This window comes from Cobetia sp. UIB-001 (genome assembly GCF_044789135.1).
Classification (GTDB): Bacteria; Pseudomonadota; Gammaproteobacteria; order Pseudomonadales; family Halomonadaceae; genus Cobetia; species Cobetia amphilecti.
Window position 1 is genome coordinate 2,761,743 of record NZ_CP058244.1, and the last position, 57,026, is coordinate 2,818,768.

The 57,026-nt window shown below is 62.8% G+C and carries 52 protein-coding genes; 26 read left to right on the forward strand and 26 right to left on the reverse strand.

Translation table 11 applies throughout. The features are described 5' to 3' along the window. Window positions 1-80 precede the first annotated feature (80 nt). Window positions 81-380, forward strand: coding sequence for a hypothetical protein (locus tag HA399_RS11465; RefSeq protein WP_043334118.1), 300 nt, complete (start codon window positions 81-83; stop codon window positions 378-380). 16 nt (window positions 381-396) lie between these two features. Beyond that, window positions 397-1,809, forward strand: a complete 1,413-nt coding sequence (gene ppnN / locus HA399_RS11470) for a nucleotide 5'-monophosphate nucleosidase PpnN (protein ID WP_277876238.1) — start codon at window positions 397-399, stop codon at window positions 1,807-1,809. A gap of 203 nt (window positions 1,810-2,012) precedes the next feature. On the opposite strand, the gene HA399_RS11475 is transcribed toward ppnN, so the two are convergent. The 3 genes from HA399_RS11475 to HA399_RS11485 all read right to left on the reverse strand — a co-directional run bounded on the left by HA399_RS11475 (window position 2,013) and on the right by HA399_RS11485 (window position 5,526). Continuing rightward, on the reverse strand, window positions 2,013-2,429 hold the full coding sequence (locus HA399_RS11475) for a hypothetical protein (protein ID WP_054556270.1): 417 nt from the start codon (window positions 2,427-2,429) through the stop codon (window positions 2,013-2,015). 69 nt (window positions 2,430-2,498) lie between these two features. Then, complete coding sequence (locus HA399_RS11480) at window positions 2,499-2,960, reverse strand: flavodoxin domain-containing protein (RefSeq protein ID WP_043334117.1); 462 nt, start codon at window positions 2,958-2,960, stop codon at window positions 2,499-2,501. Window positions 2,961-3,504: 544 nt separating this feature from the next. Beyond that, on the reverse strand, window positions 3,505-5,526 hold the full coding sequence (locus tag HA399_RS11485) for a TonB-dependent receptor domain-containing protein (protein ID WP_107336348.1): 2,022 nt from the start codon (window positions 5,524-5,526) through the stop codon (window positions 3,505-3,507). Between the two features lie 719 nt (window positions 5,527-6,245). Here HA399_RS11485 and HA399_RS11490 point away from each other — a divergent pair. The 3 genes from HA399_RS11490 (at window position 6,246) to HA399_RS11500 (ending at window position 8,704) form a co-directional block, all read left to right on the forward strand. Beyond that, window positions 6,246-7,154, forward strand: a complete 909-nt coding sequence (locus HA399_RS11490) for a LysR family transcriptional regulator (protein WP_043334115.1) — start codon at window positions 6,246-6,248, stop codon at window positions 7,152-7,154. A gap of 148 nt (window positions 7,155-7,302) precedes the next feature. Then, on the forward strand, window positions 7,303-7,734 hold the full coding sequence (locus HA399_RS11495) for a secondary thiamine-phosphate synthase enzyme YjbQ (protein ID WP_404325056.1): 432 nt from the start codon (window positions 7,303-7,305) through the stop codon (window positions 7,732-7,734). 76 nt (window positions 7,735-7,810) lie between these two features. Beyond that, entirely contained in the window at window positions 7,811-8,704 is an 894-nt protein-coding gene (locus tag HA399_RS11500; RefSeq protein WP_404325057.1) for a hypothetical protein, read from the forward strand. A 160-nt stretch (window positions 8,705-8,864) separates the two neighbouring features. Here the strand turns inward: HA399_RS11500 and HA399_RS11505 are convergent, their stop codons facing one another. The 3 genes from HA399_RS11505 to HA399_RS11515 form a co-directional block, all read right to left on the reverse strand. Continuing rightward, window positions 8,865-9,338: a phosphate-starvation-inducible protein PsiE gene (locus HA399_RS11505; protein ID WP_107336345.1), complete on the reverse strand. Its 474-nt coding sequence runs from the start codon at window positions 9,336-9,338 to the stop codon at window positions 8,865-8,867. 102 nt (window positions 9,339-9,440) lie between these two features. Next, window positions 9,441-10,139, reverse strand: a complete 699-nt coding sequence (gene hda / locus HA399_RS11510) for a DnaA regulatory inactivator Hda (RefSeq protein ID WP_043334111.1) — start codon at window positions 10,137-10,139, stop codon at window positions 9,441-9,443. Window positions 10,140-10,179: 40 nt separating this feature from the next. Then, on the reverse strand, window positions 10,180-11,289 hold the full coding sequence (locus tag HA399_RS11515) for an AI-2E family transporter (protein WP_043334110.1): 1,110 nt from the start codon (window positions 11,287-11,289) through the stop codon (window positions 10,180-10,182). A 312-nt stretch (window positions 11,290-11,601) separates the two neighbouring features. Between HA399_RS11515 and purM the strand changes: the two genes are divergently transcribed. After that, the gene (gene purM / locus HA399_RS11520; protein WP_054556274.1) at window positions 11,602-12,684 is read left to right on the forward strand and encodes a phosphoribosylformylglycinamidine cyclo-ligase; all 1,083 of its coding nucleotides are present in this window, start codon (window positions 11,602-11,604) and stop codon (window positions 12,682-12,684) included. Then, complete coding sequence (purN, locus tag HA399_RS11525; protein ID WP_404325058.1) at window positions 12,681-13,457, forward strand: phosphoribosylglycinamide formyltransferase; 777 nt, start codon at window positions 12,681-12,683, stop codon at window positions 13,455-13,457. The genes purM and purN overlap by 4 nt, the downstream gene beginning before the upstream one ends. 154 nt (window positions 13,458-13,611) lie before the next feature. Here purN and HA399_RS11530 read toward each other — a convergent pair whose 3' ends face one another. The 4 genes from HA399_RS11530 to HA399_RS11545 form a co-directional block, all read right to left on the reverse strand. After that, the gene (locus HA399_RS11530) at window positions 13,612-15,597 is read right to left on the reverse strand and encodes an autotransporter outer membrane beta-barrel domain-containing protein (protein ID WP_404325059.1); all 1,986 of its coding nucleotides are present in this window, start codon (window positions 15,595-15,597) and stop codon (window positions 13,612-13,614) included. A 346-nt stretch (window positions 15,598-15,943) separates the two neighbouring features. Then, window positions 15,944-16,510, reverse strand: a complete 567-nt coding sequence (dcd, locus tag HA399_RS11535; protein ID WP_043334107.1) for a dCTP deaminase — start codon at window positions 16,508-16,510, stop codon at window positions 15,944-15,946. A 125-nt stretch (window positions 16,511-16,635) separates the two neighbouring features. Beyond that, a complete protein-coding gene (apbC, locus tag HA399_RS11540; RefSeq protein WP_276315243.1) occupies window positions 16,636-17,472 on the reverse strand; it encodes an iron-sulfur cluster carrier protein ApbC in 837 nt (278 codons plus the stop codon). A 192-nt stretch (window positions 17,473-17,664) separates the two neighbouring features. Then, a complete protein-coding gene (locus HA399_RS11545; RefSeq protein ID WP_404325060.1) occupies window positions 17,665-18,378 on the reverse strand; it encodes an RNA pseudouridine synthase in 714 nt (237 codons plus the stop codon). Between the two features lie 626 nt (window positions 18,379-19,004). Between HA399_RS11545 and HA399_RS11550 the strand changes: the two genes are divergently transcribed. Next, window positions 19,005-19,682: a cell wall hydrolase gene (locus tag HA399_RS11550; RefSeq protein WP_404325061.1), complete on the forward strand. Its 678-nt coding sequence runs from the start codon at window positions 19,005-19,007 to the stop codon at window positions 19,680-19,682. A 173-nt stretch (window positions 19,683-19,855) separates the two neighbouring features. Here the strand turns inward: HA399_RS11550 and HA399_RS11555 are convergent, their stop codons facing one another. After that, entirely contained in the window at window positions 19,856-20,329 is a 474-nt protein-coding gene (locus tag HA399_RS11555; protein WP_404325062.1) for a TerB family tellurite resistance protein, read from the reverse strand. A gap of 249 nt (window positions 20,330-20,578) precedes the next feature. Between HA399_RS11555 and metG the strand changes: the two genes are divergently transcribed. Beyond that, window positions 20,579-22,630: a methionine--tRNA ligase gene (gene metG / locus HA399_RS11560; RefSeq protein ID WP_404325063.1), complete on the forward strand. Its 2,052-nt coding sequence runs from the start codon at window positions 20,579-20,581 to the stop codon at window positions 22,628-22,630. Between the two features lie 124 nt (window positions 22,631-22,754). On the opposite strand, the gene HA399_RS11565 is transcribed toward metG, so the two are convergent. After that, the gene (locus HA399_RS11565) at window positions 22,755-23,261 is read right to left on the reverse strand and encodes a DUF3465 domain-containing protein (RefSeq protein WP_043334103.1); all 507 of its coding nucleotides are present in this window, start codon (window positions 23,259-23,261) and stop codon (window positions 22,755-22,757) included. A gap of 29 nt (window positions 23,262-23,290) precedes the next feature. On the opposite strand from HA399_RS11565, the gene HA399_RS11570 reads away from it, so the two are divergent. The 10 genes from HA399_RS11570 (at window position 23,291) to HA399_RS11615 (ending at window position 33,934) form a co-directional block, all read left to right on the forward strand. Next, window positions 23,291-23,581 carry a hypothetical protein gene (locus tag HA399_RS11570; RefSeq protein ID WP_404325064.1) on the forward strand — a complete coding sequence of 97 codons (291 nt, stop codon included), beginning with the start codon at window positions 23,291-23,293 and terminating at the stop codon, window positions 23,579-23,581. A 16-nt stretch (window positions 23,582-23,597) separates the two neighbouring features. Next, window positions 23,598-24,179: an electron transport complex subunit RsxA gene (rsxA, locus tag HA399_RS11575; RefSeq protein ID WP_043334102.1), complete on the forward strand. Its 582-nt coding sequence runs from the start codon at window positions 23,598-23,600 to the stop codon at window positions 24,177-24,179. Between the two features lies 1 nt (window position 24,180). Beyond that, entirely contained in the window at window positions 24,181-24,819 is a 639-nt protein-coding gene (rsxB, locus tag HA399_RS11580) for an electron transport complex subunit RsxB (RefSeq protein ID WP_043334101.1), read from the forward strand. After that, the gene (gene rsxC, locus HA399_RS11585; protein WP_404325065.1) at window positions 24,819-27,797 is read left to right on the forward strand and encodes an electron transport complex subunit RsxC; all 2,979 of its coding nucleotides are present in this window, start codon (window positions 24,819-24,821) and stop codon (window positions 27,795-27,797) included. The genes rsxB and rsxC overlap by 1 nt, the downstream gene beginning before the upstream one ends. A gap of 91 nt (window positions 27,798-27,888) precedes the next feature. Further along, window positions 27,889-28,929 carry an electron transport complex subunit RsxD gene (rsxD, locus tag HA399_RS11590; protein ID WP_404325066.1) on the forward strand — a complete coding sequence of 347 codons (1,041 nt, stop codon included), beginning with the start codon at window positions 27,889-27,891 and terminating at the stop codon, window positions 28,927-28,929. Further along, window positions 28,926-29,705: an electron transport complex subunit RsxG gene (gene rsxG / locus HA399_RS11595; protein ID WP_192837644.1), complete on the forward strand. Its 780-nt coding sequence runs from the start codon at window positions 28,926-28,928 to the stop codon at window positions 29,703-29,705. Before rsxD ends, rsxG begins: the two co-directional genes overlap by 4 nt. After that, window positions 29,698-30,408: an electron transport complex subunit E gene (locus tag HA399_RS11600; protein ID WP_043334099.1), complete on the forward strand. Its 711-nt coding sequence runs from the start codon at window positions 29,698-29,700 to the stop codon at window positions 30,406-30,408. Before rsxG ends, HA399_RS11600 begins: the two co-directional genes overlap by 8 nt. Window positions 30,409-30,498: 90 nt before the next feature. After that, window positions 30,499-31,134 carry an endonuclease III gene (gene nth, locus HA399_RS11605; protein WP_043334098.1) on the forward strand — a complete coding sequence of 212 codons (636 nt, stop codon included), beginning with the start codon at window positions 30,499-30,501 and terminating at the stop codon, window positions 31,132-31,134. Between the two features lie 243 nt (window positions 31,135-31,377). Next, window positions 31,378-33,585 carry an EAL domain-containing protein gene (locus HA399_RS11610; protein WP_404325067.1) on the forward strand — a complete coding sequence of 736 codons (2,208 nt, stop codon included), beginning with the start codon at window positions 31,378-31,380 and terminating at the stop codon, window positions 33,583-33,585. 61 nt (window positions 33,586-33,646) lie between these two features. Next, on the forward strand, window positions 33,647-33,934 hold the full coding sequence (locus tag HA399_RS11615; RefSeq protein ID WP_043334097.1) for a hypothetical protein: 288 nt from the start codon (window positions 33,647-33,649) through the stop codon (window positions 33,932-33,934). 185 nt (window positions 33,935-34,119) lie between these two features. On the opposite strand, the gene pepN is transcribed toward HA399_RS11615, so the two are convergent. The 6 genes from pepN to HA399_RS11645 form a co-directional block, all read right to left on the reverse strand. Then, a complete protein-coding gene (gene pepN / locus HA399_RS11620) occupies window positions 34,120-36,771 on the reverse strand; it encodes an aminopeptidase N (protein ID WP_404325068.1) in 2,652 nt (883 codons plus the stop codon). 99 nt (window positions 36,772-36,870) lie between these two features. Next, window positions 36,871-37,296 (reverse strand): YbaN family protein, encoded by a 426-nt coding sequence (locus tag HA399_RS11625; RefSeq protein ID WP_225996323.1) that lies wholly within the window; start codon window positions 37,294-37,296, stop codon window positions 36,871-36,873. Window positions 37,297-37,560: 264 nt separating this feature from the next. Then, window positions 37,561-38,772, reverse strand: coding sequence for a glycerate kinase (locus HA399_RS11630; RefSeq protein WP_404325069.1), 1,212 nt, complete (start codon window positions 38,770-38,772; stop codon window positions 37,561-37,563). 162 nt (window positions 38,773-38,934) lie between these two features. Continuing rightward, entirely contained in the window at window positions 38,935-39,777 is an 843-nt protein-coding gene (locus tag HA399_RS11635) for a S1-like domain-containing RNA-binding protein (protein WP_339926800.1), read from the reverse strand. A gap of 301 nt (window positions 39,778-40,078) precedes the next feature. Then, a complete protein-coding gene (locus HA399_RS11640) occupies window positions 40,079-40,567 on the reverse strand; it encodes a YajQ family cyclic di-GMP-binding protein (RefSeq protein WP_054556286.1) in 489 nt (162 codons plus the stop codon). Between the two features lie 78 nt (window positions 40,568-40,645). Further along, entirely contained in the window at window positions 40,646-41,287 is a 642-nt protein-coding gene (locus HA399_RS11645; RefSeq protein ID WP_404325070.1) for a GNAT family N-acetyltransferase, read from the reverse strand. Window positions 41,288-41,455: 168 nt separating this feature from the next. Here HA399_RS11645 and HA399_RS11650 point away from each other — a divergent pair, with 168 nt between their 5' ends. Continuing rightward, window positions 41,456-43,051, forward strand: coding sequence for a RimK family protein (locus tag HA399_RS11650; RefSeq protein WP_404325071.1), 1,596 nt, complete (start codon window positions 41,456-41,458; stop codon window positions 43,049-43,051). Window positions 43,052-43,226: 175 nt separating this feature from the next. Here the strand turns inward: HA399_RS11650 and HA399_RS11655 are convergent, their stop codons facing one another. From HA399_RS11655 to HA399_RS11675, 5 genes are all read right to left on the reverse strand, one after another. After that, window positions 43,227-44,021, reverse strand: coding sequence for a DUF2797 domain-containing protein (locus HA399_RS11655; protein WP_317292948.1), 795 nt, complete (start codon window positions 44,019-44,021; stop codon window positions 43,227-43,229). A gap of 149 nt (window positions 44,022-44,170) precedes the next feature. After that, on the reverse strand, window positions 44,171-44,446 hold the full coding sequence (locus HA399_RS11660; protein ID WP_043334093.1) for a YeaC family protein: 276 nt from the start codon (window positions 44,444-44,446) through the stop codon (window positions 44,171-44,173). A gap of 138 nt (window positions 44,447-44,584) precedes the next feature. Then, complete coding sequence (locus HA399_RS11665; RefSeq protein WP_404325072.1) at window positions 44,585-45,481, reverse strand: rhomboid family intramembrane serine protease; 897 nt, start codon at window positions 45,479-45,481, stop codon at window positions 44,585-44,587. A gap of 353 nt (window positions 45,482-45,834) precedes the next feature. Further along, window positions 45,835-46,911 (reverse strand): metallophosphoesterase, encoded by a 1,077-nt coding sequence (locus tag HA399_RS11670; RefSeq protein ID WP_404325073.1) that lies wholly within the window; start codon window positions 46,909-46,911, stop codon window positions 45,835-45,837. A gap of 16 nt (window positions 46,912-46,927) precedes the next feature. Continuing rightward, window positions 46,928-47,812, reverse strand: coding sequence for an NAD(+) kinase (locus tag HA399_RS11675; protein WP_043334090.1), 885 nt, complete (start codon window positions 47,810-47,812; stop codon window positions 46,928-46,930). A gap of 324 nt (window positions 47,813-48,136) precedes the next feature. Between HA399_RS11675 and HA399_RS11680 the strand changes: the two genes are divergently transcribed. Beyond that, window positions 48,137-48,715, forward strand: a complete 579-nt coding sequence (locus HA399_RS11680; protein WP_043334088.1) for a sigma-70 family RNA polymerase sigma factor — start codon at window positions 48,137-48,139, stop codon at window positions 48,713-48,715. Beyond that, complete coding sequence (locus HA399_RS11685; protein ID WP_404325074.1) at window positions 48,712-49,536, forward strand: anti-sigma factor domain-containing protein; 825 nt, start codon at window positions 48,712-48,714, stop codon at window positions 49,534-49,536. The genes HA399_RS11680 and HA399_RS11685 overlap by 4 nt, the downstream gene beginning before the upstream one ends. A gap of 253 nt (window positions 49,537-49,789) precedes the next feature. On the opposite strand, the gene HA399_RS11690 is transcribed toward HA399_RS11685, so the two are convergent. After that, window positions 49,790-50,173 (reverse strand): histone-like nucleoid-structuring protein, MvaT/MvaU family, encoded by a 384-nt coding sequence (locus tag HA399_RS11690; protein ID WP_043336770.1) that lies wholly within the window; start codon window positions 50,171-50,173, stop codon window positions 49,790-49,792. Window positions 50,174-50,617: 444 nt separating this feature from the next. Between HA399_RS11690 and HA399_RS11695 the strand changes: the two genes are divergently transcribed. Both HA399_RS11695 and bioA read left to right on the forward strand, forming a co-directional pair. Continuing rightward, window positions 50,618-50,815 (forward strand): hypothetical protein, encoded by a 198-nt coding sequence (locus tag HA399_RS11695; protein WP_152965394.1) that lies wholly within the window; start codon window positions 50,618-50,620, stop codon window positions 50,813-50,815. A 75-nt stretch (window positions 50,816-50,890) separates the two neighbouring features. Beyond that, window positions 50,891-52,201 carry an adenosylmethionine--8-amino-7-oxononanoate transaminase gene (gene bioA, locus HA399_RS11700; protein WP_404325075.1) on the forward strand — a complete coding sequence of 437 codons (1,311 nt, stop codon included), beginning with the start codon at window positions 50,891-50,893 and terminating at the stop codon, window positions 52,199-52,201. A 129-nt stretch (window positions 52,202-52,330) separates the two neighbouring features. Here the strand turns inward: bioA and HA399_RS11705 are convergent, their stop codons facing one another. After that, window positions 52,331-52,948 (reverse strand): YrbL family protein, encoded by a 618-nt coding sequence (locus HA399_RS11705; RefSeq protein ID WP_339926792.1) that lies wholly within the window; start codon window positions 52,946-52,948, stop codon window positions 52,331-52,333. 330 nt (window positions 52,949-53,278) lie between these two features. Here HA399_RS11705 and HA399_RS11710 point away from each other — a divergent pair, with 330 nt between their 5' ends. Then, the gene (locus HA399_RS11710) at window positions 53,279-54,625 is read left to right on the forward strand and encodes a Na+/H+ antiporter family protein (protein WP_404325076.1); all 1,347 of its coding nucleotides are present in this window, start codon (window positions 53,279-53,281) and stop codon (window positions 54,623-54,625) included. Window positions 54,626-54,788: 163 nt separating this feature from the next. Continuing rightward, window positions 54,789-55,847 carry a DNA polymerase IV gene (gene dinB, locus HA399_RS11715; protein ID WP_054556292.1) on the forward strand — a complete coding sequence of 353 codons (1,059 nt, stop codon included), beginning with the start codon at window positions 54,789-54,791 and terminating at the stop codon, window positions 55,845-55,847. Between the two features lie 117 nt (window positions 55,848-55,964). Here dinB and purU read toward each other — a convergent pair whose 3' ends face one another. Continuing rightward, window positions 55,965-56,819: a formyltetrahydrofolate deformylase gene (purU, locus tag HA399_RS11720; RefSeq protein WP_043336780.1), complete on the reverse strand. Its 855-nt coding sequence runs from the start codon at window positions 56,817-56,819 to the stop codon at window positions 55,965-55,967. Window positions 56,820-57,026: the final 207 nt, after the last annotated feature.

Genomic DNA, 57,026 nt, shown 5'->3' on the forward strand with positions numbered 1-57,026 from the left:
CACGGCGACGCGCCAGGGCCCGGCGCTTTACCCCTGTCCTGGCCAATCTTCGGACTGGCCCGAAACACGAGATGCTCTAGATGTCTGATGCTCTGGCTGCACGCGGCGAAGCCATTCACAAGGCGCTGCTCGCCATGGAAAGCGACTGTGCCGAAAATGACCTGTTCCCGCTGGGGTACATGATTCCCCAGGTGGAACTGGTGCTGGAAAACGCCGATTACGATCCCGAGGATGTGGTCGCGGAAGACTTTGACGCCACCTTTGAAGAGTGGATGCAGCACGCCTTTGCCCAGGACAGCATGAGCGTGGACGACCGCGAGCGCATTGCTGAACTCTGGGCAGAAGCCCGGAAACGCGCCCAGACCACCGTGGGCGCCTGACACAAGGAAGACAGTCATGAATTCTGTCACCAGCGAAGCGACGACCTATTCACGTGATGCCAGCTCCATGCTGGTCTCGACCATCATCTCGCCGGAAGGCAGCCTGGAAGTGCTCTCCCAGGATGAGGTCAATCGCCTGCGCGATACCTCCTCCAACGGCTTGCACGACATCCTGCGCCGCTGTGCACTGGCCGTGCTCAACTGCGGCAGCCAGACCGATGACAGCGTCGCGGTGCTCAACGCACACAAGAATTTCGAGATCGAGGTGCTGCAGCAGGACCGCGGCATTCGCCTCAAGCTCGACAATGCGCCCGGCGATGCCTTCGTCGATGGCAAGATGATCCGCGGCATTCGCGAGCATCTCTCCAGCGTGTTGCGTGACATCGTCTATGTGGCCAACGAGATCCAGAACACTCCGCGTTTCGATCTCACGACCACCGAAGGCACCACCAATGCGGTGTTCCATATCCTGCGCAACGCCGGGGCGCTGAAGTCCTCGCGTGAGCCGAGTCTGGTCACCTGCTGGGGTGGGCACTCCATCAACCGCGAGGAATACGAGTACACCAAGGACGTGGGTTACCACCTCGGCCTGCGTGACCTCGACATCTGCACCGGGTGTGGCCCGGGCGCCATGAAGGGCCCGATGAAGGGCGCCAACGTCGCGCACGCCAAGCAGCGTCGCACCGAAGGTCGCTATCTGGGCATCTCGGAGCCGGGCATCATCGCCGCCGAATCGCCCAACCCGATCGTCAATGAACTGATCATCATGCCGGACATCGAGAAGCGCCTTGAAGCCTTCGTGCGTACCGCACATGGCATCATCGTCTTCCCGGGCGGCGTGGGCACCGCCGAAGAGATTCTCTATCTGCTCGGCATTCTGCTGCACCCGGAAAACAGCGAGCTGCCGTTCCCGGTCATCTTCACCGGCCCGGCGTCCAGCGCCGAGTACTTCAAGCAGATCGACGAGTTCATCGCCTACACCCTGGGCGAGGAAGCGCGCTCGCGCTACACCATCATCATCGACAATCCGGTCGAGGTGGCACGCACCATGCGCGGTGGCATCGACGAGGTGGCGGAATTCCGTCGCCAGCATCAGGATGCCTTCTACTACAACTGGCGTCTGCATATCGCCCCGCACTTCCAGCAGCCCTTCGCGCCGACCCACGCCAACATGTCGGGCCTGGCGCTGCACCGCAACCAGCCGGTGCACGAACTGGCGGCCAACCTGCGTCGTGCCTTCTCGGGCATCGTCGCCGGCAACGTCAAGAAGGAAGGCATCGAGGAGATCGAGCGCGACGGCCCCTTCCGCCTGACCGCCGAAGCCGAGCTGATGGAGCGTCTCGACGCCCTGCTCACCTCCTTCGTCGCCCAGGGCCGCATGAAGCTGCCGGGCAGCGATTACGTGCCCTGCTACACCCTGTGCAAGTAAATGGCCCGGTGATGGCACGCTGAGGCGTGTCGTCACCTCATCAGCCATCACAAGAGCGCCATCACAAGAACGCCCCGATCATCGCTGATCGGGGCGTTCTTGTTGGTACGTGCTGCTACCTCTGCAAGACCAGTCTACAAGGTCTGTCTGGAAGATCTTGCTGACAGGGCCTCGAAGACCTCAAGGGCCTCAAGAGTCGAGGCTCAGCCTTCCTCGCCACGGCGGCGCTGCATCCACATGCTGATCACATGCGCCAGCAGGCCCAGCGTCAGGCCATCGACCAGCACCTCAAGCGCACCTTCCTGGGGACGGTTGAGCATCGGCGCAGCGAAGTTGAAGGCCGCCATCGCCGCCAGTCCCACCACCAGCCAGACCAGCAGGCGACGCATCATCGTCGGCACCTTGGCCTTGGCGGTGTCTGACAGCTGGCGATAGATATAGATGCCCAGCGCGCTGACGGCGACGGCAAAGCCGACGATCAGCATCAGACGCGTATTCTCGCCACTCATCAGGAAACGCGGAATATTGGCGACCATTACCACCGCCAGACCCGCCAGCACGGAGACGCGCTGCGGCGTCAGGTTGCGGGCACGCGGATGATCAGGATTCAGTTTCGGCATGTGAAGCAGTCTCGATGAAAGAACGGACAACAGAAGAAGCAGGCGGCGGGCGACCCCACCGCCGCAGTATCAGGCCGTGGCCGGCAGGGTCGGAATCCAGCTCTCGACCCACGGCAGCGCCGCGTCGTCGGCCATGAAGGTTTCCATGGCGTCGATCTCGAGACGCTCGCCGTGGCGCGTGGCGCCCAGGTCGGCCAGACGCTCATCCAGATGACGCCCCGCGCCACAGTAAGTCTCGCCGTAGGAGCTGTCGCCCAGGGCGATCAGACCGTAACGCAGCCAATCCAGCGCCGGGGACTCGGCAGACAGCGCATTGAGGAAGCCGGTCAGGTTGCCCGGCACATCGCCACTGCCGGTAGTGGAGGTGACGAACAGCGCCAGATCAGGGCGCGCGTCAGTCAGGTCGGCCAGTGTCGGCTGGTCGAGCACCTCGACCGTATAGCCGGCCTGCTCGAACAACGGCTGAACCTGCTCGGCCACATCCAGTGAACCGCCATACATCGTGCCGACAAAAATCTTCAGAAGCGCCATGCATCCTTCCTTATTCGAACGATCACCCGCCAGTGACGGGAACGTGAGTGCAGTGCGAAGAGTCGCGCAGACGCTCTCCGACATTTGGTCGCGATGGTAGCACAGCCCGCCTGCGGGACGCAGGCGGCAGGCGGGCCTGGTGCGATGAATCGATAGCACAGCGTGGCCGCGAGACGCAGGCAGCAGGCAGCAGTCAGCAGGCGGGCCTGGTCTGATGAATCGATAGCACCGCGTGGCCGCGAGACGCAGGCAGCAGGCAGCAGGCAGCAGGCAGCAGGCAGCAGTCAGCAGGCGGGCCTGGTCCGATGAATCGATAGCACAGCGTGGCCGCGAGACGCAGGCAGCAGGAGCTGGCAGCAGGAGCTGGCAGCAGGAGCTGGGAGCCCCCTTCTGAGCGCCCCGCAAACAAAACAGCGCCACCGTGAAGAACACGATGGCGCTGCGAGGGTCTTGCCAGTGAAGCATCCTGCGTTGCGAGCCTGGATCACGATCGCTGGCGATGAATCCCTGTCAGGTGCGAACTTGCGGGTTCAGAGCCTTCTGATCAGAAGCGGTACGCCACTGACAGACGCACGTCACGCCCCGGACTGGTGATGGCGCCCGTCGTGATGCCGCGTGCGCTGTTGGGTTCCAGGAAGTAGGTGTTCTGATCGGTATATTCCTTGTCGAACAGGTTGTAGATACCGGCCGTCAGCGTCAGGTCCTGCATGTCACGCGGCACCCAGCTGGCGTAGACATCGTGCGTGGCGTAACCGGCGCGCTCGCTCTGATCATCCGGCAGGTCGGTGAGGCGCTCGTAGGCGGTCACGGTCCAGCCGATCGTCATCTGCGGGTCAACGAAGGTGTAGCGGTTGTCCAGGCTCCAGCGATCACCGGTCTGGTTGCCCAGGCCCATGTCGTCGACCACGGTCTCGCCCTGATTGTCTTCCAGGTCCATGGTCAGGTAGCCCAGCGTCATGTCCCAGCCGCCGATGCCGTAGGTGGCACGCGCCTCGACACCCTTGCTGGTGACGATGCCTTCCATGTTGTAGATGGTGGTTTCGCTGCCGACGGTCTCATCGGTGATGTAGTTGTCGAAGTGGGTATCGAAGTAGGTGACTTCCAGGCCAGCGCGGTCACGCTGGGTGAGGAGGTCATTGCCCTTCCAGCGCGCGCCGACTTCGGTGCTGCGCGAGGTCTCGGCCTCGAGGCCCGGCTCGACGGTCAGCGTCTCGCCGACACCGACGCCATCGTCGGCCAGGATGGCTTCACGGCCCTTGTTGCCGCGCACTGCCGTGGAGTAGCCGGTGAACAGCTCGACACCGCCGCCGACACGCCAGTTGAGGCTCGCGTTCGGGCTGACATCAGTGTCATCCAGCGTCTCGCCATTGGCGTATTCGGTCTTGTAGTCATCGACACGCGCGCCGAAGGACAGGTCCACCGCGCCGAGCGTCATGCGGTGCTGGGCGTAGAGCGCGAGGTTGCGGGCCTTCTCGTCGAAGCTGCCGGTGCTGGATTCGTCGTAGACGTAATCGCTACCCAGCGTCAGACGGTTGTTCATGTCCTCGGGGCCGAAACGGAAGGTGTTGTTCAGGTCACCGCCGTAACTCTCGACATCAGCGTTCAGCTCAGCGCCGGTGGAGACGGTGGTGCGGTCCAGCTCGGTCTTGGTGTGGAAGACGTTGGTGTGCACGTCCACCAGACGCGAGCCCGGCTCATAGTCATAGTTGGCGGTATAGGTGTCGCGGCTCAGCTCGGTGTCGACCTTCACGTTGTTGAACGGCTGACATTCCATGTTGGGACGCGTGCAGTAGATGCCGCTGTCCTCGTTGTGCTCGGCACTGATGCGCAGGCTGTGTGCGCCCTGGTCGAGCAGGCTGAACTTGCCGAAGTAGCTGCGCTGATGGCCGCCGGTGCCTTCCTCTTCATCACCGCCGCCGGTGCGGTAGTCATCGCTGTTGCGTGCGCTGGTCGAGAACAGCAGGCCCGCGTTCGGCGCGACTTCACCGTAGACGGACAGCGTGCCCTTGACGGCATCTGCCGCGGACTCGGTGCTGCCCTTGACCATGCCGCCGAAGGTCTCACCCGGCTCGAGCAGGTCCTGGGCATCCTTGGTGACGAACTTGATGCTGCCGCCCAGGGCGTTGGGGCCATTGTCGGCGGCGCCCGGTCCGGCCTGGACTTCGGCGCGCTTGAGCAGTTCCGGCTCGATGTTGAAGCTGGAGCTGTGGTGGAACAGATAGCCGTTCTGGCTGGCACCATCGACGCTGATGTTGAGGTTGGTGTCTTCCAGACCGCGCACGTAGATCATCTCCGACGAGGCGGTGGTGCCGCCGACGGTGACGGACGGCGTATCACGGAAGACATCCTTGAGGTCATGCGCCTGATGCAGCGCGATCTCTTCGCTATCGATGACCGCGGTCGCGTTGAGGCGATCGTCCTCGATCTGCAGCGTGTCCATCTGCAGCGTCTCTGCATTGGCAGTACTGGCACACAGCAGCGCAATGGCTGCCACCAGCGGACGCGGAGTGAAAGCAGTGGCGCGGGAAGCGCTGGCTGCCACGCACGGAGAGAGGCGATCGGTCATGAGCGGTGGGTTCCCAAGATTAATAATAATAATGATTCTCTTTGCGAACGAGATAATGCACGCGTTTGCACATTTGCGTCATCAACACTTCCTGCAACGCCGCTCTGCAACTTCTGCAAACAGGCCGCGTCATTTCTCATCACTCACAGCGCCAGATTGTGCCTCAACTGCCAAAAACGGCCCGATTTGCACACTTTTTCACCCGTGCAGCCACCAAATTCACTTTTTTATCACCTGTCTGTCATCAGATACGGAACCATCGCCAGCCACTGACGTCTTAGCCGACATGCCTCGACAAGTGCCTGGCCCACGCAAATTTCTCGCTTCACGGCAGAGTTTCGTCCGGCGGAGATCGGATTTGCGCAATGCATGCGACTTTAGATGCAACACTACGAGCAGAGTGATATAGTTAGCGTGCTCAGATTAAGGGCGCTTGCTGTCACGCCAAGGCAGTGCCCTGTCATGGCTTCGGCCCTGAGGATATCTGCAGCAGATGCAAGACCTGTCGCCGCGCGCTGAGGTGCTCGGCTGGCAGTGACGGTTGTTGATCGATGAGCGCGTCTTTGCCCGGGGGCATCCCCCTGCGGCCTGAGGGGCACGGTCATCGACAGGCAATCCGTTGTGCAGCGACTGGCGCTGCAACGGGCCCGTTTGGCCCGTACAAGGTGGGTGTTTCCCTGACGGCGCACCCCGACCCTCTGAACAACCGGACCTATTCGATGAGCGATATCGACGCCTACAACACCTTCCTGATGGTCGCAGACCTCGGCAGCCTGTCCCGCGCAGCAGAACGTCTGCGCCTGCCCAAGTCCACCGTCAGCCGTCGCCTCGACGCCCTTGAGGGCCGTTTCGGCACTCGCCTGGTCGAGCGTGGTCATCGTGGCATTCGCCTGTCAGAAGCCGGCGAGACCCTTTACCGTTACGCACGCTCGATGGCCAATCTCGATGATGAAGCGCACCGCGCCATCGAAGACCGCCAGTCAGACCTCACCGGTACCATCCGTATCCACGCCACGCCGTCGCTGGGTCGTCACTTCCTGGGTCACGCCCTGACCAGCTTCCTGTCGGAGCACGAAGGCGTCGATATCAAGCTGAAGCTGTGGCACAACGGTCGCGAGATTCTCGAGAATCAGCCGCACCTGGTGATCGGCTTCCCGCATCTGGCCGGCAGCACCCACGTCTTCCGCCCGCTGACCCACTGGCATCAGGCGGCCTACGCGGCCTCTCACGTCGAGAACCCGGAAGAACTGCCGTGGGGCGAGCTGGAACCGCTGGTGTCCGGCACTTCCCTCTCGCGTCACCCGGAAGACCCGCGCCCGAATCACATCCAGTCAGATGACCTCGAAGTCCTTACCGACTACGTGGCCGATGGCCTGATTCGCGCCGTGCTGCCGACTGACTGGGTCAACACCCTCAGCGAGCGCAACGGCCAGTCCTTCAAGCGTCTGGAATGCAGCGAGATCCCGCCGGTCGAGATCGGCATGCTGCTGCCGCGTGGCCCGATCCCGACCCGCGTACGCATGCTTGCCGACTGGCTCGCCCGCGAGATCGGCAAGTCAGAGCCGGAGCGCGTCACCGCCAAGGCCGCCCGCCGCACCGTCAGCGAAGCCGCCACCACTGCCGGTTGATGGCAGTATTGCTACGCTGACTCTCACCCTCGCGGTGAAGCAATCCAGCGCGGCACGCTGCAAAAAGGCCAGCCCTCAGGGGCTGGCCTTTTTCGTTCTGACTTGTCATGTTTAGCATGTACTGAATCAACGACAGGCAGGGCTTCTCATGTGGCAACGCGACACTCTCACCCTCTCCGCCCGCAAGCGCGGTTTTCACCTCATCAGTGACGAGGTGGAGCAGGCGTTGGCCGAAATGCCGCCGATCAGTGTCGGCCTGCTGCATGTACAGCTGCTGCACACTTCCGCCTCGCTGACGCTCAATGAGAACGCGGACTCCGACGTGCGCCACGACATGGACGCCTTCCTGCGCCGTCTGGTGCCCGGCAACCTGCCCTACTTTCGCCACACACTGGAAGGCGATGACGACATGCCTGCCCACGTACTTGCCAGCCTGATCGGTACCCAACTCACACTTCCCGTCGAAGCCCGCCGCGGCGTCAACCGCCTCACCCTAGGCACCTGGCAAGGCATCTGGCTCGGCGAACACCGCGATCACGGCGGCAGCCGTAGGCTGTGTCTGACGCTGAATGGAGAATAATAACTGTGTTGGCCAACTACTAAATATTACATATAGTTAAACTGTCTACAACGACTAATCAATCACAAGAGATATAATGACCAAGTATAACTTGCAGGCTAAAGTCTTAGGGAAGTACCGACCGCTCACTATCACCAAAGATGACTACACAAACATTAAAAGCAGCATTGAATATTTCAAACACACATTACAACTAGAGACAAACTTTGATATAACTTTCAGACTATACATTGAGGCAGAAAAAGAGATGCTTAACATAGCCTCCAACCATTCTTTTTATCCTAATATAAGCAATGAGATATTTTACGAATGCAGAGTAATCATGAATGCTAGAATAAACTCTTTTCTTTTATCAGCTAGGTTTTACCTGGATAAAATAGGCCCTCAAACCATAAAATCTACCAGCCCTGAGCTTGAGAAAGAACTACAAAAATTCATTTCCAATATCTACGATACTTGCCAATATTATCCCTTAATGTACAGGATGAGGAACTACGTCGCACATGGGGAGCAGCCTGTGCATATTGTTTCTCTGCCAAGCTCCTGGGTAGACGGATATCAAAGTTTAGAGTTTAGCTGTGAAATCTACTCGGAAAAGAAATCACTCCAAAAAAGCAGCTCATATAACAAATCCATACTAGAACCTTTTGCTGAAAAAATAAATTTAATGATTGGTCTAAGGAGTTATATGAAAAATTTATGGAAAATATTAGAGAAACAAAGAGAATTAAGAAAAAAACATCAGAGCGAATGTTATAACACAATCCACAATACATTAGAAAAATATCGAGAGCACGAATCAAAGTATAGCTTGAACATCCCATTAACTGCACAACGGATAAATAGCGAAGACCATGTGACTGATAATATCATAATCCAAACCAATCAAGCTAATTTATGCGCAAACTTAGAAAACAAGCATAAATTACTAGAAAGCTTAGATAAAAGCTATATCACAAGCAAACACTAACATTTAATTTTTAACTTCTGACAGCGATCAACGAAAATTGCATCAACATTATTGCTTGACAGCATATGAATAAAAACCACCACTACTACTTTAAAATAAAGAAAAAAGGCCGCGAGTGATCGCGGCCTTTTTGGTCTTCCGGTGCTACTGAAACACGGGCTTATCGCGTCGAGTCCTCGTCCCCTACCGTGCCGCCCATCGGGTCGATGGCTTTGCTGGAGGGGTATTTGTAGGAGGCGAAGCGCACGGCGAGTACCGAGAGGGCGAGGAAGAAGATGCCGCCGCAGAGGTAGAGCAGGCCGATATCGGGAGCCTTGTGGTGGGAGACATCGCCGATGAGGTAGCGCGTCAGCGCGGTGATGGCGATGTAGAGCAGAAAGCGGATCGGCAGGTGGTTGGTCTTGAAGTAGATACCGACCATCGCGCCGAGCTCGAGATAGATGAACAGCAGCAGGATGTCATCGACGCTGGCCGAGCCCTTGGCGAACATCTCGAAGAAGGCCGATACCGAGGCGATGGCAATCGCGCCGCCGATGGCGAACAGGCCGAGATAGTGAAAGCCTTCGACCAGGAAGTTGCCGATCGAGTTGGCTTGCTTGTGCATGCGCTCCCGATGCTTGTCTAACCTGTTCATGCCGCGTGTCCTCAGACAGAGATGATGGAAAGAGACTGCAATATCGGTGCCGCGGTCGTGATGAAGGCAAGATTGGGCCACCGGGCCCGCGCAGCCGTTGCCCTACCAGCCGAGCGTCTGCTTGACGAAGGGAATGGTCAGCTTGCGCTGGGCGGAGAGCGAGGCGTTGTCGAGCTCGCTCATCGCCGCGAACAGGCCCGGCAGGCTGCGCGGCCCGCGATGCAGGATGTAGCGGGCGACTTCGTCGGGCAGTGCAAGGCCGTGGTCACGTGCACGCAATTTGAGCGCTTCGAGGCGCTGGGCGTCATCCAGCCCCGAGAGGTGGAAGGTGACGCCCCAGGAGAGCCGCGAGGCGAGATCCGGCAGGATGACGGGCAGCAGGCGTGGTGCGCAGCTGGCGCTGACCAGCAGATGCCGCCCGCCGTCGCGCAGGCGGTTGTAGAGGTGGAACAGCGCCTCTTCCCAGCGCTGACGACCGATCACCACATCGAGGTCATCGATGGCGACCAGGTCCATCTCATCCAGCCCTTCGAGCATGTGCGGCGGGAAGTGACCCAGCTCATTGAGCGGCAGATAGAAGGCACGCTTGCCCTGCTCGCCCGCCAGATGACAGGCCGCCTGCAACAGGTGGCTACGCCCACTCTGCTCGCCGCCCCACAGATAGACGAAGGGCTCCCCGCCGTCGGCAAGCTGCCCCTTGAGGGCCTCCGCCAGCGAGGTCGAGGTGAAGTGGTAGTTGTCGAAGGTCGCGGCGTCACGTACCCCGACGCCGAGTGCCATCTGTCCCTGAGTCATTGCCATCCGTCATGCTGATTGTTGTTGCCGTGATCTCGTCTCTCGATCACTGGGTATCCTCTGCCGCCGGCGGCGCTGGCTGATCTGCTGCCACCGCGGGGCGAGAATCACGCTGTTGGTCATATAAAGTACTGTTTTTATAGCGATCATGCAGATAACGCAAGAGCACCATGATCACGGCCGCCACCGGCAGGGCCAATAGAATGCCGGTAAAGCCGAACAGCTGGCCGCCCGCCATCACCGCGAAGATGACCGCGACCGGATGCAGGCCGATCTTGTCGCCCAGCAGCAGCGGCTGCAGCACCACGCCTTCCAGCAGCTGGCCGAGCGCGAAGACTCCACCGACCGCCAGCAGCGCCCACCACTCGCCGAACTGGAAGAAGGCCACCGTCGCCGCGATCAGGATACCGACGATGACGCCCAGATACGGCACGATACTGGCAAGCCCCGCCACCAGGCCGATCAACAGCGCGAACTTGAGCCCGATGATCGCCAGGCCAATGGCATAGACGATGCCCAGACTCAGCATCACCAGCAGCTGCCCGCGCAGGAAGGCGCCCAGCACCTCATCACAGTCATGCGCCAGACGCGTGGCGGTAGGCTCCATATGGCGCGGCAGCAGGCCCTGCAGCTTCTCCTTCATGCGGTCCCAGTCGAGCAGCAGATAGAAGGTGACGACGGGGATCAGCGCCAGATTGCCCAGCCAGATGGCCATCGCCAGCCCGGACTTGGAGACGGTGCCCAGAAGCGCGGCGGCGAAGGTGCCGGTCTCTTTCCAGTTGCCCAGCAGCAGCGAGCGGACCTGATCGAAGTCGGCGCTGAAATCCAGCCCGGTGAATGACTGGATTTCCGGCAGCACCGTCTCGCGTATCCAGTTGAAGACCACCGGCATGAAGCTGATCAACTGCGCCAGCTGACGCCCGAGCAGCGGCACCAGCACCAGCAGTGCGATCAACAGCACCACCGAGAGCACGCTGAACACCAGCGTGACCGCCAGATGGCGCGACAGGCCCTTGTCTTCCAGCCAGTCGGCCAGCGGGTCACCCAGATAGGCGAGAATCATGCCGATGAAGAACGGCATCAGAATCGGTTCGAGCATCACCAACAGGCCGAGGAAGGCCACGCCTGCGGCCAGCAACCACCATTTACGCTGCATCTTCACTCCTTGAGACAAGCCGTGGGGCACTCGTGACGGCTGACTGCCGACGGCGCACGCATCACCCATTGTTGCCTGTCGCCGAGTCACCCACAAGACACGCGCCGCTCACGCGTCTGACATTGCCTCCCCCGGCGCCACCCAAGGTGCGACAAGGCCTGCCATGACTGGCGTGGCGGCCTTTTCACATTTTGATGCGGTTTTGTGAATCGGCACAGTGTCAGCCGCGAAGCGCAATGCTACAATGGCCGCCTTTCTTTTCCCGCGATCGATCGTGTCTCACCGCCCAGGCCGCACCGACAGGAACCTCACATGACGCAACGCCCCCAGGACTCCTCGCCCAGCAAGACTTCCTTGAGCTACAAGGATGCAGGTGTCGATATCGATGCAGGCAACGCCCTCGTCGAACGCATCAAGGGTGTCGCCAAGCGCACTCACCGCCCGGAAGTGATGGGTGGTCTGGGTGGCTTCGGCGCCCTGTGCGAACTGCCGGCAGGCTATCGCCAGCCCGTGCTGGTCACCGGCACCGATGGCGTGGGCACCAAGCTGCGCCTGGCCATGGACCTCAACCGTCACGACACCATCGGCATCGATCTGGTCGCCATGTGCGTCAATGATCTGGTGGTCGCTGGCGCCGAGCCGCTGCAGTTCCTCGATTACTACGCCACCGGCAAGCTCGACATCGACATCGCCGCTGACGTCGTCACCGGTATCGGCGAAGGCTGCCTGCAGTCCGGCTGCGCGCTGGTCGGCGGCGAAACCGCTGAAATGCCGGGCATGTACGAAGGCAGCGACTACGACCTGGCCGGCTTCTGCGTCGGTGTGGTCGAGAAGTCAGAGATCCTCGACGGCAAGAAGGTCGGCGCAGGCGACGTGATTCTGGGTCTGGCCTCCTCCGGCCCGCACTCCAACGGCTACTCGCTGATCCGCAAGATCCTCGAAGTCGCCGATGCCTCCCTGCTGGAGCAGGAAATCGACGGCCAGCCGCTGGCTGACGCCCTGATGGCGCCGACGCGCATCTACGTCAAGCCGCTGCTGTCGCTGCTCAAGGAAAGCGGCCTGTCCGTGCACGCCATGTCCCACATCACCGGTGGCGGCCTGCTCGAGAACATCCCGCGCGTGCTGCCGGAAGACTGCACCGCCGAGATCGACGTCGCCAGCTGGAAGCGTCCGGCGGTCTTCGACTGGCTGCAGCAGCAGGGCAACGTCGAAGAACACGAGATGCACCGCGTACTGAACTGCGGTGTCGGCATGGTCGTGGTCGTCGCTGAGTCCGACGCCACCGCCGCGCGCGCTCACCTGGAAGCCCAGGGCGAGACCGTCTTCACCCTCGGCAGCATCCGCGCCCGCAACGGCATGGAAGAGCAGGTCCAGCTGGAGAATCTGTCCGCATGATCGAACCGAATACCAACGCCTCCAACGGTGACACTCTCGGCGGCTTCGGCAACGGTTTCGAGGCAGACGATGCGCCGGTTCGCCCGCGCGTCGTGGTACTGATTTCCGGCAGCGGCAGCAATCTGCAGGCGCTGCTGGAAGCGCAGGAACACGACGAGCTGGGTGGCGACGTGGTCGCGGTCATCTCCAACAAGGCCGATGCCTACGGCCTGGTGCGTGCGCGTGACGCCGGCGTCGATGCCGTGGCGCTGCCGCATGAGGAGTATGAGTCCCGCGAGCATTATGACGCCGCGCTGATCAAGGTGATCGAGCGTCATGAACCGGACCTCATCGTGCTGGCCGGCTTCATGCGCATTCTGTCGCCACTGTTCGTGCAGTACTTCTTCGGGCGCCTGATGAACATTCACCCGTCGCTGCTGCCGGCCTGGCCGGGGCTTGATACCCATCGCAAGGTATTGGAAGCCGGCGAGAAGGAACACGGCGCCAGCGTGCACTTCGTCACCGAGGAGCTCGACGGTGGCCCGGTCGCGATCCAGGCCGTCGCCAACGTGCTGGAAGGCGATGACGAAGCCAGCCTCAAGGAGCGCGTGCACACGCGTGAGCACCTGATCTACCCGATCGCGGTGCGCTGGTTCCTCGAAGGCCGCCTGAAGCTCGACGGTGAAGTGGCCAAGCTCGACGGCCACAATCTGCCGGTGGGCGGTCTGCGCCTCTCCCACGCCGATGTGGAAGAAGAGCTCAGCGATGAGCTGCCGGAAGACGAAGAAGACTGATCAGTGACGCTGCCTTGCTGGCAAGGCCGACTGATCTGATAGCAAGCTGATGGCGCGCTGACAGCGAGCTGAAAACAGAAGACCCCGCGACATGCCGATGTCGCGGGGTCTTCTTGTTTTTAAAGCTTCACTTCTCTCTCGATGGCTTTCGCTTTCAGAAGGTGTAACTCACCCCCACCTCCCCGCGCGCCGTCACCTCATCCCAGGTCTCGATGCCGGCGCCCAGATGCAGCATGGCATTGCGGCCGAGCTGCATGCGCCAGCCGCCATCGACACGCAGGTAATTGTCGCTGCCGCGATCCAAATCCTCGGCGCGGTAGGCATTGGTCGGCAGGCTCGCCAGACGCACCTCGGCGCTGTCGGCGTCATCATCCAGACGCTTGCCGTAGGCCAGCTCACCGTAGAGGCCGAAACCCTCCGCGATGGCACGGTCGACCATGAAGCCGGCCTCGACACGGCGATCGCGCAGCGTCTGATCCGAGACACTCAAGGCGTTGGCGGCGGAGCCGGATTCAGTGTAGCCATCGATGTCGGACTCGGTGTGGCGGTAGGCCACGAAGGGCGCGTTGTACCACAGCGAATCGGCGGCGGTGAGGCGATAATCGAGACGCGCCTCGGCGCTGAAGCCATCGCCATCGGTCTCACCGGACAGGGTGCGCGATGACTGACCCAGTGCGACATGGCGGTCGAGGTCGTAATCGAAGTCGCCGTAGCTGGCCACCGCCTGGACGCCAAACCTGCCCAGCTGCTGACGCGCGAACAGGCTGAACACCTGGCCTTCCAGTTCAAGCTCACTGCCATCATCGACATCGAAGTCCGCATTGCGCTGACTGACCGCAACACCGCCCCAGGCCTGGCCGAGGGCGTTGTCCAGCGGCAGCATCACGCCGACACCCGCGCCGCGCTGCTCGCTGTCAAGGCCCTGCTGCCCGCTGGAGGTCTCGCCATCACCGGTGCCACCACTGGCCGAGCCGATGGCGAACACGCGCACGCCCTCCCCGGCGCGTCTGTCCTGCGCACCGGGACGCAATTCATCGCCGAGGCTGCGCTGGCTGGCATTGAGCGCGCCCGTGCCCAGCTGCGGCGCCAGCCCCAGCACCGAGGGCGCGGCGAGCATCGCATAGGCGTAGTCGGCCAGAATCTCCTGGCCGGCGGTGGTCGGGTGCACGCCATCATTGAACAGCAGCTTGTCGGGGTCTTCCGCGGCGCCGCCCAGCCCGTAGGGCGTGACGTTGCAGCTGTCCGAGAAACACACCTGGGTCAGCGGCACGTCGCTGGCGAAGCCGAACTCGGCCGGTGATGCCAGCACCTCCTCGAGAATGCCGACGGTATCCAGGCGGATGATGTTGACCTCGCCATCCAGCGCCGCCAGTCGCGCGCCCAGCGCATCATTGAAGACGTCTACCAGCGCGGAGGTCCCCGCCGCCTGCGCCGCGCCCGCCGACTGGCCGGCCGGGGTGCTGCCGACATCCGGCAGGTTGGAAACCATGATGGTGGTGGCGCCCGCCGCGGCCAGCGCCTCCACCGCGGAGGCCAGATTGCCGGCGGAGGCGACCGCCGTGGCCGGCGAGGTGATCACGCCCTGCAGGAAGTCGTTGCCACCGCCGTTGACGTAATAGAGGGCGTCCGGGTCGGCACTGCCGCCGGTGCTGACCAGATAGCCATCCTCGACCCTGAGCACCGTGCCCGCGCCGGTGCTGCCCGGCGGGATGACCACCTCGGAGCCGTCCTCGTCGGTCACCGAGGCCAGAATCTGCGCCGTGGTATAGCCGCCCACCGCGTAGTTGGTGCCGTCACTGAAGCCGGCCAGCTGATAGATCACCGAGGTGGAAGGTTCTGCCGCCAGCCCCAGTTCCGTGGCCAGCAACTGGGTCGAGACGCTGCCATAGGCCGAGTTCTCATAATCCGGGCCACTGCGGTTGGTGAAACGCAGGCTGTTGAGGCCGCCCAGGGTGGTATCGGGGAACTGGCCGGAATCGCTCAGGCTGTCGCCGAAGAGATAGAGATTGGAATAGGCCTGCGCAGGAGTCGCCAGCAAGGTGGTGCTGATGGCGAGGGCGAGACCGCTGAGGGTAAAACGTCGGACCAGGCCGCTGGCGCTGGCCGGCGGGAATACAGCGCGATGTGAACGCGATGGCATGGCGTGCCCCTTGCTTGTGGGAGGTATCCGTCCTGCAGCCACTCTGGGGGTGGCCTGCAGACAAGCATAGGCAATAAAACGAGTGATTGAATCACGTGTTTCGTTCAACTTCCGGCTAAGACTCAGCGCCTTGCGAGCGTGTCACGCTCTCGCTACCTGCCACCGGCGTCTCTCTTGCCACCGTTGTCTCTTTCTTGCCACCGTCGTCACACGTCGCCACGAGCAGGCACAAGCAGGCACAAAAAAAGCGCCTCCCGAAGGAGGCGCTCCTGGCTTGCCACACTCTTGGCTTGCAGCACGCAGGTCACTTGCGTGAACGCAATACCCAGGCGCGCAGCAAGGGGTATCAGGTACGCGGCAGTGTCACGCCACGCTGGCCCTGATACTTGCCACCGCGATCCTTGTAGCTGGTCTCGCAGACTTCATCGGACTCGAGGAACAGCATCTGCGCCACGCCTTCGTTGGCGTAGATACGCGCCGGCAGGTTGGTGGTGTTGGAGAACTCGAGGGTGACGTGGCCTTCCCACTCCGGCTCCAGCGGCGTCACGTTGACGATGATGCCGCAACGCGCGTAGGTGGACTTGCCCAGGCAGATGGTCAGCACGTTACGCGGAATGCGGAAGTACTCGATGGTACGGGCCAGCGCGAAGGAGTTGGGCGGAATCACGCAGGAGTCGCCCTTCACGTCCACGAAGCTCTTCTCGTCGAAGTGCTTGGGGTCCACCGTCGCCGAATGGATGTTGGTGAAGACCTTGAACTCATCCGAGCAGCGCACATCGTAGCCGTAGCTGGAGGTGCCGTAGGAAATCACACGGCGCTCATCGTGAAAGCGCACCTGATCGGGCTCAAAGGGTTCGATCATGTCGTGGCTTTCGGCCATGCGACGGATCCACTTGTCGGATTTGATGCTCATCGAGCGTACCTGACTGACTGATGGGGAGAGACGCGTGAGCGCCATGAAACGCGGGCCAGCATGATACCGGCCCGCTGTGTCGCTGGAAACCTCGGCACGCGCGGCTTGCGCCTGGCGCGTCGGGCTCAGCTGAAGCTGATGCTCGGGCCTTCGTCCGCACCGGCACTTTCCAGTGACTCGGAGACCTGACGCGCGATGGCGCGGAAGCTCGCGGCCACTTCGCCGTCCGGCTCCGCGATCACGCTCGGGCGACCGCCATCGGCATTCTCGCGAATGCTCAGGGTCAGCGGCAGCTGGCCCAGCAGACGAGTCTGGTACTCATCGGCGATACGCTCACCACCGCCCGCGCCGAAGACCGCTTCACTGTGGCCACACTGGCTGCAGGTGTGAGTGCTCATGTTCTCGACCACGCCCAGCACCGGCACCTTGACCTTGCGGAACATCTCGATGCCCTTCTGGGCATCCAGCAGTGCGATGTCCTGCGGCGTGGTGACGATGACGGCGCCGGAGACCGGCACCTTCTGTGACAGGGTCAGCTGGATGTCACCAGTGCCCGGCGGCATGTCGATCAGCAGCACGTCAAGCTCGCCCCAGGCAGTCTGGTTGAGCAGCTGCTGGAAGGCACCGGCGACCATCGGGCCACGCCAGACCATCGGGTCCTTCACGTCGACCAGGTAGGCCATCGACATGGTCTTGATGCCATGCGCCTCGATGGGGCTGAAGACCTGCTCACCGGCCATCTCCGGACGCTGACCGGTCGGCACGCCGAACATCTGCGCCTGACTCGGACCATAGATGTCGGCGTCCAGCAGGCCGACCTTGAGACCTTCCGCCGCCAATGCCAGCGCCAGATTGGCGGTGACGGTGGACTTGCCGACGCCACCCTTGCCGGAAGCGACCGCGACAATGTGCTTGATACCTTCCATACCTTGAAACTCCTGTGACGGCCTGCGCGGCGCGATGAATGTGGCGCGCAGGCGTCTGAACTGTCAGCGAAAAAAGCCGTGGAACACGATGGGCACAGTATGCCTGCCACCGCTACACGGGCCAAGCCGATGAAGCATGTCCATGGTAGCCATGCCTCAGGCAGCCATGGCCTTGGGAGCAAATCAGAAGCGCACGTCTCAGAAGCGCACGTCTCAGAAGCGCACGTCTCAGAAGCGCACGTCGACCGGCAGGAAGCGCCACTCGCCCGGCGCCATGCGACCGAGCAGAATCGCGCCCAGACGCAGACGACGCACCTCGATGACCTTGAGGCCCTGCTCCTCGACCGCGCCGCGGACCCCCCCCACCGGCACCCGCTTCATGGCGATGCGCAGGCGGGTGTCGCTCTGCCAGCTGATGCTGACCTTGGGCTTGCGGCCGCGGATGTCGGCGCACAGCGCGAAGCCGATACGCTTGAGGCCTTCGTCATCCAGTGTCCCTTCCACTTCGACGACGTATTCCTGCTCCAGCTGGTCGAGATCATCACCCAGCTTGCGGATCACGCCACGGTTCTGTGACCACACCGCGAGACCGGATTCGTCTTCGCCGAGCTCGGCCAGCGGCTGCTGGGACAGGAAATGCACCTTGAGCCAGTCGGCACCGCTGTTGTCGAGCGCACTGCGCGGTGCGCCGTCACGCAGGGTCAGCGGGTCCGGCAGCGGCGTGCCCGGCGGCTGATACCAGACCAGAGTCAGCGGCTCGATGGGTGCCATGCTGGCGCCTTCATCGACGGTGACTTCTTCATCGGTGACCTTGAAGAAAGGCGCTTCCACGATCTCGCCCGCGACACGTACCACCCCCTTGGCGATGAGATGCTCGGCCTCACGGCGCGAGATGCCCTGCTGATGGGCCAGAAACTTGGAAAGACGGACGGGTTCGGTCATGGGGACTCTCGAGGCAGCGACGCAGGCAACAGGCAGAGCAGCAGCACGCAGAAGCGCAGATAAAAAGAAGTGGGACAGCCTGACAGGGTCATCAAGGCTAGCCCGCCATGATAACGGCATGCGCCGAGGATGGCACGGACGAGACGCGCTGAAGATGCTAGGCTGCGTGGCCAGAAATCGGCGCGGCGCGCTTCAGTAGATCATTTGACGCGCCTTACCAGATCCTTCGACGCTCGAAGCCAGCGCATCTGATCCACTACGCCTGGTCATCCGCCCCTCTGGCGCAAGCGATCCGGCTGCCTCTGACCCGCCTGATCATGCGCTGGCAGGCACGATGCGCTACCCGCGCCATCGTCATCGCTACGCAACCGCGTGGTGACAGTTGCGGAACCCTTTGCGCGGCAAAGCGTCAGAGTTGCGTTGAAGCTCAGCCTGGACCATACAAGGTCAGGGTCAGGCAAACTGATGCGCTTGCGCGTCGACTGTCGCTACCGAGGAAGCCGGTGGCCAACGCTTCAGTCTCCGTCAGTGACTCGCCAACCGAAGGTGTGGCGACCGACCCGGATTGACCCTGCGCGCCATCCCGCCTTGCTGCGCTTCCCAGGCCACGTTCACAGGTATCTTGCATGCGTTTATCTCCCACATCGCGCCACCCACTGACTCACACTCGGCGCTACGCCATCAGCAGTGCACGCACGCTTCGTCATCTGGTACTGATCTTCGGCCTGACGCTGGCCGCAGGGTGCTCCGCGCCGCACGCCTCGGACGCGCCTGCCGCACCGACCACCGCGGCCAAGGCAGCCGTCAAGGCCGAACGGCTGGAAAGCCTGCTGGTGCAAGGCGAGAGCGATGTGCCCGAGAACCTGCTGCTCAGCAAGGCCGGCGCCAAGGCGATCGACCCCAACGGCCAGCGTCCGGTGGATGACCCGCTGACCTGCCTGGCGCGTGCCGCCTACTGGGAAGCCAAGGGCGAAGGCAGAAGCGGCATGCAGGGCATCGTCAATGTGGTGATCAACCGCGCCGCCGACCCGCGCTTCCCCGATAGCCTGTGCGGCGTGGTCAAGCAGGGTGGCGAAAGCGGCAGCTGTCAGTTCTCCTGGTGGTGTGACGGTCGCTCCGACCGCATTCGCGAACCCGCCGCCTACGCCGAAGCACGCGACGTGGCCCGTCAGGCGCTCAACCATCAGCTGGAAGACGTCACCGACGGCGCCCTCTACTTCCACGCCCGCTACGCCACACCCTACTGGGCCAAGCGCTTCGTGCGCACCGCGCGCATCGGCCAGCACCTGTTCTATCGCAACTGAGTGCGAGCCGCTGCTGGATGACCGCTGTTGAGAGCCAGCGACACTGCGACCCAAAGCCGCAAACATGACGCCCCCGCTGCCATTGGCAACGGGGGCGTCTGCTTGGGTGTGTCGTAATAGGGGCGTATGCCTAAGGGGTGGACAGGGACGCCCTTCCCAAAATTCCTGACGGATCAGGTGTCTGGCTGTGCCGCCAGCTTGGTGTGGATGAACTCGCTGTGGCTGACGTGCAGCAGGCCGGCAAGACGGCGGATGCGATGCTCTTCCTGCGGGTCCAGCTCGCCATCGGCGTAGGCCAGTTCCCAGAGCATGCCGATCAGCTCGCTGCGCTCCTCAAGGCTCATGTGCTCGTTGAGCTGCTTGACGAAGCGGTAGTGGTCCGTGGCCTGCTCGGCATCCTGCTCGGCCTGGGTCAGCAGGATGGCAAGTTCCTCATCCCCCAGCGAGAAGCGCTCGGCAAGCTGGCGCGCCAGGGCTTCACGTTCGCGCACATCGAGATGATCATCGGCGCGTACCACCTCGAACATCAGCACGGCCATGGCGAGTTCCGGGCCGGGCTCCTCGTTGGGACGGGCGTTGCTGCCGGGCATCATCACCTGGCGGATGAGACGATTGATCTGACCGGCGACGGATAGCTGTGCTGGCATGCTGACCTCCAGGAACGGAAAATGTAATGTCCTTGAATCCTTCATGAGGGCAGCGGCACGGGTTGCAACCTCGCAGTTGCGCACGCCAGCGTTGCCGGTGACGCGACGCGCCCTTCGCGCCGCCCGCACCTTCGCGATATAGTAGCGCCCATCCCGACGGGGCGATGCGTTCGCCCCTTATCACGAGTCATCCCGGCGAGTGGCTGCGCACTGCGCAGCAGGCGCCCTTTACCGTCAAGACGAGGCCTCATGTCAGCGCGCAAGATTCTGGTTACCAGTGCCCTGCCCTATGCCAATGGGTCGATCCACCTGGGTCACCTGCTTGAGTACATCCAGACCGACATCTGGGTACGCTTCCAGAAAAGCCGTGGCCACGAATGCCATTACGTGTGCGCCGATGACGCCCACGGCACCGCCATCATGCTGCGTGCCGAGCAGGAAGGTGTCACCGCCGAGCAGCTGATCCAGCGTGTGAGTGACGAGCACCAGGCCGACTTCGCCAAGTTCGGCGTCGGCTTTGACAACTATCACTCCACCCACTCGCCGGAGAACCGCGCCCACAGCGAGCGCATCTATCTGGCGCTGCGCGATGCCGGTCATATCGCCACACGCGATATCGAGCAGATGTTCGATCCGGTAAAGGGCCTGTTCCTCGCCGACCGCTTCATCAAGGGCACCTGCCCGAAGTGCAAGACCGAAGACCAGTACGGCGACAACTGTGAAGCCTGCGGCGCGGCCTACACGCCGGCCGAGCTGATCGATCCGGTCTCGGCCATTTCCGGCGCCACGCCGGAAATGCGCACGTCCACCCACTACTTCTTCAAGCTGCCGAACTTCGCCGAGTTCCTGCAGGAGTGGACCAAGAGCGGCCGCGTGCAGAGCCAGATTTCCAACAAGCTGCAGGAATGGTTCGAGGCGGGTCTGGCCGAGTGGGACATCTCCCGCGATGCGCCCTACTTCGGCTTCGAGATTCCCGACGCGCCGGGCAAGTACTTCTACGTGTGGCTGGACGCGCCGATCGGCTACCTCGCCAGCTTCCAGAACCTGTGCGAGAAGCAGGGCATCGACTTCGACAGCTACTGGAAGGCCGATTCCGACGCCGAGGTCTATCACTTCATCGGCAAGGACATCGTCTACTTCCACGCCCTGTTCTGGCCGGCGATGCTGGAAGGTGCCGGCATGCGCACCCCGACCGGCGTCAACTGCCACGGTTTCGTGACCGTCAATGGCGCCAAGATGTCCAAGTCGCGCGGCACCTTCATCAAGGCCGACACCTACGCGCAGTTCCTCAACCCGGAATACCTGCGCTACTACTTCGCCGCCAAGCTGACCTCCGGCGTCGATGACCTCGACCTCAACCTCGACGACTTCACCGCCCGCGTGAATTCCGACCTGGTCGGCAAGGTGGTCAACATCGCCAGCCGCTGCGCCGGTTTCGTCAAGAAGTTCGGCGACGGCAAGCTGTCCGCGACCTGCGCCGAGCCGGAGCTGGTCGAGCGCTTCATCGCCGCTGGCGAAGGCATCGCGGCAGACTTCGAAGCCCGTGAATTCGCGCGCGCCATGCGCAAGGTGATGGAACTGGCCGATGAAGCCAACACCTACATCGCCGACAAGGCGCCGTGGGCGATGGCCAAGGAAGACGACCGCGAGCAGGAAGTGCTCGACGTCTGCTCCGTGGGCATCAACCTGTTCCGCCAGTTGATGGTCTACCTGGCGCCGGTAATTCCGGAGCTGACCGACAAGGCACGTGACTTCCTGAACCTCGAGAGCCTCGACTGGGCCAGCCGTGAAAGCGTGCTGACCGATCATGCGATCAACAAGTTCAAGCCGCTGCTGACGCGCGTCGAGCCGGAGCGCATCGACAAGATGCTCGAAGCCTCGCGCGAAGTGCTGGTCGAGGAGCAGAAGATCAAGGACGGCACCGCCAAGGCCGAAGCCGCGGCCGCGCCGAGCCCGCTCGACGCCGACCCGATCGCCGACGAGATCGACTTCGATACCTTCATGAAGACCGATCTGCGCGTGGCGAAGATCGTCAAGGCGGAGCACGTCGAGAAGGCGGCCAAGCTGCTCAAGCTGACGCTGGATATCGGTGGCGAGACACGCACCGTGTTCTCCGGCATCAAGTCCGCCTACGCGCCGGAAGCGCTGGAAGGTCGCCTGACGGTGATGGTCGCCAACCTGGCGCCGCGCAAGATGCGCTTCGGCGTGTCCGAGGGCATGGTGCTGGCCGCCGGTGACGACGAAGGCATCTACCTGCTGGAGCCGCATACCGGCGCCAAGCCGGGTCAGCGCGTCACTTGATCCACTGATGATGCGCCGAGGGCTCTTTGCGATACCACGCTGAGGGCTCTTCAGGACAACGCCCCGCCAGAGACTCTCTGGCGGGGCGTTGTCGTTCATGCGTCACATCCGGTCGGCGGGACGGCTACTCGTAGCGGCGACCGGCATGCTCCAGCCAGCCATCCACATGGCGGCCACCGGGATCATGATGCGTCCAGTGGATCACGCCGCCCTTGTCGGTCCACTCATATTCGCCGTAGAAGCCGATGCGATCACCGACCTGAAGACTGTCGATGCGTGGCGCGAGGTCGATGTTGTGCGCCACCAGAATGGTGGTGCCGCCCGCGACCCGGATCAGGAACTTCTGATGACGGCTGCCCTTGAGATCATCCCTGAGCAGACGCGTCACCTCGCCCACGCCCCGCACCTGCACATCACTCTGCTGGGCACTGATGGCGCGCCTGAGTCGACTCTCGTCCGCCGAGGAAGCGCCTTCCCCCTGGGTCGCCTCGGCCTGCGGCGACTGGAAGTCATTCCACAGCTGGGAGAGCGAGAAGTTGCCATTGCCCGTCAGCTGCGAGATGCCCGCCATCGCCACCACCAAGATGATGACCCATAACGGCCGACGGCCGCGTGTTCCTGTCCTGCGCATATCCCGCTCCTTGTGCCACCCCGGATGACGTGGAAGTCTCTGATCACGCCATAATCAATAAAAGTAATAAAGGAATTCTTCTTTATTACTTCAAGAACCAAGCAAAACGCGAAACAATGGTCGTCTCATGCTGGCAACACTACGCCTCGCTTGCCACGCTACAGGCTGTCGGCCAGCAGCATCTTGCGTATAATACCGCCGCGCTCGACGATCCCCTGCCCTGCAGCTTCCTGACAGCTTGCGGCAGCAACAGCCCTGATCGCCTGCGAGTGCCGGTTAATGCATGCCGCGAGCACGGAAGCGCCTTCGAAACACCCTGACCGAGCGACGCCCCTGATGAGTGAATACCTTCTTATCCTGATCAGCACCATCCTGGTCAACAATTTCGTACTGGTGCAGTTCCTCGGCCTGTGCCCCTTCATGGGTGTCTCCAACAAGCTGGAGTCCGCGATGGGCATGTCGCTGGCCACCACCTTCGTGCTCACGCTGTCGTCGATGTGCGCCTACCTGACCTATCACTTCATCCTCGCGCCGCTGGGGCTCGAGTACCTGCGCACCATCGCCTTCATCATGGTGATCGCCGTGGTGGTGCAGTTCACCGAGATGGTGGTCAAGAAGACCAGCCCGCTGCTCTATCAGGTGCTGGGCATCTTCCTGCCGCTGATCACTACCAACTGCGCGGTACTCGGCGTGGCGCTGCTGACCCTGAACCGCAATTCCAGCTTCATGGAAGCCACGCTCTACGGCTTCGGCGCGGCCGTCGGCTTCTCGCTGGTGCTGGTACTGTTCGCCGCCATGCGCGAGCGCCTGGCCGTCGCCGATGTGCCGCGCCCCTTCCAGGGGCCGGCCATCGCGATGATCACCGCCAGCCTGATGTCGCTGGCCTTCCTCGGCTTCTCCGGACTGGTGCAGATCTGACATGCTCGAATTCTTCAACGACCATACGCTGATCTCTGCCATCGTCGCACTGGTGGCCATGGCCGTCGTCTTCGGCGGTCTGCTCGGCTTTGCCGCCGTGGCCTTCAAGGTCGAGGGCGACCCCATCGTCGAGCAGATCGACCAGCTGCTGCCGCAGACCCAGTGCGGCCAGTGCGGTTATCCGGGCTGCAAGCCCTACGCCCAGGCCATCGCCGAAGGCGACGAGATCAACAAGTGCCCGCCGGGCGGCGAGAGCACCATCGCCTCGCTGGCCGACCTGCTGGGCCGCGAGGCCACACCGCTGGATGGTGACAGCGACAACACGCCCAAGGTGGCGGTGATTCGCGAGGACGAATGCATCGGTTGCACCAAGTGCATCCAGGCCTGCCCTGTCGATGCCATTCTCGGCGCCGCCAAGCACATGCACACCGTGATCGCCGACGAATGCACCGGCTGCGACCTGTGTGTCGAGCCCTGCCCGGTCGATTGCATCGACATGGTGCCGGTCGCCACTGACGTGCGCAGCTGGCACTGGCCGCAACCGGCGGGCCCGACCCGCGACAATGCCCGCTTCAGCGGCAATCTGATCGTGACCGATGCCGCCGATTCTACTGCCACATCTGCAAGGAATGTCGCCTGATGGTTCTGTCGTTACTCAAATCCATGGTGACTTCCTCACGCTCCTCTGCCACGGCGGAGGCGGAACACACACAAGAGGGTCAGGGCGCGCCGCGCGTGTTCGACTTCCACGGCGGTATCCATCCGCCGGAGCACAAGGCGCTCTCCAACCGCGCCCCGCTGGTAGCCGCCCCGCTGCCCCGTGAGGTGGTACTGCCGCTCAGCCAGCATATCGGCGCGCCCGCCCAACCGCTGGTGGAGATCGGCCAGCGCGTCAAGACGGGCGAGCTGATCGCGCGCGCCCAGGGCATGATCTCCGCCCCGGTGCATGCCAGCATCACCGGCGTGGTCACCGCCATCGAGCCGCGTCAGATTCCCCATGTCTCGGGCCTGGAAGACCTGTGCATCGTGATCGAGCGCGACGGTGAGATCGATGAATGGGCGCGCCTGGAAGCCTGGCGCGACTGGCGTCAGCAGGAAGCCCAGGACCTGATCCAGCGCCTGCAGGACGCCGGCGTGGTCGGTCAGGGCGGTGCCGGCTTCCCCTCGGCGGTGAAGGCGCGGGTGCGTGAGCGCCACGCCATCGACACCCTGATCCTGAACGCGGCGGAGTGTGAGCCTTACATCACCGCCGATGACCTGACCATGCGCACGCATCCGGAAGCGCTGATCGAAGGGCTCGAGATTCTCGCCAGCCTGATCGGCCCCGAGTGCATCCTGATCGGCATCGAGGACAACAAGCCCGAGGCCGTCATCGCGCTGGAACAGGCGATTCGCGCCCGCCGCGCCGACAAGCGCCTGCCGCCGCTGGATTCACGCCTCGAAGTCGTGGTGGTTCCGACCAAGTATCCCTCCGGCGGCGAGAAGCAGCTGATCAAGCTGCTGACGGACCGCGAAGTGCCCAGCCGTGGCCTGCCCGCCGATGTCGGCGTGGTGGTGCACAACCCGGGCACCGTGCGCGCCGTGCAGCGTGCGGTGTGCTTCGGCGAGCCGATGATCTCGCGCGTCGTCACCCTGACCGGTGAGGCGCTGCAGCACCCGCACAATGTCGAGGCGCGCCTGGGCACCTCCATCGCAGACCTGCTGCGTCTGGCGGCGCCGGCGCCGACGGGCATCGCACGTCTGGTGATGGGCGGGCCGATGATGGGCTTCACGCTCGAGAGCGACGCCCTGCCGATCATCAAGACTACCAACTGTCTGCTGGCCTCCTCTCCCGAGTCACTGCCGACACCGGCGGTCGAGCAGCCGTGCATCCGTTGCGGCATGTGCGAGCAGGCCTGCCCGGCCGAGCTGCTGCCGCAGCAGCTCTACTGGTTCTCCAAGGCACGCGAGTTCGACAAGGCCGAGCTCTACAATCTGGCGGATTGCATCGAATGCGGCGCCTGCTCCTATGTCTGCCCCAGCCAGATTCCGCTGGTGCAGTATTACCGCTTCGCCAAGGGCGAGATTCGCAGCGCCCAGCACGAGGCGCGCAAGTCCGAACGCGCGCGTCACCGCTTCGAATTCAAGCAGGCGCGCATGGCGCGCGAGGAAGCCGAGAAGGAAGCCAAGCGTCAGCAGCGCGCTCAGGCGGCCCAGAAGTCCGCCGCCGCCCGCGCCGATGCCAGCGCCGCCGCAGACACGACTTCAGCCTCGGCCTCGGCAGCCACAGCCACCACAGCGGCCGCCGCTGTCCAGCCGGCACCGGCCACCGACATCAAGGCCTTCAAGACGGCGCGCGCCGCGGCCAACATCGCCCTCAAGAAGGCCGATAAGGCTCTCAAGGCAGCCCAGGATGGCGGTGAGAGCTCCGAGGGCGATATCGCCAAGCTCGAAGCCAACGTGACCGCGGCCAAGGCCAAGCTCGCCAGCGCCGAGAGCGCCCTCAAGGCCGCCAGCGAGGCCAGCGAGTCAGCTGCCCCGGCGGCTGCCCCCGCCGCCGATCTCAAGGCGCTCAAGACGGCGCGCGCCGCGGCCAATATCGCGGTCAAGAAGGCCGAGAAGGCCCTCAAGACCGCCCAGGACAGCGGTGAAGGCGATATTCCCGCCCTCGAGACCAGCGTGACGGATGCCAAGGCCAAGCTCGCCAGCGCCGAAAGCGCCCTCAAGGCTGCCAGCGAGTCAGCTGCCCCTGCGGCAGCCAGCACTTCCGCGACAGGCGCGGCTGCCCCGGCAGCCGATCTCAAGGCGCTCAAGACGGCACGTGCCGCAGCCAATATCGCCGTCAAGAAGGCCGAGAAGGCCCTCAAGACCGCCCAGGACAGCGGTGAGGGCGACATCTCCGCCCTCGAGGCCAGCGTCACCGAGGCCAAGGCACGCCTTGCCAAGGCTGAGGGCGACCTCAAGGCAGCGACCGACGCCGCTGGCGCTGCTCAAGGTACTGATAAAGGCCCTGTGGCAAGCGCTGCGGCTGGCTCTGCTCAAACCGCTGATACAGGTGCGGCTGGCTCTACTGCCAACGCTGCTGCGCCGGCAGCTGCGGCACCCAGCGCCGATATCAAGGCACTCAAGACGGCGCGCGCCGCAGCCAATATCGCGGTCAAGAAGGCCGAAAAGGCCCTGGCCCGCGCCAGCGAAAGTGGCGAAGGCGATATCGAGGACCTGCAGACCCTGCTGGCTACGGCCCAGGAAAACCTGCGTGCCGCCGAGGTGCGTCTCAACAGCGCGCAAGCTGGCAGCACTGACGCGACGCCTGCCGCCAAGGGCACGGGCGAATTGATTCCCGAGGCGCCCAAGCCCGCTGCGGGCTCAGTCGGGCGCGGCAGCATGGCCAGCAACGTGACACTCTCTCAAGCCGAGATCGAGGCATCACGCGCAGAGAACCTCGCCAAGCGTCACAAGCAGGTCAGCATCGCGGTCAAGGCGGCCGAGGCGGCCCACCGCAAGGCCGAGGCGGCATTGAGCGAGGCGGATGACGAAAACCGTCAGCGCCTGGCGACCAAGGTCGACCGCACGCGCCGCAATCTGGAACATGCCCGCGAGTCATTGGCCGAGGTGCAGGCACTGGTGGACGCCCAATGAGTGACCTGAGCCCAATTACCGCGCCAATGGCGACTCATCCTGAAGCACGCCTCGTGTCATTGCCCATTTACCGCAAGGATCTGACCGTCTCATGAGCCTGATGCATGCAAGCTCCCCCCATGCCCACGGGCCAACCGCTACCTCGCGCGTGATGGCCTGGGTGCTGGCCGCGACGCTGCCGGGTATCGCCGTGCTGTGCTGGCACTATGGCTGGGGTGTGCTGTTCAACCTCGTCTTCGCCTGTCTGGCGGGTGTCGCCCTCGAGGCGCTGCTGCTCAAGCTGCGTGGCCGTCCTGTCAGCTTCTTCCTCAAGGACAATTCGGCGCTGGTGACCTGCGTGCTGCTGGCGGTGTCGTTGCCGCCGCTGGCGCCCTGGTGGCTGGTACTGACCGGGGTGATCGCGGCCATCGTGGTCGCCAAGCAGCTCTACGGTGGCCTGGGCCAGAATCCGTTCAACCCGGCGATGGTCGCCTACGCGCTGCTGCTGATCTCCTTCCCGGTCGAGATGTCGCGCTGGTCATCCCCGGATGGCTTCGCACTCGGCTTCGCTGACAGCCTGCAGCAGTTCTTCGGTGTGATCGCCACGCCAGACGCCCTGACCGGGGCCACGCCGCTGGATGCCTTCCGCAACAAGGGCGAGCTTTCCAGCAGCGAGTTCTGGGCAGACCCGAGCCTACTGCCCGCCGCCAACCTGCTGGCCTGGCAGCAGACGGCCATCGCCTGGGGCCTCGGCGGCCTGGTGCTGCTGGCGCGTCGCCTGATCACCTGGCATATCCCGGTGGCGATGCTGGGCAGCCTGGCGGTGATCTCTGCCATCTTCGCCTTCGTGGATGGCGAGCAGCACGCCAGCCCCCTGTTCCATCTGCTTTGCGGTGCGGCGATCTTCGGCGCCTTCTTCATCGCCACGGACCCCGTCTCGGCGGCGACCTCCAACAAGGGCAAGCTCTATTACGGCGTCGGCATCGGCGTGCTGATCTACCTGATTCGCACCTTCGGCGCCTATCCTGACGCCATCGCCTTCGCGGTGCTGCTGATGAACTTCAGCGTGCCGTTCATCGATTACTACACCCAGCCACGCAGCTATGGTCACAAGAAGGCCCGTCGCGGCATCAAGCTGGAGGACAAGGCATGAGCCTGACGCCTGATCAGCCCGAACAGCAAGCCCAGGCCGCGCAGGGCCTGAAGCACACCATCGCGCGGGCCGCGCTGGGTCTGGCGGTCTTCGCCGTCGTCACCGCAGGCGTCGTCGCAGTGACCCAGATGACCACCGCCGAGACCATCGCCGACAACGAGCGTGCCGCCCAGAGCGCGGCGCTGGCCGAGATCATCCCGCCGTCGCTGCACGATAATGACCTGCTCGACGCGGCCTTTGCCCTGCCGCCCTCCCAGGTGCTGGGCCTGGAGAGCGCTGATACCGGCTGGCGCGCCACCCGAAATGGCGAGACCGTCGCGGTGCTGCTGCCAGTAGTGACCGGCAAGGGTTACAGCGGCGATATCCGCCTGCTGGTCGGTATCCGTGCCGATGGCAGCGTGGCCGGAGTGCGCGCCGTCAAGCACGCCGAGACCCCTGGGCTGGGCGACAAGATCGAAGCGCGCAAGTCCGACTGGATTCACGAATTCGATGACCAGACGCTCAGCTCGGTGGAATGGAAGGTGAACAAGGATGGCGGTGATTTCGACCAGTTCACCGGTGCAACCATCACCCCGCGCGCCGTGGTGGGTGCCGTTCGTCAGGCATTGATCTACTTCATGGCGCACCGCACGGCGCTGCTGGCCGGCGACAGCGAGACGCTGACTGCGACCCGCCGCGCTGCCAAGGCCCAGCAAGACACGCAAGCTCCCACCGCTGATGGCACGCTCACGCCATCAGCGCCTTCTGAACACGGCGGAGACGAACCTCATGAGTGATATCTCACTTGGCAAGATCAGCCGCGACGGCCTGTGGGACAACAACCCGGCGCTGGTACAGCTGCTGGGCCTGTGTCCGCTGCTGGCCGTCACCGCCAGTGTCGTCAACGCCATCGGGCTGGGGCTTGCCACGCTGCTGGTATTAATCGGCTCCAACGTGGCGGTGTCGCTGATCCGCAATCTGGTGCCTTCTGCAGTGCGCCTGCCGGCCTTCGTGATGATCATCGCCTCGTTCGTGACCTGTGCCGAGCTGCTGATGAAGGCCTACACCTATGAGCTCTATCAGATTCTCGGCATCTTCATTCCGCTGATCGTCACCAACTGCGCGATTCTCGGGCGTGCCGATGCCTTCGCCGCCAAGCATCCCGTGCTGCCGGCGGCCACCGATGGTCTGATGATGGGGCTGGGGTTCATGGCCGTGCTCGTGCTGCTGGGTGGCATGCGTGAGCTGTTCGGCCAGGGCACGCTGTTTGCCGGCATGGAACTGCTCGTCGGGCCGATGGCCGCCGACTGGCAGCTGACGATCTTCCCGGATTACTCCTTCCTGTTCCTGGTGCTGCCACCGGGCGCCTTCTTCTGCATGGGGCTGATCATCGCGGGCAAGAAGACCATCGATGAGCGACTCGAGCAGCGCCGCAAGGCGGCCAACGCCGATGCGCCCAAGGTATCGCGTCGTGTACGCGTGACTGGCACCATCTCCTGAGCCCCTCTCACACAGGCTGTCAGCCCACTGGCTGACAGCCTGTGTCGACGACGCCCGCTTCCAAGCCCTTACCGCCGTACCCGAGATACCATGAACGCCCAGAAACGCCTCGAGATCTTCACCCGCCTGCGCAACGAGAATCCTGAGCCACGCACCGAGCTTGCCTGGTCAACGCCCTTCGAGCTTTTGATCGCGGTGCTGCTGTCGGCGCAGGCGACGGATGTGGGCGTCAACAAGGCCACGGCGAAGCTGTATCCGGTCGCCAATACGCCGGAGAGCATCCTTGCGCTGGGCGTCGAGGGCCTGAAGGAGTACATCAAGACGATCGGCCTGTTCAACACCAAGGCCGAGAACGTCATCAAGACCTGCCGCATGCTGATCGAACGGCATGGTGGCGAGGTACCGCAGACCCGCGAGGCGCTCGAAGCGCTGCCCGGCGTGGGCCGCAAGACCGCCAACGTAGTGCTCAACACCGCCTTCGGCCAGCCGACCATGGCGGTGGACACGCACATCTTCCGTGTCTCCAACCGCACGCGCATCGCCCCGGGCAAGAACGTGCTGGAGGTCGAGCACAAGCTGATGCGCCATGTGCCCAAGGAGTTTCTGGTCGACGCCCACCACTGGCTGATCCTGCATGGCCGCTACACCTGCGTGGCACGCAAGCCGCGCTGTGGCAGCTGCATCATCGAAGACCTCTGCGAGTACAAGGACAAGGTCGATCTGTAACGCCTCAAGGCACGAGGATTTGATGACCCCTTCATGGCCAGGGGCTTGATGACTGGGGCTTGATGACTGGGACTTGATCACCAGGCGCCTGGCAAAAGCCCCGATCCTGCGTAGACTTCCTGCGTGGCATGCAGCGTGGGCTGCATGCGTGATCGTTGATTGAGCATGGACCCCGCTTCCCCGCCTATTCAACCGAGCGGCCACGTAGACTGAGAGCACAGACCGTCGCCTCAGGAACCTGCCATGACCGCACCTTCCGATGCCGGGGATCGCCGCTATCCGCGCCCAGAAGGCTCCGACGATTTCCGCCAGCCTGATGACAGCAGCCTGCACTTGCGCCTGCTGGAGATGTCGTCGCGTCTCGAGGCACTGGAAGCCGAGAACCACCTTTTACGCACCCTGGTCGACACCCACCCCGACATCATGTTCATCAAGGATGCCAAGGGGCTGTTTCGCTACGCCAACCGCACCCTGACCGAATTCTATGGCACCTCGCGCGAGGACATCATCGGGCGCGATGACAGCCATTACACCGGCAATACCGAGCAGAGCCACTTCTTTCGGCGCAGCGTGGAGCAAGTGCTCAGCAAGTTCGAGCGCGAGACGGTCTTCGAGGATGCCACCGACGGCACCACCGGCGAGGTCAACCACTTCCGCTCCATCAAGCAGCCCTTCCATGACATTCACGGTCAGCCGCTGGTCGCCGTTCTGGCGCACAACATCACGGCAGAAGTCCGTGAGCATGAGCGCAAGACCCGCCAGATCGACCACATCTATGACACCTCGCTGGAAGGCTTCTGGGACTGGAACATCCTGACCAGTTCCGTGACGCACAATCGCCGCTGGTCACAGATTCTGGGCATCCCGGAGAGCGAGCTCAGCAACAGCCTGGAAGAATTCGCAAGCCTGCTGCACCCCGAGGACAAACCCGAGGCGATGATCGCCATCCAGGACTGCATGGCGGGCAAGACGGCCTACTATCACCGTCACCGCATGCTGACCCGCGGTGGCGACGTCGTCTGGGTGATCGACAAGGGCGATGTCATCGAGCGTGACAGCGAAGGCAATCCGCTACGCATGATCGGCTCGATCACCGATATCACGCGTATCGTCGAATCAGAGGCCCTGCTGCACCAGCACAGTCGCTTCGACTCGCTGACCAAGCTGGCCAACCGAGCCACGCTGATCGACAGCCTGCAGCAGGCCATCATCATCACCGACGCCCGTGACACCCACGGCGCGCTCATCTTCATCGATCTGGATCACTTCAAGAAGATCAACGACCTGCTGGGGCATACCACCGGCGACCATCTGTTGATCGAGGTGGCCCACCGCCTGAGCTCCACGGTGCGTGACAGCGACCTGGTAGCACGCTTCGGCGGGGACGAGTTCGTCATCCTGGTTCAGCCCCTGAGCCATGATCCACAGACTGCCTGTCGCGAACTGGATGAGCTGATGGAGTGCCTGCAGCAGACGCTCAACCAGCCGTATTCGCTCTTGGGCCCACAGTCGCAGCCGCTGCAACATCACAGCTCGGCGAGCCTGGGCAGCATCATGTTCCATGATCGCCATCTGAGTGCGGAGGAGCTCATCCGGCGCGCGGATATCGCGATGTATCGCGCCAAGGAGGCCGGACGCAATCAGACCGTCCGCTTTGATCCCAGCATGCGCGTGGAGCTTGAGCGCGCCGTGCAGCTGGAAAATGATCTGCGCCGCGCCATCGAGAATGAAGAGCTCTACGTGGAACTGCAGCCGCAATTCGATCGAGGGCTCAAGCTGGTCGGCGCCGAGTGCCTGTTGCGCTGGCGACACGCCAAGCTCGGCAATATCTCGCCCTATGAATTCATTCCGCTGGCCGAGAAGAGCCAGCTGATCGACAGCCTCGGCGACTGGGTGCTGGAGCAGGCCTGCAAGCTGCTGGAGGACTGGCAGAAAGGCACCGCCTTCGCGAAGATCTATCTGTCGGTCAATGTCAGCGTCAAGCAGCTGGACTCCCCTCACTACGCCGGCAATGTCGCCAAGGCACTCAGCCAGCACACGCTTGACCCGCAATATCTGCAGCTGGAGCTGACCGAAAACGTCTTCGCCACCGACATGCCCGCCACGGTGGCACGCATGCACGAACTACGCTCGCTGGGCCTGCGTCTGTCGCTGGATGATTTCGGCACCGGCTTCTCCTCCCTGACCTACATCAAGCACCTGCCCTTCGATGAGCTCAAGGTCGACCGCAGCTTCGTCAATGATCTCGAGAATGACGAGATGAACCGCCGCATGGTGAACTTCATGGTGCAGCTGGGGCGTGAGCTGGGCATGTGCGTGGTGGCGGAAGGCGTCGAGACCCCCAGGCAGCGCGAACTGCTGCTGGAGATGGGCTGTGATGCCCTGCAGGGCTATCTGATGGACAAGCCGATGGCGATCGAGGCATTCACCGCCAAGTATCAGCTCGGATGACAGCGCATCCGCGTCTTTCATGGCACACTGGGGCCTCTTTTCTGTCTGGACATCATGCGTTATGGAAGACTTCTTCAACTGGATCGGCACGCAACTGGGTGCTGCCATTCGCTTCATCGTCGAAGGTCTGGGCGGTTTCTTCGCCAACTTCGATGATGCCCTATCGGGATTCTTCAATGGCCTCACTGGTGAGCTAGGGCTCAGCACTTCGCTGTTCAGCCTGCTGGGATTGATTCTGGGACTTTACCTGCTCTTCAAGGGCATCACGTCACTGTTGAGAGGCTCCATCATCGGCGGGCTATTGATGACCTTCATCGGCCTGACCTTCCTGGGTTGGATGATTGCCTGACAAGCGATGACCGTGTACGCAATGATCGTATACTCGATGGTCTTGAAAGCGATGCCCTGACGGGACTTGCGCCAGGCTCGTGACATGAAAAAGCCCCTGCCATTCGGCAGGGGCTTTTTCATGTCAGCGGCAGTCACCGCATCGCGCGATGACTGCCGTCTGTCTTCAAGGGCCAGCTCAGAGGATCAGGCCAGTGCCTTCTCCACGACTTCATAGAGGTTGTTCGAGAGCTTCTCGCCACGGATACGCTCAAGCTCAGCCTTCATCAAGTCCTGACGCTTGGCATCGAAACGCTTGTAGCGCGTCAGCGGCGTGATGATGCGCGCCGCGATTTCCGGATTCAGACGATTGAGTTCGATGACCACATCCGCCAGCAGACGATAACCTTCGCCGTCGAGACGGTGGAAGTTGACGCGGTTCTGGCCGGCGAAGGCGCCGATCAAGGCACGCACCTTGTTGGGGTTAGTCAACGAGAAGGCCGGGTGCTCCATCAGGAAGCGCACGCGGTCCAGCACATCGGCCTGCGGGCGCGTGACCTGGATCGAGAACCACTGGTCCATCACCAGCGGATCATGCGACCAGCGCTCGGCGAAGGACTTGAGCGCCGGGTCACCCAGATCGGTGCGTGAGGAGTGCACCAGCATCGTCAGCGCGGCACGCACATCGGTCATGTTGTGGGCCGCCGCCAGCTGGGCCTGGGCCAGACGCACGCCCTCCTCGTCCTCGATGCTCATCAGATAGCTGAGCGCGGCATTCTTGAGGCTGCGACGCGCCATCTGCTCGAAGGTCGGCGCGTAGTCGCCCTGCTGCGCATTGGCGTGATAGAGCGCCACGAAGTCGTCGCGCAGCGCACTGGCCAGCTGCGCCTTGGCGGTCTTGCGCGCCCAGTGGATGGCATCGACATCGACGACACTCTGCTGCTCGGCGATGTAGGCCTCCGAGGGCAGCGTCAGCATCTCGGCCAGCACCGCACGATCGGTAGCCTCGCTCTGGAGCAGGAAGCGATAGGCGGCCAGCAGGCGCTCATCCAGCTGGGCCTCCTGCTCGCCACGCTGCCAGGCCGCCATCAGGTCTTCAAGCGCTGCCATGGCCAGACGCTGACCGGCATCCCAGCGGTTGAAGCCATCGCTGTCGTGCTGCATCAGGAAGGCCAGCTGCTCACGGCTGTAGTCAAAGGCCAGCTTGACCGGCGCCGAGAAGCCACGCAGCAGCGACGGCACCGGCTCGGCATCGCCGGCAAGGCCGGTGAAGACGAAGGTCTGCTCGGCATCGGTCAGCTCCAGCACGGTTTCCGTGCCCAGCGCTTCGCCGTCGAGGGTCAGCGTCAGATCGTTGCCATCGGCGCCGACCAGCCCCATGCGCACCGGAATCACCAGCGGCAGCTTCTCCGCCTGCCCCGGTGAAGGCGGCGTGGACTGACGCAGCGTGAGGGAATAGGTGCCTGCCTGGGCATCGAAGGTGCTACTGGCGGCGATGTTCGGCGTTCCGGCCTGGGAGTACCAGCGCATGAACTGGCTGAAGTCGCGACCGGAGGCTTCGCTCATCGCGCTGATGAAGTCCTCGATGGTGGCGGCGCTGCCATCATTGCGTGCGAAGTAGAGGTCACTGCCACGGCGGAAGGCTTCTTCCCCGAGCAGATTGGCGACCATGCGCACCACTTCGGAACCCTTCTCGTAGATGGTCAGGGTGTAGAAGTTGGAAATCTCGATATAGGACGCCGGGCGCACCGGGTGTGCGGTGGGGCCGGCATCTTCGGCGAACTGCGCGGTACGCAGCATGGCGACGTCTTCGATACGCTTGACCGGCGCTGAGTTCATGTCGGCGGAGAAGGTCTGATCGCGATAGACGGTGAAGCCTTCCTTCAGGGACAGCTGGAACCAGTCACGGCAGGTGACGCGGTTGCCCGACCAGTTGTGGAAGTACTCATGGGCGACCACCCCTTCGACGCGCTGGAAGGCGGCGTCGGTGGTGGTATCGGGGTTGGCCAGCACGCAGGCGCTGTTGAAGATGTTGAGGCCCTTGTTCTCCATCGCGCCCATGTTGAAGTCGTTGACCGCGACGATCATGAAGATGTCGAGATCATATTCGCGACCGTAGACTTCCTCGTCCCACTTCATGGAGGCCTTGAGGGAGTTCATGGCGTGCTGGGTCTTGTCGAGATTTTCCGGCTCGACCCAGATTTCCAGAGCGACGTCACGGCCACTCATGGTGGTGAAGCTGTCGTCATGCTTGACCAGGTCCCCTGCCACCAGCGCGAACAGATAGCACGGCTTGGGATGCGGGTCCTGCCAGGTGACGAAGTGACGCCCACCCTCGTGCTCGCCACGCTCGATGGGGTTGCCGTTGGAGAGCAGGATCGGGTAGCTGTCCTTGTCGGCGATGATGGTGGTGGTGAACACCGACATCACGTCCGGGCGGTCCGGGTAGTAGGTGATGCGACGGAAGCCTTCGGCCTCGCACTGGGTGCAGAACATGCCCGAGGACACATAAAGCCCTTCCAGCGCGGTATTCGCGGCCGGGTCGATCACCACCACCGTCTCGAGCTCACAGTTGGCCGGCAGGCCGGCCAGCGTCAGGTGAGTCTCGTCGAGCTTGTATTCATCACTGGCCAGCGCTCGCCCATCGACACGCACGGACTCAAGCGTCAGATGCTCGCCGTTGAGCACCAGCGGCGGCGTGGCATCACTGCCCACGGCGGCATCGGGATTGGCCTCGAGGGTCAGCACGGTCGTCACACGGGTCGCGGACGGTGCCAGATCAAACGTCAGGCGGGTGTCCAGCACACGCCAGGCGGGTGCCTGATAATCGGCAAGATGAATCGCAGCAGGTTGTGACATCAAAGACTCCGCAATCAGCGCCGCGGGAGAGGACTCCTCACGGCAGGAAGACAGCGGACAGCGAGGGAGCAGACACCTCACCTGCCCGCGATGAAGCGCTCATTCGCGCGGAAGGGATTCGCCACTGACGGCAAGGTTCGCCCCCTCGCCCTTGGGCTCCGGGCGCGTGGCCAGCCAGAGTGCCAGCAGCGACAGGAAGACCAGCAGCGAGACCTTGACGGCCAGCACTGAGACGGTGAACAGGATGATCAGCATCGAGACGGCCAGCATGCTGACCGCCATGATGCGCGCGCGCAGCGGAATGGCGCGTTCGCGCTCCCAGGCCACCAGCGTCGGCCCGATCTGGGGGTGTTCCCGGATATAGCGCGCAAAGCGCGGTGAACCTCGGCTGGCACAGGCCAGCGCCAGCAGCATGAAGACGGTGGTGGGCAGCAGCGGCAGAAACATGCCAGCGAAGCCGATGCCGAAGAACAACCAGGCCAGGCCAAGCCAGCAGATACGCTTCATGCGCCGAAAGATCATCATGTCGGTTCCTCACCACCTGCGGTCACACACCGTGTGCTTCCTGCTATCAGTCAAACGCCAAGTCGTTCATGGGAAAAGTACTTTCTGACTATCCGCCTGATAGCAACTGCGTGCATGGTAACGGGCTTGCCGATATCGCGAAAGGCCACGCCCCCCGCCATGGGGGCCGTGGGCCGCTGTCTGCGGCCGGATTCAATGCCGCAATCCGTCGAGCTGGACGTGGGTTAGCTGCAGTCAGCCGGGCTGCGATCAGCCGGGCTGCGTTCAGCCGCGCTGCGCCAACTGCCAGAGACGCATGATAGCCTCGCAGCGGTCAGCCAGCAGCTCCGAGGTGCGCGCCAGCGCCTGCTCAAGAGGCATGGCGCTGTCACACAGCGTGAAGACGGCACTGACCCCCTCATCATGGGCGGCTTGCCAGCCCTCGGCCAGTCGTCCCGCCAACACGATGGCGGGCACTCCGGCGGCTCGCGCGGCTCGCGCCGCACCGATGGGGGTCTTGCCGCCCAGGCTCTGGCCATCCAGACCGCCTTCCCCGGTGATCAGCAGATCACAGCCCGCCAGACGTTCGCTCACATTGAGGCGCTCCATCACCAGCTCGATGCCCGGGCGCAATTCGCCGTTCAACCAGGCCGCCACCGCGTAGCCCATGCCGCCTGCGGCCCCTGCACCGGCCAACTGCTGCTGGTCTGTGCCCAGCACTTCAGCGCTCAGGCGCGCGAAGTGGCCCAGTGCCGCATCCAGTTCCTCGACCACCGCAGCATCGGCGCCCTTCTGCGGGCCGAACACGGCGCTCGCGCCACGCGCGCCACACAGGGGGTTGTCGACATCGACCGCGGCAGACACCTTGAGGTTGGCCAGGCGTGGGTCCAGCGCAGTGACGTCCAGGCTCGCCAGACGCGCGAGGGCCGCGCCACCTGCGGGCAGCTCATTGCCGTCAGCGTCGAGCAGACGCAGCCCGAGCGCGCGCAGCATGCCGCTGCCGCCATCGTTGGTGGCACTGCCGCCCAGCGTGACGATCAGTCGCTCGGCACCGGCGTCCAGCGCCGCCAGGATCAGCTCACCCACGCCATGCGTGTCGGCGACACGCGCGTCGCGCTCATCAGGGCTGACCAGATGCAGACCACTGGCTTCGGCCAGCTCGACGATGGCCGTGCGGCTACCCGGCTGCCAGCCCCACTGGGCGGTAACTTCACGCCCGAGCGGATCACGCACCTGAGCGCTGCGCGCCTCGATGGGGTCTGCTTCACTGGCCGCCGCCAACAACGCCGCCAGCGTGCCCTCGCCGCCATCCCCCAGCGGGCAGAGATCGATCTGTGCCTCGGGCAATACTCGGCGAACACCACGCGCCATGGCTTCGGCGGCATCACTGGCTGCCAGCGCTTCCTTGAAGCTGTCAGGAGCAATCAACAGACGCGGCGAACCAGCAGAAGCGGAGGCAGCAGAAGCGGAGGAGGCAGCAGAAGCAGAGACAGTCATGCAGACATTCCTTGTCGAAAGTGAAGGAGCGAATGGAGGCAACTCAGCACAAGATACCCCCATGATACGCTGTCATTGGTGCCATGCGGCAGCCTGAAACGCAAACTGCCACCCGTCGGTCTCCCGAGGGTGGCAGTGGCAGCACAGGCTGACAGCAGTGACTTACTTGACCAGACGCGTCTCGGTGGGCGCCAGCGTGACCTTGCCTTCGCGCTTCAGGTGACCGATGGCGCGCTTGAAGTTGGCCTTGCTGGCACCGAAGGCTTCACTGATGGCTTCCGGTTCGCTCTTATCGCCCAGCGGCAGCACGCCCTGACTGGCTTCCAGCGCGGCCAGAATGCGGTCCGCCAGCTGCTGATGGCCGGCCGGACCCGGCGCCTGCGGCGTGAGATCGACATTGCCGTTGCCGTCATTCTTCAACACCCACAGACGCAGACGGTTGCCGATGCGCAGACGCGTGAAGATACGGTCGTGGTGCACCAGGCCCCAATGGGCGTTTTCGATGATGATCTTCATGCCCAGGTCGGTGCGCGCAGCGACCAGACCGGAGACTTCCTGGCCCGCGGTATAGGTGGCCGGGGTCTTGTCGAGCCAGCGATCCAGACGCATCGAGGCGACCATGCGGTCACTGTGCTTATCGAGACCGACGTGCACCATGGCGAACTGGCCGGCCTTGAGCTCACGCTTGCGCTCGCCGTAGGGCAGCAGCAGGTCCTTGCCCAGGCCATTGTCGAGGAAGGTGCCGATGTCATTGACCTCGACCACCTTGAGCGCGGCGAACTCGCCGACCATGGCACGCGGATAGCGCGTGGTGGCCAGCAGGCGGTCTTCATCATCCAGGCTGACGAAGACTTCGACTTCGTCACCGATGTCGGCCCCCGCCGGAATGAAGGGCGTCGGCAGCAGGATTTCCCCGCGATCCCCACCATCGAGGAAGACGCCGAAGCCGACCCGCTTGGTGATCGTCAGGGTGTTGCGCTGGCCGATAGCGAGCGGAGCAGACATATAACCTCTCTTTGCGCGTTGTCGGGTGCCGAAACGGCCCGCATGGCGCAGATATTACGTACGAATAGGGTGAAACGCTTTGAAAGCGACGCGTCCGGTCGTCTCGAGTGAAACACCGGGTTGGACAAGCGTAGCGCCAGCGACGAGACATGACGCTTTCAAAGCGAATCTGTTGATCCAGAGAACATGCGAATCAGTGACTCTCACGACACCGCAAATCAGCGAATCAAACGAAGACAGCACCGCACGCCGATAGCGAACGGTGCTGAGAATGGCGATCGCCAGTCGCTTGCGCGCTGGATCAATCGCGGAAGTTGTTGAACTGCAGCGGCAGCTCGAGGCTCTCATCGCCCTTGAGCAGCGCCATGGCGCCCTGCAGGTCGTCACGCTTCTTGCCGGTGACGCGGACCTTCTCGCCCTGGATCTGTGCCTGGACCTTGAGCTTGGCATCCTTGAGCGCCTTGACGATCTTCTTGGCGGTCGGCTGGTCCAGTCCCTGACGCAGCACCAGCTGCTGACGGGCACGCACGCCAGCGGTGTCGGCGTCCTTCTCTTCCAGGCAGCGCACGTCGATGCCGCGCGCGATCAGACGGCCCTTGAGCAGTTCGATCATCTGACGCAACTGGAAGTCGGCGTCGGCTTCCAGATTGACGTTCTCTTCCTTCTCGAGTTCGAAGCTGGCAGTCACGCCCTTGAAATCAAAGCGCGTCGCGAGTTCGCGATTGGCCTGATCGACGGCATTCTGAACTTCGTGCTTGTCGAGTTCGGAGACAATATCGAATGACGGCATGGGAGCGATTCCTTTGAAGCCATGAAGAATAAACAGCGCATCCTAGCCCATGGGGGCCACGCGCGCCATGCCCCTGGCTCAGGCGGCGCCGGCATTCACCGTCGAGGGCGACCCCGGGTGCGCTTCACCGGCCTCACCGGCCGCGAGTTCCTCAGCCACCGGCGCCGGCGAATCCACCGTCAATGCCTTGCGCATCTTCCAGGCGGCGGCACCATCGGCATAGTAATCGCGCAGGCGACCACACTTCTCGAAGCCGTGACGCTCGTAGAGCGCGATCGCCGCGCCATTGCCGGTATGCACCTCAAGATCGAACTGCGTACAGCCCTGCGCGATGGCCAGCTGCTCAAGCGATGTCAGCATGCGCTGGGCAAGGCCGCGGCCACGCGATTCCGGATGCAGGCAGAAGGAATAGAGTCGCGCCCGGCGTGAATTGCGCCGAAACAGCACGGTGCCGTAGCCGAGCACGCTGCGCAGCGGGGTGGCGTCATCGCGCTCGACGCTACCGGCCGGCCATAGCGCGGCCATCACATCGTCCACCGCCGGTGCGGACGGGATGACATCGTCATCGGGCTGGATGATCACCAGGGTACGGGCGTGGGCACGCAGAATCAGATGGGACAGCTGACGACGACTGAACCAGTCGCTGTCGAAACTGACTTCCTCGAGCTCTACCAGAGCGTCGAGATCGGCCCGGATGGCCGGGCGCAGAATGGGGGTCATGGTGCAGGCTCTCCCGCCTGTCAGCGCCCTGACGCCGTCCGAGGATCAGCGTGTCGCGGGGCGGTAGCAATGCGCTGCATTCTGGGCATGCAGGCGCGTCTTGTCTTGGTCTCTTTGCATGAAATTATTTCACTTTCCAGCCTATTGCGATGACGGGGATTGTTTCTCATGATGCGCGCATTCGGCACCGCTTCGGTGCCCGCCTTGCGAGGCTTCGCAATGTCCCGCCTGCGTATCGTGGTTGACCGTGTTTCTGACTGGCGCGCCTTCTATCCCAGCGATGATGTCATCAGCGCCCATGACTTTCTTTCCGAACTCTCAAGCGATGCGCCAGCCCAGCACGCCGACGATGCGCCGCAGCCCGCCACCCACGTCATCAATCTGTGCGGTGGTCTGGATTATCTGGGCATCGGCTATTACGTCTCGTTGCTGGCCCAGGCGCGTGGCCAGAAAGCGCTGCCTTCAGTGGAGACCCTCAATCAGCTATCACGCAAGTCGCTGATCGACATGGAACTGGGCGGCATCCGCGTGCTGCTCGAGGAACTGACACGCAAGGGCGCCCTGCCCGCACCGCAAGGCGTGACACATGGAGCTGGCAAGCCGCCACGACTCGACCTGCTGCTGACCTTCGGCGAGAGCGCAGACCCCGCGCTTGCGCGTCTCGCACGCAAGCTGTTCGAGCGCCTGCCCTGCCCGCTGCTGGAGGTGCGTCTTGAAGGCCGAGGCGATCATTGGGTGCTCAAGCGGGTGCGCCCGCAATCCCTGAGCCACCTGGCAGCGGCGGATGAAGACCGCTTCGCCCAGGCGCTCAATCGCCATTCGCGCAAGGTGTGGCGCACGCCCAAGGCACGCCGCCATTACCGCTTCGATCTCGCCATGCTGGTCGACCCGGACGAGGCGCTGCCGCCGTCCAACCGTACCGCGCTCAAGCATTTCATCCGCGAAGGACGGCGCCTGGGCATCGATGTCAGCCTGATCACCCGGCGCGATGAAGGCCGTCTGGCCGAGTTCGATGGCCTGTTCATCCGCGAGACGACCAGTCTGGATCACCACACCTATCGCATGGCCAAGCGTGCCGAGCACGAAGGGCTGGTGGTGATCGATGACAGCCAGTCGATCCTGCGCTGCACCAACAAGGTCTTCCTGCATGAGCTTCTCAAGGCACGTGGTCTGAGTGCCCCGCAGGGTCGCCTGATCCATCGAGGCGAACTGCGCCAGCTGGCCGAGCGCGGGCAACACATGCGCTACCCGCTGGTGATGAAGGTGCCGGATGGCGCCTTCTCCCGCGGAATCGTCAAGATCGATGGCCCCGAGACACTGGTGCGCGAAGCCGAGCGACTGTTCCATGATTCTGCCCTGCTGCTGTTGCAGGAGTGGCTGCCGACCGAGTTCGACTGGCGCATCGGCGTGCTCGACGGCAAGCTGCTGTTCGCCAGCCGTTACTACATGGCGCGTGGCCATTGGCAGATCTACGACCACAGCGGCGCGCGTACCCGCTCCGGCGGCTTCGCGACGGTGGACCCGAGCGAGGTGCCTGCGGCCGTGATCAAGGCGGCCCTGAAGGCGACGCGTCTGATCGGTGACGGCCTCTATGGCGTCGACTTGAAGCAGCTGGAGGAGCGCGTGGTGGTCATCGAGGTCAACGACAACCCGAATCTGGATGCCGGCGTCGAGGATGTGGTGCTGGGACGCGAGCTCTACCGGCGCGTGATGCAGGTATTTCTGGCGCGCATGCAGGCGCGCCGCCAGCCCGTGCTGGGCTGACACGCCCCGAACCGAGTCTGCAAGCCTGTAGCAAGCAGCGAGAAACCAGAAACTAGAAACTAGAAACTAGAGACACAGAAACGACAGCGCCCACCCTCCGTGACGGAGCGTGGGCGCTGTCGTGTGTGCTGTGCTGAGCTCTTTGCTGTGCTCTTGGGTATGGCTCAGCCGCGGCTCATTGCTCGCCGAGCTGAGCCTCGATCTCATAGCCGGTGAACTTGCGCAGATTGATCACGCCGCTGTCGAGAATCAGATACTGGCCCTTGAGCCCTTCGAGCACGCCTTCCACCACTGGCGTCTTGTCGAAGTTGAACGAGGTGACCTTGGTCGGCGCGGTGCGCACCGGAAACTCGAAGGCCAGCGCCGTGGTGTCCAGCACTCGGATGGCGCCTTCGCCGCAATGCGCCTGCAGCGCCGCCAGGCCCTCTGACATCTGGGCCAGCAAGGCATCCCGCTCGGCTTCCAGGTCCAGCTCGGCCACATCGCCCTTGAGCATCGCCCGCCAGTTGGTGCGGTCGTTCAGCGCCTGCTTGAACAGCACCTCGACCAGCCCCGACTGCAGGCGATTGGACACCTCGACGATGGGCAGCGCCTGGATGGCACCCTGATCGAACCAGCGCGTCGGCATCTGGGTCTTGCGCGTGATGCCGACCTTGAGGCCGGAGGAATTGGCCAGATAGACGATATGCGGCTGGAAGCAGTGCTCCTCACCCCACTGCGGATCACGGCAGGTGCCTTCGGCGTAGTGGCAGGTCTCCGGCTTCATGATGCAGCCATCGCACTGCGGCAGCTTGCGAAAGCACGGATAGCAATGCCCTTGCGCGAAGCTCTTCTTGGTCTTGCGACCGCAATGGCTGCAGTGGATCTGACCGGTGAAGCTCAAACGCACCTTGTGGCCGATATAGGCATTCAGCGGCTGGGTGATCTCGCCCAGACGCAGGCCATAGTTGGCCGCCAGCGGCTCGCGCATGACCGACGGCGCATCAAACGAGGTATCGATCGCAAGCGTCTCACCGGCAGGCACGATGGACATCTTGTGGAGGTTGCCACTCAGCGTGATGGGTGCCGCATCCTGAACCTTACCAGAGGCCTCATCCGCACTCAGGGCATCATCCAGCGTCAGTTGACCCACTTGATCTGCTCCGGCTCATCGCTTGCGGCGCTGTCGTCATCACGCGGCCCACAGGTGCCGTTGTCGATGAAGCCGACACGCGACTCGGCCGGCACGTTGTTGTGCGCTTCGTACTTGATGACGGCTTCCATGCACAGCTCGACCTGCTCCTGGGTCAGCACGCGGCCATCCGGCCATTTGCGCAGCTGCATGGACTGCTTGAGGCTCTCGTAGATGGTCGGCGTCATCTGCTCGACCATGCCGTCAAAGGACATGTTGCTCATCACATACTCTCCTGATACGGGTCCACGACTGCCGAAGGCGGACCATCGGAGTCACTGGGGATGGCCGCCATTCTAGCATTGTCGTTTCGCGCAGTGTCATTTCCAGAGGTGGCATCCCCGAGGCCGAAGCGCCAACGTTCAGGCTGCGCTGCGCCTGGGGAGCAGCCAGCCCAGCAGCAGACCGGTCAGCAGGCCGCCAAGATGCGCCTCGTTGGCGATGGCGCCCAGGCCGATGGCACTCGAGAGCGGCGTCATGCACAGCACCAGATAGATCAGCATGAAGATCATCAGCGAGCGCTGCATCTGATAGCCCAGCGCGGGGCGACGGCGGGCGGCGATGAAGACATAGCCGATCACGGCGAAGTCGATCCCCGACAGCCCACCGAACAGCACGCTGCCGGTGGCGTATTGCGCCAGATTGGCCGCCACGCCGCTCAGCACCACGACCAGCGCGAAGCGCCAACCGCCATCGATGGCCTCGATCTGGCGCCCGAACACCCACAGCCACAGCAGGTTGAACACCAGGTGCAGTACCCCGAAGTGCATCAATGACGGCGACCAGAGCCGCCACCACTCCCCCGCCAGCGTCACGGACAGCGGCTCGGGCGCGATGTGCTGACTGCCGACAAGCTCGAAGGGCACGATGGCCAGCCACTCGAACACCGCCGCCTGGCCCAGCGCATACTGGAACAGCACGGTGACGCAGCAGGCCAGTCCGACCAGCCAGGTCAACGGCGTCTGGCGCATCAGGGCGATGAGGGACTGAGAACTGGCGGTGCCACGCGTCGTGGCGCCCGCAGAGGCATCCCGCAACGGTTCACCGCGTGACTGGCGCTCGAGCATCGCGATGACGCGCGGCAGTTGCTCGGGGTCGGCCAGCCACAGCTCCTGGCCGCCCTCGTGGCTCTCGGCATCGTCGCCAGATGTCGGGCGAGCCTGGCTCAGGGTGATCTGGTGACCGATCTTCTCGGCCCACAGGGCTTCACGCAGGGGGCGGCTGTCGAAGGATTCGGGCAGCGTCAGAACCTTGAACATGTATGCCTCTGAAGATGACACGCGACTGAACAGACTCAGTACACGTTGATAAACAAGGAGAAGTCAGACCAGCCTGTGAAAATCTACCACAGCGCCGCAGGCGTCTGGCCTTTGTGACAGACATAAAAAAAGCCCGGTGGGGGGCACCGGACTGAGCAAGGATCATTCAAGGGAACACTTACTCAGAGTGCGCAATCGAGCTTTGGTTCACTGACATGTGATTGTAAAAAACAATCACCATTGCCCACCAGCATCACTGACGCTATTGGTCAGTGCCAATGGCCAGTGCTACTGAACAGTGCTACTGAACAGTGCTACTGAACAGTGCTAATGGCCAGTGCCAATGGCCAGTGCTATTGACTGGCGCCGTTGGCGAAAGACTGGTTCGACAGGGTGTCTCGGGACAGCTCTTCCGGCACGGGGCGTCGGGAGGGCTCACGCGGTACCGGTACCCACACGAAGTTGGCGGCATCCAGCGTGGCTTCGCCACTGAAGCGATATGCCACCAGGCGCCCGAACTTGACCGCACTGTAATCCAGGCAGGCGATGTTGGGGGCCGGCAGCGCCGGCAAACCCTCGCACCAGTAGTGCCCGAGAAACAGCGGCGGCTGCTCTGGCCCGTAGTAAGGCAGATTGGCCAGCTCCTGCTCACTCAACCAGCGCGATTCCAGCTCGCCGGGCAGGTTGTCGGGCTGGAAGACCACATCGCCGTAGGTGCGGGGCTCACGTGCCCAGAAGTGCGTGCGGAAGCTTCGGCGCGTGAAACCATCGCCGGAGTGGATCTCGACCCCTTCCGGCAAGCGCAGATTCGCGCCGCGCGTCATGCGGTCCAGCACGCGATAGGCGAAGCTGTCGTGCTCGATGGACTCATGCAGAAAGTCTTCATCGATGCAGCCATCGGGGTAGCGCTCCAGGAAGGTACGCACCAGTGGCTCGTCCCAGCAGGCGTGCACCACGCGCAGCCCGCTCTGGCCGGGGGCCAGCGGCGGCAGCTCCAGACACAGCGGCATGCGCATGAACCAGCGCAGCGCCTCGTCCCACTCATCGGGATGATGCTGATATTGGTCAAGCGTCTCGCGGATGATGCGATTGTGACGTGAGGTATGCGAGCGCAGGAAATCACGATGCTCGCCGCCTGCACTCGGGCGTGCGCGCCGACAATACGCCAGGGCGTTGTATTCGTGATTGCCCATCACGATCAGCGCTTCGCCGGCATTGACCATGCTGCTGGCCAGCTGCACCGCCAGGCGGATGCGCGGACCACGATCGATGATATCGCCGAGAAAGATGACCTTGCGGGTCGGGTGGCGATAGACGCCATCGACGATGTGATAGCCGAGCGTCTCCAGCAACGTCGCCAGAGTGGCGCCGCAGCCGTGTACATCGCCGATAAGGTCATAGCCATCCTGTGGCGCCACGAATGCTTGCATGCTGTGAGCCTTGAGGTCATTCGCCGAGGCGATTGCTCCAACCGAGCTTGGTGCGACAGATCTCGAAATAGTTGTGCTCCAGCGGATGAATCAGCGTCAGACGCTCACTCTTGCGCCGAATCTTGAGCACATCCCCGGGCTTGGCCACCACCTGGGTCTGGCCATCGCAGCTGATATGCGGATAGGTCGAGTTGCTGGCACTGATATGCAGGATGATCTCGCTGGCCGCATCGATCACGATCGGACGGCTGGAAAGGGTATGCGGGAACATCGGCACCAGGGTGATCGCCTCGAGACGCGGATGCACGATGGGGCCGCCACCGGACAGCGCATAGGCGGTCGAGCCGGTCGGCGTGGCGACGATCAAGCCATCCGAGCGCTGGGAGTAGACGAACTGGCCATCGATGAACAGCTCGAATTCGATCATGCGCGCCGCCTTGCCGGGGTGCAGCACCACATCATTGAGGCCATCGGCCGCCCCGATACGCTCGCCTTCGCGGTAAACCTCGGCCTCGAGCAGGAAGCGTTGCTCGCTGAGATAGTCACCGCCCAGCACCTCGGCCACCTTCTCCTCGAGCTCATCGGGGCGAATGTCGGTCAGAAAGCCGAGTCGCCCACGATTGACGCCGAGCACGGGCGTGCCGCTGCGGCACAACGCGCGCGCGGCGCCCAGCAGGCTGCCATCGCCGCCGACCACGATCACCAGATCACACTGCTCGCCCATCTGACGGCGGCTGGCCACCTGCAGACCGTGGTCCAGCAGCAGCGTGGCAGTGCGTTCCTCGATCACCATGGCCAGGCCACGGGAATCCAGAAAGCGAATCAAGCGCTTGAGCGTATCCACCACCTGGGCACTGCCCAGTCGGCCAATCACGCCGATCGTATTGAATTGCTGCTTCATCACGCCTCCCAGGCTGTCATGCCGGCCATTATGCGGACTCACCGCGCGAGCAGCAATGCAGCCGCGCCGCGCTTTCCCCATCGGATGTGAGGTGACCGGCTGACGCCACGCCCAGACACGTTTGAAAACCGGCAGCGAACATCCAAGGCGGGAAGCGGGACGTTACCTGACTATCCCCCCGCAATTGACGCACCGCCATCCCGACCGTCACGGGCGTTGATTCTTTCCCGAACGAAGGCCTCTATCATGCAACTTGCGATTCCTCGGCGGTGCACTTACCGTCAGCTGATCAATGGACCCCCTGCCAAAGGAGCCGGCCGCCCCATGCCAGCACAGAAGCCGTCAGTCAGTCCGCCAGACGCGGAAAGTTTTGACCACGCCAGTGCGATAGAAGCCTGTGCACGCGGAGACGAGGCCGCGTTCCGCAGTCTCTATGATCTTGAATCGGGTCGCATGCTGGCGCTCGCCATGCGCCTGTTGAACAGCCGCGACCAGGCGGAAGATGCCGTCCATGACGCCTTCATCAAGCTGTGGTCCAACGCGGGCCAGTACCGCCGTGAACTTGGCAATGGTCGCGCCTGGCTGTTTACCATCCTGCGCTATCGCGCTCTGGATCAGCTGCGCGCCCAGGGGCGGACGCCTCGCGGCGACAGCGATGCGCTCGACACGCTGGCCGATCTGCTCGCCAACCCGGAAACCGCGGCTGATGACAGCCAGACGGCCCATCAGTTGAGCGACTGCCTGGGTGAACTGGAAGTGCCGCGTCGCGAGCCCATTCTGCTGGCCTTCTTCAAGGGACTGACACACGAACAGATCGCCGAGAAGCTGAGCGCACCGCTTGGCACCATCAAGGGACGCATCCGCGCCGGTCTCAAGCTACTGCAGGAGTGCCTGTCACGATGAATAGCCCCCTGATTCCCGAATCTCCCGAAGAACAGAACCTGCTGCTGGGTGAGCATGCCCTCGGGCTGCTGGACCCTGAGCGCGAGGCCGAAGTGCGCGCCTGGATCGAGCGCGATGACAATGCCGCACGCATGGCCCTGCGCTGGCAGCAACATTGGCTGAGCGTGAGTGATCGCCTACCGCCGGAGCCCGCTTCCGACTCACTATGGAAGCGCATCGACGCCAGCCTGGTGCGCCTCAAGCAGTCCTCCGCCACCCGCGATGACGCCGCTCGACATGACGCAGATCAGGCAAGCACCTCTACCAAGGCGCCCTGGCTGCTGCGCTGGCTCGGCGGTGGCCTCGGACTGGGTCTGGGGGCAGGTCTCGCCCTGGCGCTGGTCATGCAGATGGGGCCCTTCTCTCCCAGCGCGCCGCTGGAGGGCACATCACCGGAGATGGCGACCCAGACACCTGACGGCGACGCGCAACGTATGGTCGCTATTCTGCAGACACTGGAAGATCCGGGCACGCCGACCTGGGTGGCCAATGTCACGCCCAGCGGTGGCCTGCAGCTGACACCGAAGGTCTCCGTCGAGCGCCCGACGGATCGCGCCATCGAACTGTGGACCCTGACCGACCCGCAAGAAGGGCCGCGCTCACTGGGGCTGGTCGACCCGATTGCCGGCATCGAACTCAGCGCCGAGCAGATCGGCAGCATGAGCCCGGGCCAGCTGCTGGAGATGACACTGGAGCCAGAAGGCGGTTCGCCGACCGGCAAACCGACAGGCAAGATTCTCGCCATCGGTCGCCTGGTGGACCTCAATCAGCGTGATAGCTGATAGTCCTCGAGGTAGCCCTCATAACAGCCCTCGGGCATGACGGCTGCCGATAGTGGCGCTTTCTGACGCTGTAATTTCACAGCGAGTCTCACGGGAAAGCGCCCTATCGCTCTACTCAAGACCTGCTCAAGGCCTTCTCAAAAGAGGGAGTCCGTCGTCTAGCGTCAGCCAAACGCCAGACATGAAAAAGCCCCGCGATCGCGGGGCTTTTTCATGTCTGGCAGCGTCAGCTAGCTGGCAACAAAGCCAGTGCTCAGCTTTCAGTGCGCTCGAGCCAGGATTCGACGGTTTCAGCACCGTGCTCTTCCTTCCACTCTTTCAGCTGCTTGTGGTTGCCACCACGCGTCTCGATGACTTCACCGGTGTGCGGGTTCTTGTAGACCTTCAGCTTGCGCTTGCGACGCACGCCACCGGTCTTGCTTTCCGGTGCAGCAGCAGCCGGCGCCTGGGACGCTTTCGGGTCCAGCAGGGTGATGACGTCACGAGTGGACTTGCCGTACTCGCCCATCAGCGCGTCCAGCTTGTCCTTGAATTCGAGTTCGTTCTTCAGACGGTCATCATTGCGCAGGCTTTCCAGCTGCTCTTGAAGTTTCTTGAGCTCTTGCTCTTTCTGCATGAAATCAGTCAACAGGGACATGAGTATCTCCAGGATGTCGGGACAGACAGTTGAGTCACGAAAACACGATGCTGAAAGAGGCTCGGCGATATTCATCTGCCGTACATGTTTAACAGCGCGTTTTCATAAAGACTTGTGCAGGACACTCGGGACAGTTAAGCGCCCACACCAGATCAAGGGCGATTATAGACCGAGTCAACTGCGAGGTGAAGTCTTAAATAACATGTTTCCAAAGTATGCAATCTTGCCGATCAATGCAATAGCCAGAAAAAAAACAGTACTCACCGCCCAGGCACTTCATTATCCCCTGTCACAACTGAAGACAGGCCTGCCAAAAGTGTCTCTGCAACAACACGAAGAAGTCTTTACCACGACCTGATATCAGGCTTGAGGGCCCGCCATCCCTGGACCTCCAATATTCACGGGATATGCACAATTCATGACAACAACCCACAAGGAAGTATTATGCAACCACTTTCCCGTTGGCGTGGCGGCGTCAGATTGCAGACTTTCGATGTAGAGCTGTCATTGCCTGCGCACCTCGAAAAGCATGCACCTGAACGAACAACAGAAGTCCATACTAAAGCAGGTGGCGAACTAATAGTGGTGCAAAATGCAACACTTTCTCCAGAAAGCGTCACTTCAAAAACACCGTCAACCTGATAGAATGGTCAAAGTTGACAAAGATTGAGCCGTCATCACGCCATTCCACTCTCCCGCCACTCGCAGAGACACTCCATGCCATTTTCCCAGATGCCGACCCGCGATACGGACTCACTTTCTCTCTGGCACCCTTATACCCAGATGCAGGACATGCCAGCGCCACTGGAGGTGGTCGGCGGCACGGGAGCCCGCATGACACTGGCGGGAAGTGAGACACTGCTGGATGCGACATGTTCCTGGTGGTGCATGATCCATGGCTACGGACACCCGCGCCTCGTCGCAGCCATTCAGCAGCAAGCGGCAGAACTCTGCCATGTGATGCTGGGCGGCATCCGCCATCGACCGGCCAAGGAGCTTGCCGATGCGCTGGTGCGCGTCACCCCCGAGGGCCTGAATCATGTCTTCTTCTCGGATAGCGGCTCGGTGGGCATGGAAGTCGCCATGAAGATGGCAGTGCAATATCAGCAACAGCGCAAAGACCGCGATGACACGCAGGGACGGACGCGCATGCTGTCATTGATGAAGGCCTATCACGGCGATACGGCGGGCTGCATGGCAGTGTGTGACCCCGAGGAAGGCATGCATTCCCTGTTCGCCGATTTCCTGCCCAGACATCATTTCGCACCGGCGCCGACTGCCGGTTTCAGCGCCAGTCGTGACGAGGTAGCAGACGATATCAGCGCATTGCGCGCCTGCCTGGAAACACACCAGCATGAGATAGCGGCATTGTTGATGGAGCCTCTCTTGCAGGCGGCAGGTGGCCTCAACATGTACTCGCCCTACTATCTCGAGGCGGCGCGCGAGTTATGTGATGAGTTCGGGATCGTATTGATCTTCGATGAAGTCGCGACCGGTTTCGGTCGGACCGGCAAGATGTTTGCCTGTGAACACGCCAATGTCTCTCCCGACATCATGGTGCTCTCCAAGGGACTGACGGGGGGATATCTGGGACATGCCGCCACCCTGGCCCAGAGTCATATCTTCCATGCATTTGATGGCGAGGATGCCAATAGCGCCTTCATGCACGGCCCGACCTTCATGGGCAATCCGCTGGCCTGTCGGGTGGCACTGGAAAGTCTCGCGGTATTCGAGGAAGAGAATTATCTGGGCAAGATTGCCGAGCTCAATCAATTGTTGCGCGATACCCTGCTGAATTTCTCCCACCCCGCCATTCGCGATATACGCGTATTGGGTGCCACGGCGGTGATAGAAGTGCACGATGCCAGCAGTCTGGCAGGTGCTCAGGCCCATGCCCGTGAACTGGGTGTCTGGTTACGTCCCTTCGGTCGCTGGCTCTATACCATGCCGGCCTATATCACCTCGCCGCAGGACTTGCGCCAGATCACCCATGCGATGACCAGCTACTTCGAGACCCTGGAACACTGATGCACTGATACACAACACGACTGCCCCTGGCGATGTTCATCAAAGACGATGTTCATCAAAGGCGATTGCCATCAGGGGCAGTCACTCTCGAGAGCCACCAGTCACGAGAGCCATCACCATCAGAGGCATTCACCCCCACAGGCGGGCTTCGAGCGCCTGATAATCCTCTGGCGAGAGCTGACCGCCCTTGACCAGTTTCTTGAGGAAGTGTCGATAACGACGCGCGACCTTGCGCCGTGCCAGCCAGGCGACACTGGTCGCCAGCGGAATGAAGTCAGGATTCGAGATACCGTCGATCAGCCACAATCTGGGCGGCTGGTCGTCGCTGAACTGGACCACGATATTGCGATCATTGAGATCAGACGGAATCAACCAGCGTTTCTCGAGATAGCGATAGAGATTGGCCAGCTCGCTCACCAGCACCTCGGCGCTCAGGCGCTCGGGGGTCTCGAGATGCACCTCGCGCAGTCGGCGTGACGTGGAGCCGTCACTGTCGAGAATCAGGTCGAAGACCAGCCCGAGCCCCTCGGCGGTGGCGACACTGCCGTGGTAGGCAGGCACATAGGACCAGTCGCGCATGCCACGTCTGACCAGGCCCTCGAAATAGCGTTGCTCGCGTTCATTCTGGCGGCTGCCCTTGTCAGGGTAACGCGGGACCTTGATGCAGCGATGGGGGTCGTGCGGGTCCTGATAGACACGCCGATCATTTCCCATGCCGATGACGCGGGCATTTTCCAGCTCCAGCATGCGCACTCCTGTTGAATAACGCCTGCGACTGCAGCCGCCGGGCAGCGTGGCATTCTACAAAAAGCCGTCATGGCACGCCAACTTGTGCCATTTGGCAGCGCCCACGTTCATCGGCCATTCAGCTTGCGTTGCCCTTCTGGTAAGATAATGCGCCGTTTTTGACGGCATTCAGGAGGAAGCCGCAGGAACACTGCGACAGCAAGGCATTCGTCACGAATGTACACGTCATGCGAGGCATTGCCCCGGGATCGGGTGGCCACGCACCCACAGTTCGCCCGCTCTGTCCGCAACACTCCCAAAGCTGGCACAACCCCACATAGAGGTACTCGCATGAATGCGGTAATTCTGGCCGTCCTGGTCATGGTCGGCCTGTCGTTGGCTCGCGTCTCGGTCGTCTTCGCGCTGGTCGCCGGCGCCCTGGTCGGCGGTCTGTTCAGTGGCCTGTCTCTGACCGACACGCTCGGCGCCTTCAATGACGGTGTCGGCGGCGGCGCCAAGGTCGCGCTGGCCTACGCCACCCTCGGTGCCTTCGCCGTCGCCCTGTCTCGCTCCGGTTTGCCGGACCTGCTCGCCGCACGCCTGATCGGCCTGCTCAATGGCGAAAGCACGCCGCGCCGCCAGACGGCCATCAAGTACGGCCTGCTGGGCAGCGTGACCCTGGTCGCGATTTCCTCCCAGAACCTGATTCCGGTCCACATCGCCTTCATCCCGATCCTGATTCCGCCGCTGCTGGTCGCCATGAACCGCCTGCGCCTGGATCGTCGCGCCGTGGCCTGTGCACTGACCTTCGGCCTGACTGCGCCCTACATGCTGCTGCCGGTCGGTTTCGGCTCCATCTTCCTCAACGACATCCTGCTGGCCAACATCAATGAGGCCGGCCAGTCGCTCGGTCTCGACGTGACCCGCGGCATGGTGCCGATGGCGATGGCGATTCCGGTCGGCGGCATGTTCCTCGGCCTGCTGACGGCGCTGTTCGTCTCCTACCGCAAGCCGCGTGACTACGCGAACCGCGAGATCAAGTCCAGCAACGTACCGCACCACACGCCCATGCACACGCCGTCCAAGAGCGGCCTGATCATGGCAGGCGTCGCCATCATCGCCGCCCTTGGCATTCAGCTGTATTCCGGCTCGATGATTCTCGGCGGTCTGGTCGGCTTCGCCATCCTCTCGCTGGGTGGTCTGTTCAAGTGGAACGAAGCGGATGACCTCTTCACCTCCGGCATGCGCATGATGGCGCTGATAGGCTTCATCATGATCTCGGCGGCAGGTTTCGCTTCCGTGATGAAGGCCACCGGCGACATCCAGACCCTGGTCGACGCCTCCTTCCACATCATCGGTGACAACAAGCCGCTGGCCGCGCTGGTCATGCTGATGGTCGGTCTGTTCATCACCCTCGGCATCGGCTCCAGCTTCTCGACCATTCCGATCATTGCCGCCATCTACGTACCGCTGGCGCTGCAATTCGGCTTCTCGCCGCTGGCTACCGTCGCGCTGATCGGCACCGCCGCCGCGCTGGGGGATGCTGGCTCACCGGCCTCTGACTCGACCCTCGGCCCGACGGCCGGCCTGAATGTCGATCAGCAGCACGACCACATCTGGGACAGCGTGGTGCCGACCTTCATCCACTACAACATCCCGCTGATCGTGTTCGGCTGGGTGGCCGCGATGACGCTGTAATCCGCTGAACGACTGTCTCGCACCCAAGCGAGATGCCAGACATGCCAACGCCCGACAGAGAGGACTCCCTCACTGTCGGGCGTTGTCGTTGCGCAGCCGGCTCAGGCGCAATGGATGGGTACCACCACTGGACAGCCATCCAGTCTTTTAGCATGATGCGCGCATGCGCAAGATCCTCCACGCCGACTGCGACTGCTTCTATGCCGCCGTCGAGATGCTCCGCCATCCCGAGTGGCGCGAGGTGCCCATCGCCATCGGCGGCCGCACCGAGCAACGCGGTGTCATCGCCACCTGCAACTATCCCGCGCGTGCCTTCGGCGTACGCTCGGCGATGTCGACTGCCCGCGCGCTGCGCCTGTGCCCTCAGCTGATTCTGGTGCCACCGGACTTCGAGCGCTACCGCGCCGTTTCCGCCGAGATCCAGTCACTCTTCCATGAGCTGACGCCCCTGGTGGAGCCCCTCTCGCTGGATGAAGCCTATCTGGATGTCAGCGCCGTGACTGACTTTCAGGGCAGCGCCACCTGGATGGCGCGCTGGTTGAAGGAAGAGGCGCTCAAGCGCACCGGCATCACGCTTTCCCTTGGCGTGGCCGCCAACAAGTTTCTGGCCAAGATCGCCAGTGACTGGGAAAAGCCCGACGGCCTGACGGTGATCACCCCCGAGACCAGCGACGCCTTCATCCGCCAGCTGCCCGTCGGCAAGCTGCATGGGGTCGGTCCGGCGACGCTGGCGCGTCTGACCCGCCTGGGCATCACCACCTGTGAGGACATGCGCACCACGCCACTGACGACACTGGCCGAGCACTTCGGCAAGTTCGGCACCCGCCTGCACGAACTGGCGCACGGCATCGATGAGCGACCGGTGCGTGTCGAGCGCGAGCGCAAGTCGATCAGTGTCGAGCACACCTTCGATCACGACCTGCCTGATCTGCCGGCCTGTCTCGAGCGCCTGCCCGCCCTGCTCGAACGCCTGACCAGCCGCCATGCCCGTCATGACCAGCCGGTGCTGGCCAAGCAGTTCGTCAAGATCCGCTTCAGCAACTTCGAGAGCACCACGCTGGAAAGCCTGCTCCCCGCCTCGACCACCACGCTGCCGAGCGCCAACAGCTTCGCCCTGCTGATGGAGCAAGCCTGGCAACGCGGCCATCGCCCTGTCCGCCTGCTGGGCGTCGGCGTGCGCCTCAAGGCCCGCGAGGACGCCCAGCAGCTGGGATTGTTCTAGCTCGTGCCAGGCGCCCACCCCATCCCGCAAACAAAAAAGCCGGCACCTGAAACAGGTACCGGCTTCTTCGTCACGACCTCAGGTCGATGACAGACTCATGCGCTGAGCAAGCGTGGCTCAGGCAAAGACGATGGTCTTGTTGCCGTGGATCAGCACGCGATCCTGCAGGTGCCAACGCAGGCCGCGCGCCAGGACCTTCTGCTCGACATCACGACCGATGCGCACCAGTTCCTCGGCGGTATGGCAGTGAGTGACGCGATGGATGTCCTGCTCGATGATCGGGCCGGCATCCAGCTCTTCGGTCACGTAATGGCAGGTCGCCCCGATCAGCTTGACCCCACGCCCGAAGGCCTGGTGATACGGCTTGGCGCCCACGAAGGAAGGCAGGAAGCTGTGGTGGATGTTGATCAGGCGACCGGCATAGCGCTCACACAGACTCGGCGGAATGATCTGCATGTAGCGCGCCAACACGATGCAATCGGCCCGGGATTCTTCCACCAGACGCTCGACTTCGGCAAAGGCCGGCGCCTTGTCATTCTTGTCGACCGGCACGTGATGGAACGGAATGCCGTGCCATTCCACCAGCGAACGCATGTCATCGTGGTTGGAAATGACGCAGGGAATCTCGCAATCCAGATCACCGGACTGCCAGCGATGCAGCAGGTCCACCAGGCAATGGGAGTCCTTGGAGACCATCAGCACGACACGCTTCTTGGCAGCGGTGTCATGCACGCGCCACTGCATGCCGAACTCTTCACCGATCGGGGCGAAGCGCTTGCCGAGCTCAGCGGCACTCAGGCCGATGGTTTCGGGGTTGATCTCATAGCGCATGAAGAAACGACCGGCGCCAAGATCAGAATGCTGATTGGCTTCGGTGATCCACCCGCCCTGCTCGGCGATGAAAGTGGAAACTCGGGCAACAATTCCGACCTGATCAGGGCAGGACACCACCAGGCGATAGGCGTGAGACATCGTAAGTTCAACCATTGTGATAGCGGGAATGATGTTCAGCCGGCGAAGCGCCGGCCTGCGCGAGGAATCATGACACCGCCCGTAAGCAGCCCCTCGGCAAAGGTGGGCTATTGTAGCTGATCACGCGGCCTGAAACAGTGCTGCGCCCCGATTCTGTCCATATGGTCAATACGACATTGCGATCAGCGGCCATCACGCCGGCCCACC

Bases quoted from the DNA above. Each gene is read 5' to 3' on its own strand.
- HA399_RS11465 (WP_043334118.1), top strand. From the start codon at position 81: ATGTCTGATGCTCTGGCTGCACGCGGCGAAGCCATTCACAAGGCGCTG.
- ppnN (WP_277876238.1), top strand. From the start codon at position 397: ATGAATTCTGTCACCAGCGAAGCGACGACCTATTCACGTGATGCCAGC.
- HA399_RS11475 (WP_054556270.1), bottom strand. From the start codon at position 2,429: ATGCCGAAACTGAATCCTGATCATCCGCGTGCCCGCAACCTGACGCCG.
- HA399_RS11480 (WP_043334117.1), bottom strand. From the start codon at position 2,960: ATGGCGCTTCTGAAGATTTTTGTCGGCACGATGTATGGCGGTTCACTG.
- HA399_RS11485 (WP_107336348.1), bottom strand. From the start codon at position 5,526: ATGACCGATCGCCTCTCTCCGTGCGTGGCAGCCAGCGCTTCCCGCGCC.
- HA399_RS11490 (WP_043334115.1), top strand. From the start codon at position 6,246: ATGAGCGATATCGACGCCTACAACACCTTCCTGATGGTCGCAGACCTC.
- HA399_RS11495 (WP_404325056.1), top strand. From the start codon at position 7,303: ATGTGGCAACGCGACACTCTCACCCTCTCCGCCCGCAAGCGCGGTTTT.
- HA399_RS11500 (WP_404325057.1), top strand. From the start codon at position 7,811: ATGACCAAGTATAACTTGCAGGCTAAAGTCTTAGGGAAGTACCGACCG.
- HA399_RS11505 (WP_107336345.1), bottom strand. From the start codon at position 9,338: ATGAACAGGTTAGACAAGCATCGGGAGCGCATGCACAAGCAAGCCAAC.
- hda (WP_043334111.1), bottom strand. From the start codon at position 10,139: ATGGCAATGACTCAGGGACAGATGGCACTCGGCGTCGGGGTACGTGAC.
- HA399_RS11515 (WP_043334110.1), bottom strand. From the start codon at position 11,289: ATGCAGCGTAAATGGTGGTTGCTGGCCGCAGGCGTGGCCTTCCTCGGC.
- purM (WP_054556274.1), top strand. From the start codon at position 11,602: ATGACGCAACGCCCCCAGGACTCCTCGCCCAGCAAGACTTCCTTGAGC.
- purN (WP_404325058.1), top strand. From the start codon at position 12,681: ATGATCGAACCGAATACCAACGCCTCCAACGGTGACACTCTCGGCGGC.
- HA399_RS11530 (WP_404325059.1), bottom strand. From the start codon at position 15,597: ATGCCATCGCGTTCACATCGCGCTGTATTCCCGCCGGCCAGCGCCAGC.
- dcd (WP_043334107.1), bottom strand. From the start codon at position 16,510: ATGAGCATCAAATCCGACAAGTGGATCCGTCGCATGGCCGAAAGCCAC.
- HA399_RS11545 (WP_404325060.1), bottom strand. From the start codon at position 18,378: ATGACCGAACCCGTCCGTCTTTCCAAGTTTCTGGCCCATCAGCAGGGC.
- HA399_RS11550 (WP_404325061.1), top strand. From the start codon at position 19,005: ATGCGTTTATCTCCCACATCGCGCCACCCACTGACTCACACTCGGCGC.
- HA399_RS11555 (WP_404325062.1), bottom strand. From the start codon at position 20,329: ATGCCAGCACAGCTATCCGTCGCCGGTCAGATCAATCGTCTCATCCGC.
- metG (WP_404325063.1), top strand. From the start codon at position 20,579: ATGTCAGCGCGCAAGATTCTGGTTACCAGTGCCCTGCCCTATGCCAAT.
- HA399_RS11565 (WP_043334103.1), bottom strand. From the start codon at position 23,261: ATGCGCAGGACAGGAACACGCGGCCGTCGGCCGTTATGGGTCATCATC.
- rsxA (WP_043334102.1), top strand. From the start codon at position 23,598: ATGAGTGAATACCTTCTTATCCTGATCAGCACCATCCTGGTCAACAAT.
- rsxB (WP_043334101.1), top strand. From the start codon at position 24,181: ATGCTCGAATTCTTCAACGACCATACGCTGATCTCTGCCATCGTCGCA.
- rsxC (WP_404325065.1), top strand. From the start codon at position 24,819: ATGGTTCTGTCGTTACTCAAATCCATGGTGACTTCCTCACGCTCCTCT.
- rsxD (WP_404325066.1), top strand. From the start codon at position 27,889: ATGAGCCTGATGCATGCAAGCTCCCCCCATGCCCACGGGCCAACCGCT.
- rsxG (WP_192837644.1), top strand. From the start codon at position 28,926: ATGAGCCTGACGCCTGATCAGCCCGAACAGCAAGCCCAGGCCGCGCAG.
- HA399_RS11600 (WP_043334099.1), top strand. From the start codon at position 29,698: ATGAGTGATATCTCACTTGGCAAGATCAGCCGCGACGGCCTGTGGGAC.
- nth (WP_043334098.1), top strand. From the start codon at position 30,499: ATGAACGCCCAGAAACGCCTCGAGATCTTCACCCGCCTGCGCAACGAG.
- HA399_RS11610 (WP_404325067.1), top strand. From the start codon at position 31,378: ATGACCGCACCTTCCGATGCCGGGGATCGCCGCTATCCGCGCCCAGAA.
- HA399_RS11615 (WP_043334097.1), top strand. From the start codon at position 33,647: ATGGAAGACTTCTTCAACTGGATCGGCACGCAACTGGGTGCTGCCATT.
- pepN (WP_404325068.1), bottom strand. From the start codon at position 36,771: ATGTCACAACCTGCTGCGATTCATCTTGCCGATTATCAGGCACCCGCC.
- HA399_RS11625 (WP_225996323.1), bottom strand. From the start codon at position 37,296: ATGATGATCTTTCGGCGCATGAAGCGTATCTGCTGGCTTGGCCTGGCC.
- HA399_RS11630 (WP_404325069.1), bottom strand. From the start codon at position 38,772: ATGACTGTCTCTGCTTCTGCTGCCTCCTCCGCTTCTGCTGCCTCCGCT.
- HA399_RS11635 (WP_339926800.1), bottom strand. From the start codon at position 39,777: ATGTCTGCTCCGCTCGCTATCGGCCAGCGCAACACCCTGACGATCACC.
- HA399_RS11640 (WP_054556286.1), bottom strand. From the start codon at position 40,567: ATGCCGTCATTCGATATTGTCTCCGAACTCGACAAGCACGAAGTTCAG.
- HA399_RS11645 (WP_404325070.1), bottom strand. From the start codon at position 41,287: ATGACCCCCATTCTGCGCCCGGCCATCCGGGCCGATCTCGACGCTCTG.
- HA399_RS11650 (WP_404325071.1), top strand. From the start codon at position 41,456: ATGATGCGCGCATTCGGCACCGCTTCGGTGCCCGCCTTGCGAGGCTTC.
- HA399_RS11655 (WP_317292948.1), bottom strand. From the start codon at position 44,021: ATGCGCGAGCCGCTGGCGGCCAACTATGGCCTGCGTCTGGGCGAGATC.
- HA399_RS11660 (WP_043334093.1), bottom strand. From the start codon at position 44,446: ATGAGCAACATGTCCTTTGACGGCATGGTCGAGCAGATGACGCCGACC.
- HA399_RS11665 (WP_404325072.1), bottom strand. From the start codon at position 45,481: ATGTTCAAGGTTCTGACGCTGCCCGAATCCTTCGACAGCCGCCCCCTG.
- HA399_RS11670 (WP_404325073.1), bottom strand. From the start codon at position 46,911: ATGCAAGCATTCGTGGCGCCACAGGATGGCTATGACCTTATCGGCGAT.
- HA399_RS11675 (WP_043334090.1), bottom strand. From the start codon at position 47,812: ATGAAGCAGCAATTCAATACGATCGGCGTGATTGGCCGACTGGGCAGT.
- HA399_RS11680 (WP_043334088.1), top strand. From the start codon at position 48,137: ATGCCAGCACAGAAGCCGTCAGTCAGTCCGCCAGACGCGGAAAGTTTT.
- HA399_RS11685 (WP_404325074.1), top strand. From the start codon at position 48,712: ATGAATAGCCCCCTGATTCCCGAATCTCCCGAAGAACAGAACCTGCTG.
- HA399_RS11690 (WP_043336770.1), bottom strand. From the start codon at position 50,173: ATGTCCCTGTTGACTGATTTCATGCAGAAAGAGCAAGAGCTCAAGAAA.
- HA399_RS11695 (WP_152965394.1), top strand. From the start codon at position 50,618: ATGCAACCACTTTCCCGTTGGCGTGGCGGCGTCAGATTGCAGACTTTC.
- bioA (WP_404325075.1), top strand. From the start codon at position 50,891: ATGCCATTTTCCCAGATGCCGACCCGCGATACGGACTCACTTTCTCTC.
- HA399_RS11705 (WP_339926792.1), bottom strand. From the start codon at position 52,948: ATGCTGGAGCTGGAAAATGCCCGCGTCATCGGCATGGGAAATGATCGG.
- HA399_RS11710 (WP_404325076.1), top strand. From the start codon at position 53,279: ATGAATGCGGTAATTCTGGCCGTCCTGGTCATGGTCGGCCTGTCGTTG.
- dinB (WP_054556292.1), top strand. From the start codon at position 54,789: ATGCGCAAGATCCTCCACGCCGACTGCGACTGCTTCTATGCCGCCGTC.
- purU (WP_043336780.1), bottom strand. From the start codon at position 56,819: ATGTCTCACGCCTATCGCCTGGTGGTGTCCTGCCCTGATCAGGTCGGA.